This is a genomic window from Enterobacter sp. ECC-219 (assembly GCF_043966805.1).
Taxonomy (GTDB): Bacteria; Pseudomonadota; Gammaproteobacteria; order Enterobacterales; family Enterobacteriaceae; genus Enterobacter; species Enterobacter cloacae_N.
The window spans coordinates 2,577,213-2,632,044 of the sequence record NZ_CP143680.1 but is presented as its reverse complement, the minus strand read 5'-3'; the positions used below and the strand labels follow the sequence as shown (position 1 = coordinate 2,632,044).

Annotated in this window: 65 protein-coding genes and 2 pseudogenes (2 of these 67 only partly in view); 15 read left to right on the top strand and 52 right to left on the bottom strand. The window is 51.0% G+C overall.

What is annotated here, in order from left to right; all coding sequences use genetic code 11:
* A protein-coding gene (locus V1603_RS12470) for a MipA/OmpV family protein (protein ID WP_041910477.1) crosses the window boundary here: on the bottom strand, positions 1-690 show its 5' portion. 57 nt of this gene lie to the left of the window's left edge; the window shows 690 of its 747 coding nt (coding positions 1-690); it begins with the start codon at positions 688-690; the stop codon falls past the left edge of the window.
* 430 nt (positions 691-1,120) lie between these two features.
* Here V1603_RS12470 and yeaG point away from each other — a divergent pair, with 430 nt between their 5' ends.
* From yeaG to V1603_RS12455, 3 genes are all read left to right on the top strand, one after another.
* Positions 1,121-3,055 carry a protein kinase YeaG gene (gene yeaG, locus V1603_RS12465; protein WP_116340579.1) on the top strand — a complete coding sequence of 645 codons (1,935 nt, stop codon included), beginning with the start codon at positions 1,121-1,123 and terminating at the stop codon, positions 3,053-3,055.
* A 74-nt stretch (positions 3,056-3,129) separates the two neighbouring features.
* Positions 3,130-4,413 (top strand): YeaH/YhbH family protein, encoded by a 1,284-nt coding sequence (locus V1603_RS12460; RefSeq protein WP_116340581.1) that lies wholly within the window; start codon positions 3,130-3,132, stop codon positions 4,411-4,413.
* A 99-nt stretch (positions 4,414-4,512) separates the two neighbouring features.
* Positions 4,513-5,019: a YbaK/prolyl-tRNA synthetase associated domain-containing protein gene (locus tag V1603_RS12455; protein ID WP_116340583.1), complete on the top strand. Its 507-nt coding sequence runs from the start codon at positions 4,513-4,515 to the stop codon at positions 5,017-5,019.
* An 8-nt stretch (positions 5,020-5,027) separates the two neighbouring features.
* Here the strand turns inward: V1603_RS12455 and yoaI are convergent, their stop codons facing one another.
* Entirely contained in the window at positions 5,028-5,132 is a 105-nt protein-coding gene (gene yoaI, locus V1603_RS12450) for a small membrane protein YoaI (protein ID WP_226857506.1), read from the bottom strand.
* A 144-nt stretch (positions 5,133-5,276) separates the two neighbouring features.
* Here yoaI and V1603_RS12445 point away from each other — a divergent pair, with 144 nt between their 5' ends.
* Positions 5,277-5,723: a DUF441 domain-containing protein gene (locus V1603_RS12445; RefSeq protein ID WP_008500737.1), complete on the top strand. Its 447-nt coding sequence runs from the start codon at positions 5,277-5,279 to the stop codon at positions 5,721-5,723.
* Here V1603_RS12445 and V1603_RS12440 read toward each other — a convergent pair.
* Complete coding sequence (locus tag V1603_RS12440; RefSeq protein WP_316378930.1) at positions 5,707-6,498, bottom strand: helix-turn-helix transcriptional regulator; 792 nt, start codon at positions 6,496-6,498, stop codon at positions 5,707-5,709. The two genes, V1603_RS12445 and V1603_RS12440, sit on opposite strands and share 17 nt — an antisense overlap.
* Before the next feature lie 99 nt (positions 6,499-6,597).
* Between V1603_RS12440 and V1603_RS12435 the strand changes: the two genes are divergently transcribed.
* On the top strand, positions 6,598-7,785 hold the full coding sequence (locus tag V1603_RS12435; RefSeq protein ID WP_395312700.1) for a CynX/NimT family MFS transporter: 1,188 nt from the start codon (positions 6,598-6,600) through the stop codon (positions 7,783-7,785).
* Between the two features lie 32 nt (positions 7,786-7,817).
* Here V1603_RS12435 and V1603_RS12430 read toward each other — a convergent pair whose 3' ends face one another.
* A complete protein-coding gene (locus V1603_RS12430; RefSeq protein ID WP_395312699.1) occupies positions 7,818-8,525 on the bottom strand; it encodes a CTP synthase in 708 nt (235 codons plus the stop codon).
* A gap of 101 nt (positions 8,526-8,626) precedes the next feature.
* Between V1603_RS12430 and V1603_RS12425 the strand changes: the two genes are divergently transcribed.
* Positions 8,627-8,971, top strand: a complete 345-nt coding sequence (locus V1603_RS12425; RefSeq protein WP_166710793.1) for a DUF488 domain-containing protein — start codon at positions 8,627-8,629, stop codon at positions 8,969-8,971.
* On the opposite strand, the gene V1603_RS12420 is transcribed toward V1603_RS12425, so the two are convergent.
* Both V1603_RS12420 and V1603_RS12415 read right to left on the bottom strand, forming a co-directional pair.
* A complete protein-coding gene (locus V1603_RS12420; RefSeq protein ID WP_166710791.1) occupies positions 8,972-9,277 on the bottom strand; it encodes a hypothetical protein in 306 nt (101 codons plus the stop codon).
* Between the two features lie 80 nt (positions 9,278-9,357).
* Positions 9,358-9,612, bottom strand: coding sequence for a DUF333 domain-containing protein (locus V1603_RS12415; RefSeq protein ID WP_192981658.1), 255 nt, complete (start codon positions 9,610-9,612; stop codon positions 9,358-9,360).
* Positions 9,613-9,922: 310 nt separating this feature from the next.
* Between V1603_RS12415 and V1603_RS12410 the strand changes: the two genes are divergently transcribed.
* Entirely contained in the window at positions 9,923-10,942 is a 1,020-nt protein-coding gene (locus V1603_RS12410) for a sensor domain-containing diguanylate cyclase (RefSeq protein WP_163328877.1), read from the top strand.
* A gap of 45 nt (positions 10,943-10,987) precedes the next feature.
* Positions 10,988-11,086, top strand: a complete 99-nt coding sequence (locus V1603_RS12405; protein WP_014883431.1) for a YoaK family small membrane protein — start codon at positions 10,988-10,990, stop codon at positions 11,084-11,086.
* Between the two features lie 126 nt (positions 11,087-11,212).
* Here the strand turns inward: V1603_RS12405 and V1603_RS12400 are convergent, their stop codons facing one another.
* Together V1603_RS12400 and V1603_RS12395 are read right to left on the bottom strand one after the other, a co-directional pair.
* Positions 11,213-11,461 (bottom strand): GlsB/YeaQ/YmgE family stress response membrane protein, encoded by a 249-nt coding sequence (locus tag V1603_RS12400; protein ID WP_028012758.1) that lies wholly within the window; start codon positions 11,459-11,461, stop codon positions 11,213-11,215.
* Between the two features lie 278 nt (positions 11,462-11,739).
* Entirely contained in the window at positions 11,740-13,224 is a 1,485-nt protein-coding gene (locus V1603_RS12395; RefSeq protein WP_370552272.1) for a sensor domain-containing diguanylate cyclase, read from the bottom strand.
* Between the two features lie 193 nt (positions 13,225-13,417).
* Here V1603_RS12395 and V1603_RS12390 point away from each other — a divergent pair, with 193 nt between their 5' ends.
* Positions 13,418-14,917: an EAL domain-containing protein gene (locus tag V1603_RS12390; protein WP_192981661.1), complete on the top strand. Its 1,500-nt coding sequence runs from the start codon at positions 13,418-13,420 to the stop codon at positions 14,915-14,917.
* A 1-nt stretch (position 14,918) separates the two neighbouring features.
* Here the strand turns inward: V1603_RS12390 and V1603_RS12385 are convergent, their stop codons facing one another.
* The 3 genes and pseudogenes from V1603_RS12385 to V1603_RS12375 all read right to left on the bottom strand — a co-directional run.
* Positions 14,919-15,164 carry a DUF2543 family protein gene (locus tag V1603_RS12385; protein ID WP_163328873.1) on the bottom strand — a complete coding sequence of 82 codons (246 nt, stop codon included), beginning with the start codon at positions 15,162-15,164 and terminating at the stop codon, positions 14,919-14,921.
* Positions 15,165-15,233: 69 nt separating this feature from the next.
* The gene (locus tag V1603_RS12380) at positions 15,234-15,581 is read right to left on the bottom strand and encodes a DUF1304 domain-containing protein (protein WP_116340601.1); all 348 of its coding nucleotides are present in this window, start codon (positions 15,579-15,581) and stop codon (positions 15,234-15,236) included.
* A 77-nt stretch (positions 15,582-15,658) separates the two neighbouring features.
* Positions 15,659-15,829, bottom strand: a pseudogene (locus tag V1603_RS12375) (NADP-dependent isocitrate dehydrogenase); the annotation flags it as partial.
* 379 nt (positions 15,830-16,208) lie between these two features.
* Between V1603_RS12375 and V1603_RS12370 the strand changes: the two are divergent.
* On the top strand, positions 16,209-16,649 hold the full coding sequence (locus V1603_RS12370) for a hypothetical protein (protein WP_223563169.1): 441 nt from the start codon (positions 16,209-16,211) through the stop codon (positions 16,647-16,649).
* 170 nt (positions 16,650-16,819) lie between these two features.
* Here V1603_RS12370 and V1603_RS12365 read toward each other — a convergent pair whose 3' ends face one another.
* Both V1603_RS12365 and V1603_RS12360 read right to left on the bottom strand, forming a co-directional pair.
* Positions 16,820-17,176, bottom strand: a complete 357-nt coding sequence (locus tag V1603_RS12365) for a hypothetical protein (protein ID WP_048979566.1) — start codon at positions 17,174-17,176, stop codon at positions 16,820-16,822.
* A gap of 79 nt (positions 17,177-17,255) precedes the next feature.
* Positions 17,256-17,813, bottom strand: coding sequence for a recombinase family protein (locus tag V1603_RS12360; RefSeq protein ID WP_047174609.1), 558 nt, complete (start codon positions 17,811-17,813; stop codon positions 17,256-17,258).
* 403 nt (positions 17,814-18,216) lie between these two features.
* Here V1603_RS12360 and V1603_RS12355 point away from each other — a divergent pair.
* Positions 18,217-18,687: pseudogene (locus tag V1603_RS12355) on the top strand (phage tail protein); the annotation flags it as partial.
* Between the two features lie 61 nt (positions 18,688-18,748).
* On the opposite strand, the gene V1603_RS12350 reads toward V1603_RS12355, so the two are convergent.
* Positions 18,749-20,335 (bottom strand): tail fiber domain-containing protein, encoded by a 1,587-nt coding sequence (locus V1603_RS12350; RefSeq protein WP_395312698.1) that lies wholly within the window; start codon positions 20,333-20,335, stop codon positions 18,749-18,751.
* A gap of 126 nt (positions 20,336-20,461) precedes the next feature.
* On the opposite strand from V1603_RS12350, the gene V1603_RS12345 reads away from it, so the two are divergent.
* On the top strand, positions 20,462-20,824 hold the full coding sequence (locus tag V1603_RS12345; RefSeq protein WP_333488553.1) for a hypothetical protein: 363 nt from the start codon (positions 20,462-20,464) through the stop codon (positions 20,822-20,824).
* On the opposite strand, the gene V1603_RS12340 is transcribed toward V1603_RS12345, so the two are convergent.
* From V1603_RS12340 to V1603_RS12190, 31 genes are all read right to left on the bottom strand, one after another.
* On the bottom strand, positions 20,789-21,430 hold the full coding sequence (locus V1603_RS12340) for a hypothetical protein (RefSeq protein WP_395312697.1): 642 nt from the start codon (positions 21,428-21,430) through the stop codon (positions 20,789-20,791). The genes V1603_RS12345 and V1603_RS12340 overlap by 36 nt on opposite strands.
* Entirely contained in the window at positions 21,427-21,735 is a 309-nt protein-coding gene (locus V1603_RS12335; RefSeq protein ID WP_047749202.1) for a hypothetical protein, read from the bottom strand. Before V1603_RS12335 ends, V1603_RS12340 begins: the two co-directional genes overlap by 4 nt.
* The gene (locus V1603_RS12330) at positions 21,729-25,289 is read right to left on the bottom strand and encodes a host specificity protein J (RefSeq protein ID WP_395312696.1); all 3,561 of its coding nucleotides are present in this window, start codon (positions 25,287-25,289) and stop codon (positions 21,729-21,731) included. Before V1603_RS12330 ends, V1603_RS12335 begins: the two co-directional genes overlap by 7 nt.
* Before the next feature lie 53 nt (positions 25,290-25,342).
* Positions 25,343-25,960, bottom strand: a complete 618-nt coding sequence (locus V1603_RS12325) for a tail assembly protein (protein WP_395312695.1) — start codon at positions 25,958-25,960, stop codon at positions 25,343-25,345.
* Positions 25,953-26,672, bottom strand: a complete 720-nt coding sequence (locus V1603_RS12320; RefSeq protein WP_333488557.1) for a C40 family peptidase — start codon at positions 26,670-26,672, stop codon at positions 25,953-25,955. The genes V1603_RS12325 and V1603_RS12320 overlap by 8 nt, the downstream gene beginning before the upstream one ends.
* A 2-nt stretch (positions 26,673-26,674) precedes the next feature.
* On the bottom strand, positions 26,675-27,412 hold the full coding sequence (locus tag V1603_RS12315) for a phage minor tail protein L (protein ID WP_047747817.1): 738 nt from the start codon (positions 27,410-27,412) through the stop codon (positions 26,675-26,677).
* 55 nt (positions 27,413-27,467) lie between these two features.
* Positions 27,468-27,806 carry a phage tail protein gene (locus tag V1603_RS12310; RefSeq protein WP_001704112.1) on the bottom strand — a complete coding sequence of 113 codons (339 nt, stop codon included), beginning with the start codon at positions 27,804-27,806 and terminating at the stop codon, positions 27,468-27,470.
* Entirely contained in the window at positions 27,803-30,937 is a 3,135-nt protein-coding gene (locus tag V1603_RS12305; RefSeq protein WP_395312694.1) for a phage tail tape measure protein, read from the bottom strand. The genes V1603_RS12310 and V1603_RS12305 overlap by 4 nt, the downstream gene beginning before the upstream one ends.
* The gene (locus tag V1603_RS12300; protein ID WP_032637677.1) at positions 30,921-31,193 is read right to left on the bottom strand and encodes a phage tail assembly protein T; all 273 of its coding nucleotides are present in this window, start codon (positions 31,191-31,193) and stop codon (positions 30,921-30,923) included. Before V1603_RS12300 ends, V1603_RS12305 begins: the two co-directional genes overlap by 17 nt.
* A 50-nt stretch (positions 31,194-31,243) precedes the next feature.
* Positions 31,244-31,675, bottom strand: coding sequence for a phage tail assembly chaperone G (gene gpG / locus V1603_RS12295; RefSeq protein WP_032677930.1), 432 nt, complete (start codon positions 31,673-31,675; stop codon positions 31,244-31,246).
* A 10-nt stretch (positions 31,676-31,685) separates the two neighbouring features.
* Positions 31,686-32,429 carry a phage tail protein gene (locus V1603_RS12290; RefSeq protein ID WP_248218062.1) on the bottom strand — a complete coding sequence of 248 codons (744 nt, stop codon included), beginning with the start codon at positions 32,427-32,429 and terminating at the stop codon, positions 31,686-31,688.
* 7 nt (positions 32,430-32,436) lie between these two features.
* Entirely contained in the window at positions 32,437-32,835 is a 399-nt protein-coding gene (locus V1603_RS12285) for a phage minor tail U family protein (RefSeq protein WP_163342220.1), read from the bottom strand.
* Positions 32,832-33,416: a phage tail protein gene (locus tag V1603_RS12280; protein WP_023292731.1), complete on the bottom strand. Its 585-nt coding sequence runs from the start codon at positions 33,414-33,416 to the stop codon at positions 32,832-32,834. Before V1603_RS12280 ends, V1603_RS12285 begins: the two co-directional genes overlap by 4 nt.
* A gap of 9 nt (positions 33,417-33,425) precedes the next feature.
* The gene (locus V1603_RS12275) at positions 33,426-33,779 is read right to left on the bottom strand and encodes a head-tail joining protein (protein WP_395312693.1); all 354 of its coding nucleotides are present in this window, start codon (positions 33,777-33,779) and stop codon (positions 33,426-33,428) included.
* A gap of 11 nt (positions 33,780-33,790) precedes the next feature.
* Complete coding sequence (gene gpFI, locus V1603_RS12270; protein ID WP_163342222.1) at positions 33,791-34,204, bottom strand: DNA-packaging protein FI; 414 nt, start codon at positions 34,202-34,204, stop codon at positions 33,791-33,793.
* Between the two features lie 45 nt (positions 34,205-34,249).
* On the bottom strand, positions 34,250-35,275 hold the full coding sequence (locus tag V1603_RS12265; protein WP_023292734.1) for a major capsid protein: 1,026 nt from the start codon (positions 35,273-35,275) through the stop codon (positions 34,250-34,252).
* Positions 35,276-35,330: 55 nt separating this feature from the next.
* On the bottom strand, positions 35,331-35,663 hold the full coding sequence (locus V1603_RS12260) for a head decoration protein (protein ID WP_395312692.1): 333 nt from the start codon (positions 35,661-35,663) through the stop codon (positions 35,331-35,333).
* A 9-nt stretch (positions 35,664-35,672) separates the two neighbouring features.
* On the bottom strand, positions 35,673-37,016 hold the full coding sequence (locus tag V1603_RS12255) for a S49 family peptidase (protein WP_214575543.1): 1,344 nt from the start codon (positions 37,014-37,016) through the stop codon (positions 35,673-35,675).
* Complete coding sequence (locus V1603_RS12250; RefSeq protein ID WP_333488559.1) at positions 36,997-38,586, bottom strand: phage portal protein; 1,590 nt, start codon at positions 38,584-38,586, stop codon at positions 36,997-36,999. Before V1603_RS12250 ends, V1603_RS12255 begins: the two co-directional genes overlap by 20 nt.
* Positions 38,583-38,789 (bottom strand): phage head-tail joining protein, encoded by a 207-nt coding sequence (locus tag V1603_RS12245; protein ID WP_223563157.1) that lies wholly within the window; start codon positions 38,787-38,789, stop codon positions 38,583-38,585. The genes V1603_RS12250 and V1603_RS12245 overlap by 4 nt, the downstream gene beginning before the upstream one ends.
* Positions 38,789-40,711, bottom strand: a complete 1,923-nt coding sequence (locus V1603_RS12240; protein ID WP_333488560.1) for a phage terminase large subunit family protein — start codon at positions 40,709-40,711, stop codon at positions 38,789-38,791. Before V1603_RS12240 ends, V1603_RS12245 begins: the two co-directional genes overlap by 1 nt.
* Positions 40,686-41,231, bottom strand: coding sequence for a terminase small subunit (locus V1603_RS12235; protein WP_023292740.1), 546 nt, complete (start codon positions 41,229-41,231; stop codon positions 40,686-40,688). The genes V1603_RS12240 and V1603_RS12235 overlap by 26 nt, the downstream gene beginning before the upstream one ends.
* Before the next feature lie 1,377 nt (positions 41,232-42,608).
* Positions 42,609-43,127, bottom strand: coding sequence for a hypothetical protein (locus V1603_RS12230; RefSeq protein WP_232960484.1), 519 nt, complete (start codon positions 43,125-43,127; stop codon positions 42,609-42,611).
* Positions 43,124-43,660 (bottom strand): lysozyme, encoded by a 537-nt coding sequence (locus tag V1603_RS12225; RefSeq protein WP_395313979.1) that lies wholly within the window; start codon positions 43,658-43,660, stop codon positions 43,124-43,126. Before V1603_RS12225 ends, V1603_RS12230 begins: the two co-directional genes overlap by 4 nt.
* The gene (locus V1603_RS12220; RefSeq protein ID WP_232960488.1) at positions 43,660-43,875 is read right to left on the bottom strand and encodes a class II holin family protein; all 216 of its coding nucleotides are present in this window, start codon (positions 43,873-43,875) and stop codon (positions 43,660-43,662) included. The genes V1603_RS12225 and V1603_RS12220 overlap by 1 nt, the downstream gene beginning before the upstream one ends.
* Before the next feature lie 81 nt (positions 43,876-43,956).
* Positions 43,957-44,592, bottom strand: coding sequence for a hypothetical protein (locus V1603_RS12215; protein WP_232960490.1), 636 nt, complete (start codon positions 44,590-44,592; stop codon positions 43,957-43,959).
* A gap of 293 nt (positions 44,593-44,885) precedes the next feature.
* Positions 44,886-45,491, bottom strand: a complete 606-nt coding sequence (locus V1603_RS12210; protein ID WP_395312691.1) for a hypothetical protein — start codon at positions 45,489-45,491, stop codon at positions 44,886-44,888.
* Between the two features lie 12 nt (positions 45,492-45,503).
* The gene (locus V1603_RS12205) at positions 45,504-46,523 is read right to left on the bottom strand and encodes a DUF968 domain-containing protein (RefSeq protein ID WP_232960492.1); all 1,020 of its coding nucleotides are present in this window, start codon (positions 46,521-46,523) and stop codon (positions 45,504-45,506) included.
* Complete coding sequence (locus V1603_RS12200; protein WP_023343840.1) at positions 46,523-46,891, bottom strand: RusA family crossover junction endodeoxyribonuclease; 369 nt, start codon at positions 46,889-46,891, stop codon at positions 46,523-46,525. The genes V1603_RS12205 and V1603_RS12200 overlap by 1 nt, the downstream gene beginning before the upstream one ends.
* On the bottom strand, positions 46,882-47,082 hold the full coding sequence (locus V1603_RS12195; RefSeq protein WP_047174588.1) for a hypothetical protein: 201 nt from the start codon (positions 47,080-47,082) through the stop codon (positions 46,882-46,884). The genes V1603_RS12200 and V1603_RS12195 overlap by 10 nt, the downstream gene beginning before the upstream one ends.
* Positions 47,083-47,497: 415 nt before the next feature.
* Complete coding sequence (locus V1603_RS12190) at positions 47,498-47,731, bottom strand: DinI-like family protein (protein WP_322407979.1); 234 nt, start codon at positions 47,729-47,731, stop codon at positions 47,498-47,500.
* Between the two features lie 208 nt (positions 47,732-47,939).
* Between V1603_RS12190 and V1603_RS12185 the strand changes: the two genes are divergently transcribed.
* Entirely contained in the window at positions 47,940-48,482 is a 543-nt protein-coding gene (locus V1603_RS12185; protein WP_322407978.1) for a GNAT family protein, read from the top strand.
* A 139-nt stretch (positions 48,483-48,621) separates the two neighbouring features.
* Here V1603_RS12185 and V1603_RS12180 read toward each other — a convergent pair whose 3' ends face one another.
* Both V1603_RS12180 and V1603_RS12175 read right to left on the bottom strand, forming a co-directional pair.
* A complete protein-coding gene (locus tag V1603_RS12180; RefSeq protein WP_045350068.1) occupies positions 48,622-49,089 on the bottom strand; it encodes a GNAT family N-acetyltransferase in 468 nt (155 codons plus the stop codon).
* A 123-nt stretch (positions 49,090-49,212) separates the two neighbouring features.
* Complete coding sequence (locus V1603_RS12175) at positions 49,213-49,632, bottom strand: ASCH domain-containing protein (RefSeq protein WP_126303413.1); 420 nt, start codon at positions 49,630-49,632, stop codon at positions 49,213-49,215.
* A gap of 165 nt (positions 49,633-49,797) precedes the next feature.
* On the opposite strand from V1603_RS12175, the gene V1603_RS12170 reads away from it, so the two are divergent.
* Both V1603_RS12170 and V1603_RS12165 read left to right on the top strand, forming a co-directional pair.
* Positions 49,798-50,400, top strand: coding sequence for a site-specific integrase (locus V1603_RS12170; protein WP_126303414.1), 603 nt, complete (start codon positions 49,798-49,800; stop codon positions 50,398-50,400).
* Between the two features lie 303 nt (positions 50,401-50,703).
* On the top strand, positions 50,704-51,741 hold the full coding sequence (locus V1603_RS12165; protein WP_322407976.1) for a serine protease: 1,038 nt from the start codon (positions 50,704-50,706) through the stop codon (positions 51,739-51,741).
* 364 nt (positions 51,742-52,105) lie between these two features.
* Here the strand turns inward: V1603_RS12165 and V1603_RS12160 are convergent, their stop codons facing one another.
* From V1603_RS12160 to V1603_RS12140, 5 genes are all read right to left on the bottom strand, one after another.
* Positions 52,106-53,131 (bottom strand): hypothetical protein, encoded by a 1,026-nt coding sequence (locus V1603_RS12160; protein ID WP_322407975.1) that lies wholly within the window; start codon positions 53,129-53,131, stop codon positions 52,106-52,108.
* A 241-nt stretch (positions 53,132-53,372) separates the two neighbouring features.
* Positions 53,373-53,630 carry a DUF977 family protein gene (locus tag V1603_RS12155; RefSeq protein ID WP_045350074.1) on the bottom strand — a complete coding sequence of 86 codons (258 nt, stop codon included), beginning with the start codon at positions 53,628-53,630 and terminating at the stop codon, positions 53,373-53,375.
* A 3-nt stretch (positions 53,631-53,633) separates the two neighbouring features.
* Entirely contained in the window at positions 53,634-54,053 is a 420-nt protein-coding gene (locus V1603_RS12150; RefSeq protein WP_395312690.1) for a PerC family transcriptional regulator, read from the bottom strand.
* Between the two features lie 14 nt (positions 54,054-54,067).
* Positions 54,068-54,613 carry a replication protein P gene (locus V1603_RS12145; RefSeq protein ID WP_126296543.1) on the bottom strand — a complete coding sequence of 182 codons (546 nt, stop codon included), beginning with the start codon at positions 54,611-54,613 and terminating at the stop codon, positions 54,068-54,070.
* Positions 54,525-54,832, bottom strand: the end of a protein-coding gene (locus V1603_RS12140; protein WP_395312689.1) for a DnaT-like ssDNA-binding domain-containing protein. Its footprint extends 751 nt past the window's final position; only the last 308 of its 1,059 coding nucleotides appear in the window; the start codon falls outside the window, past its right edge — the gene reads right to left on this strand; its stop codon occupies positions 54,525-54,527. Before V1603_RS12140 ends, V1603_RS12145 begins: the two co-directional genes overlap by 89 nt.

Genomic DNA, 54,832 nt, shown 5'->3' with positions numbered 1-54,832 from the left:
CGGGCTATCCTTCACTTCATCGCTCAGACGCTCGTAACGACCGGTGCCGTAGACGTTCCAGTCGCCAAGGAAGTTATAGCTCGCGGTCAGCTCCAGGTATGGATCCCAGCCGTCATCAGCGCTGTAGCTTTTCAGCCCACTGCGGCGGGACTCGTTTTTAGAGACGCCATAGTAGTAGTCGTTGTAGTTTTCACTGTTGTACTGCACCCCGATACCCGGCGTCAGGGTGAGCCCACCGTTGGTATAGCGGTACAGCCAGGCCAGATCCCAGATAAAGCCGTTGCTGTTATCCAGCGTATCACCCGCCAGGGCCGTACGCAGGAAGCCATACTGTGTGTTATGCACGTACGAAAGCCCGGCCATCATAGAGCTTTTGCGCTTGTCGAGCTGGCGAAGCGCATGGCTGTCGCTGTCTCCCGGCTTGAAGTGCGTTGGATCGTAGTAGGCCATGATAGATAGCTTATCGGCCGTATCGTTCCAGAGATAGTAGCCGCCGCCGAGACCACGGAACCAGAAATTATCGCCTTCATAGGTGATAACGGGAACAGGATAAACATCGCGGTCATACTGTTTGTATGGGCTGTTAATGACGCCAACGCCCGCGCCCACCGTCCACTGACTTTCCGCCTGAGCGGTGCTAACTGCGGTAGCGGCAAGGATGCCCAATGCCAGAAGTTTGAGTTTGGTCACAATCCATTCTTTCCTGTAGTCAAATAATCAGCGGGTGAAGTGTAACCGCCATTCCCGAACATCCCAAAATTTTTTGCCTGCTAATCAGTCTGATTAACCCATTATTTTTAACTTTTCAGATGACAGCCCGCTTTCATTTATATGACCGCTGAATGAAAAACGTCCTTAAGCCTTATAACTCAGGTGGAAATTTTTGGATGAGTTATTGATATGTCATTGAAATTAGTTTTTCTCAGCATGCAAGTTTGGCAAATGCCATCTACGCTTAAATTTAAGAAGAGTTTTCCTGAACACCTGCGGTTCTTAGCGTCTGACCTGGCACACAGGTTGCTGCTCTGGCAGTGGGGTGCGAGAGATTCTCTTCCGGGAGCCTCCACTACTCATACGAACGGCTCTTATCCTGTGCTAAAAAACGAAAGGACGGCATGCCATGAATATATTCGATCACTATCGCCAGCGCTATGAAGCTGCCAAGGACGAAGAGTTCACACTGCAGGAGTTTCTTACCATTTGTCGGCAAGATCGCAGTGCCTATGCCAATGCGGCAGAACGGCTATTGATGGCTATCGGTGAGCCAAACATGGTTGATACTGCCCTGGAGCCACGGCTTTCCCGTCTGTTTTCGAATCGGGTGGTCGCCCGATATCCGGCGTTCGAAGAGTTCTATGGTATGGAAGATGCCATTGAACAGATTGTCTCCTATCTGAAGCATGCCGCCCAGGGTCTGGAAGAGAAGAAACAGATCCTCTATTTACTCGGCCCCGTCGGCGGCGGTAAATCCTCGCTGGCTGAACGCCTGAAGTCGCTGATGCAGCGCGTACCGATTTATGTGCTGAGCGCCAACGGCGAACGCAGCCCGGTTAACGACCATCCGCTGTGCCTGTTTAATCCGCAGGAAGATGCGCAAATTCTGGATAAAGAGTTTGGCATCCCGCGCCGCTACCTCGGTACCATCATGTCGCCGTGGGCGGCAAAACGCCTCCACGAGTTTGGCGGCGATATCACTAAGTTCCGAGTGGTGAAAGTATGGCCATCCATACTGGAGCAGATCGCTATCGCCAAAACGGAACCGGGTGATGAGAACAACCAGGATATCTCGGCGCTGGTGGGCAAAGTCGATATCCGTAAGCTGGAAAACTACGCACAAAACGACCCGGATGCCTATGGCTATTCCGGTGCGCTGTGCCGCGCCAACCAGGGGATTATGGAATTCGTTGAGATGTTCAAAGCACCGATTAAAGTGCTGCATCCTCTGCTGACAGCGACCCAGGAAGGGAACTACAACGGGACGGAAGGTATTTCCGCCCTGCCGTTTAACGGCATAATTCTCGCCCACTCTAACGAATCAGAATGGGTGACCTTCCGTAATAATAAAAACAATGAGGCCTTCCTTGACCGCGTTTACATCGTCAAGGTGCCTTATTGCCTGCGGATCTCCGAAGAGATCAAAATTTACGAGAAACTGCTTAACCATAGCGAGCTGGTACACGCGCCATGCGCCCCGGGTACGCTGGAAACGCTCTCGCGCTTCTCCATCCTGTCGCGCCTGAAAGAGCCGGAAAACTCCAGCATCTATTCGAAAATGCGCGTCTATGATGGTGAAAGTCTGAAAGATACCGATCCGAAAGCGAAGTCCTATCAGGAATACCGTGACTACGCCGGGGTCGATGAGGGGATGAACGGTCTGTCCACGCGTTTCGCGTTTAAGATCCTCTCCCGCGTCTTTAACTTCGATCATGCGGAAGTGGCGGCCAACCCGGTTCACCTGTTCTACGTGCTGGAGCAGCAAATTGAGCGCGAGCAATTCCCGCAGGAGCAGGCTGAACGCTACCTTGAGTTCCTGAAAGGCTACCTGATTCCGAAATACGCTGAGTTCATCGGCAAAGAGATCCAGACGGCCTATCTGGAATCCTACTCAGAATACGGGCAGAACATTTTCGACCGCTATGTCACCTACGCTGACTTCTGGATTCAGGATCAGGAGTACCGCGACCCGGATACCGGCCAGCTGTTTGACCGTGAATCCCTGAACGCGGAGCTGGAAAAAATTGAGAAGCCTGCCGGGATCAGCAACCCGAAAGACTTCCGTAATGAGATTGTGAACTTCGTCCTGCGCGCCAGAGCGCATAACAATGGTCGCAATCCGAACTGGACCAGCTACGAGAAGCTGCGCACGGTCATTGAGAAGAAAATGTTCTCCAATACCGAAGAGCTGCTGCCGGTGATCTCGTTTAACACCAAAACCTCAACCGACGAGCAGAAGAAACACGACGATTTTGTCGACCGTATGATGGAAAAAGGCTACACCCGCAAGCAGGTTCGCCTGCTCTGCGAATGGTATCTGCGCGTGCGTAAATCGTCTTAAAACAAGTGCCCGGTAGCGCCTGCGCCTGCCGGGCCAACAAAAACGCAAGTTGGCAAATGCAGTACGGGGGGTATATGACCTGGTTTATTGACCGGCGTCTTAACGGCAAAAACAAGAGCACGGTGAACCGCCAGCGCTTCTTGCGCCGTTATAAAGCGCAAATTAAACAGTCGATCTCCGAGGCCATCAACAAACGCTCGGTGACCGACGTCGACAGCGGCGAGTCTGTCTCCATCCCTACCGATGACATCAGCGAACCGATGTTTCATCAGGGGCGCGGGGGCCTGCGCCATCGCGTACACCCAGGTAATGACCACTTTGTTCAGAACGACAGAATTGAGCGCCCTCAGGGCGGCGGTGGTGGTTCAGGAAGCGGTCAGGGACAGGCCAGCCAGGACGGTGAAGGTCAGGATGAGTTCGTTTTCCAGATTTCGAAAGATGAATATCTCGACCTGCTGTTCGAGGACCTTGCGCTGCCGAACCTGAAAAAAAATCAGCACCGTCAGCTTAACGAGTACAAAACCCATCGCGCGGGCTATACCGCCAACGGCGTGCCCGCCAATATCAGCGTTGTGCGTTCGTTGCAGAATTCGCTGGCGCGCCGCACGGCCATGACGGCAGGCAAACGTCGTGAGCTGCGCGAGCTGGAGAGCAGCCTGAAGGTCGTGGAAAACACGGAGCCAGCACAGCTGCTGGAAGAGGAGCGCCTGCGTAAAGAGATTGCCGAGTTAAGAGCAAAGATCGACCGCGTGCCGTTTATCGACACTTTCGACCTGCGCTATAAGAACTACGAAAAACGCCCTGAACCCTCCAGCCAGGCGGTCATGTTCTGTCTGATGGATGTCTCCGGCTCAATGGACCAGGCCACCAAGGATATGGCGAAACGTTTTTATATTCTGCTCTACCTGTTCCTGAGCAGAACCTATAAGAACGTGGAAGTGGTTTATATCCGCCATCACACCCAGGCGAAAGAGGTGGATGAACATGAGTTCTTCTACTCTCAGGAGACCGGGGGGACCATCGTATCAAGCGCGTTGAAACTGATGGACGAAGTGGTGAAAGAGCGTTATGACCCGGCGCAGTGGAACATTTATGCCGCGCAGGCGTCGGATGGCGACAACTGGGCCGACGACTCACCGCTGTGTCACGAGATCCTGGCGAAGAAAATTCTGCCGGTGGTGCGTTACTACAGCTATATCGAAATCACCCGTCGCGCTCACCAGACCCTGTGGCGGGAGTATGAACATCTGCAGTCCATGTTCGATAACTTTGCCATGCAGCATATCCGCGATCAGGATGATATTTATCCGGTATTCAGAGAGCTCTTCCACAAGCAATCTGCCACCAGCAACGTATAACCCTGCAGCCAGCGAATCCGCTGGCTGTTTTCTTTCGACCCCGTTCATCCCGTGCTAATGTAGCAAGCTGCATACTGGATTATCACCGGGAAAATTGTGATGACTGACGACGCTATTGGGGCAGGAACCCACCAGAAGCTGATTACCTTACTCACCGAGCAGGGCGCGCGTTTTCGCGTCATGGAGCATGAGGCGGTCGGGAAATGTGAAGCGGTGAGTGAAATTCGCGGGACCGATCTGCGCCAGGGTGCAAAAGCCCTGGTCTGCAAAGTGAAGGGCAACGGCGTTAAAAAACACGTACTGGCGATTCTGGCCGCAGACCTGCAGGCCGATCTGAGCCAGCTTGCCAGCCATTTCGGCGGGCTTAAGGCTTCCCTCGCCAGCCCGGCCGAGGTTGATACCCTTACCGCCTGCGTTTTCGGCGCTATCCCGCCCTTTAGCTTCCATCCTGATTTAGCGCTGGTTGCAGACCCGCTGCTGTTTGAGCGTTTCGACGAAATCGCCTTTAACGCCGGCTTACTGGAGAAATCCGTGATTATGGATACCCAGGATTACCTGCGCATTGCCCGTCCTGAGCTTGTTAACTTCCATAAAGCGTCGTCGTGACGGCGCTGTCAGCCTTTTCGTTCCAGAAACAGGACGGAGGCGACGAGAATCGCGGCAATAGCGAAAAACGATGAGGAGATGATCAGCGCTTCAACAAACATGTGATCGTTCATGATGGCGGCCCCGTTGCGATACCTGCCTTCGTTTTAATCCGCGTAAATGACAAGGTTATGACAGCAAGAGAATCTTTTTAAAACTGTCTTCCGCCGCTTTTCCGCGTACAGTAAGCAGGGTAACTATTCTGGCAAGGACTTCCCATGTTTGACCCTACTCTGCTCATTCTTCTGGCTCTCGCCGCGCTCGGGTTTATCAGCCATAACACCACAGTCGCCATCTCGATTCTGGTGCTGATTATTGTGCGCGTGACCCCGTTAAACACATTTTTCCCGTGGATAGAAAAGCAAGGCCTCACCATCGGGATCATCATTTTAACCATCGGGGTGATGGCGCCCATTGCCAGCGGAACGCTTCCCGCCTCGACGCTACTGCACTCGTTTGTGAACTGGAAATCGCTGGTAGCGATCGCGGTAGGCATTTTTGTCTCGTGGCTGGGCGGGCGCGGCGTTACGCTGATGAGCAGCCAGCCTTCACTGGTTGCCGGCCTGCTGGTGGGTACCGTGTTGGGCGTGGCGCTCTTTCGCGGCGTGCCGGTGGGCCCGCTGATTGCGGCAGGGCTGGTTTCCCTGTTTATCGGGAAGTCATAGTCAGGCTGGCCATATAACGTGCCGGCGTCTGGCCCAGCCCCTTCCTGAACATGGTGATAAACGCGGTGGTAGAGTCGTAGCCCAGCGACTGTGCCGCCTGCTGAACCGATTTCCCGCTTATCAGATGCTGTAACGCCAAAATCAGCTGCAGCTGGTGACGCCAGCGCCGAAAGCTTAAGCCGGTCTCTTTCACCACCAGCCGCGCCAGATTACGTTCGCTCATCGCAAAGTGGCTCGCCCACTGTGCCAGCGTCTGCCAGGCGGCGGGCTCTTCCGCCATCTTCTCGCTCATCAGCCGGATTTTAGGATGGGGTGAGACGGGCAGCTGCAGATGCTCCTGCCGCTGGAGCGGCAGCTCGTCAAAAAGGACGTCCACCAGACGCGATGTGGCCGCAAGCTGAAGCTGTTCACGTGATTTCTCAGCCAGGGATAAAATCAGCTCCCGCACGAGGGGGGAAATTTTCAGAGTGCAGCAGCGGTCGGGCAGGCTGGCGGCACCTGGCTCAATGAACAAAAAGCAGAGCTGCGCCCCCGGCGTGGCCCTGTTGCTGTGCGGCATTTGGCCAGGGATCCAGACGGCATACTGAGGCGGTACCATTAGCATGGCATTTTCCACTTCGCAGGTGATCGCGCCGCCGAGGGCCAGAATTAGCTGCCCCTTACGGTGTTGATGCCGGGGAATATATTGTTCCTCCGCCACCACGCGGATGCGAAACGCGACGGCCGCATCGTGCTGGCTATCAGGATCGTAGCCGTCCAGTCCCAGACCAATCATCAGTTTGTCCGATATGAGCGATAAACTGTCATTTTAGCCTGATTTCAACCGCTGAAAAAATCGGTATTGTGTGCGCTCGCTTGAACGTATGAGAACACAATGACTACTGCTCTTCGCACCTCAGGAAAACACGGCGCGCTGTTAATTGCAGGCATCCTGATGATTGCCACCACGCTTCGCGTCACCTTTACCGGAGCAGCCCCGCTGCTCGATACTATTCGCCTCGATTATGGCTTAAGCACGGCGCAAACCGGTCTGCTGACCACCCTGCCCCTGCTGGCTTTCGCCCTTGTCTCGCCGCTCGCGGCAGGCGTTGCCCGGCGTATCGGCATGGAGCGCAGCCTGTTTGTCGCCTTGCTGCTGATTTGCGCCGGAATTGCGGTTCGCTCCCTGCCTTCCACCACCCTGCTTTTCGTCGGAACGGCGGTAATTGGCTGCGGGATCGCGCTCGGGAATGTGCTGCTGCCCGGCTTAATCAAACGTGATTTCCCGGGCCAGGTTGCCCGACTCACGGGCGCCTATTCCCTGACAATGGGCATCTCGGCGGCGTTTGGCTCAGCGATGATTGTTCCCCTGGCGCAGGGTAGCGCGGGCTGGCATGGCGCGCTGCTGATGCTGATGGCGTTTCCGCTGGTCGCGCTGCTGCTCTGGCTGCCCCAGTGGCGTCAGAAACACGTTGCGACGGTAACGGGCGCCGGCGCGCTGCATAATCGCGCCATCTGGCGCTCGGCGCTCGCCTGGCAGGTGACGCTCTTTCTGGGAATTAACTCGCTGATTTACTACGTCATCATCGGCTGGCTGCCGGCGATATTGCTCAGCCACGGCTACAGCGAAGCGCAGGCCGGCTCGGTGCACGGGCTGTTGCAGCTGGCCACGGCCGTGCCTGGGCTTGCCGTGCCGCTGATCCTCCACCGTCTGAAAGATCAGCGAACCATTGCAGGCGCAGTGGCGCTGCTGTGCGCGGTAAGCGCGGCGGGGCTATGGTTTATGCCTGACATGGCGGTGATGTGGACGCTGGTGTTCGGCTTTGGTACCGGGGCAACGATGATCCTCGGCCTGACGTTTATCGGGCTGCGCGCCAGCTCCGCGCACCAGGCCGCGGCGCTGTCAGGTATGGCGCAGTCGATTGGCTATCTGCTCGCCGCCTGCGGTCCGCCGCTGATGGGTAAAATTCACGATTCGACTGGAGACTGGCGCATCCCGCTTCTCGCCTGCGCGCTGGCCGCTGTCGTCATGGCCATCTGCGGCGTACTTGCCGGGCGCGACCGCGAAATCACGCCTCGTTAAACACGGTGGCAGACCATAGGGTCTGCCTTTTTTTAACCGCGCGCCGCGCGCAGCATTGCCTGCACCAGCACCACCGGACGCCCTTCCAGCGCAGCACGCTCGTGCTGGAATAAGGTGATCACAAAGAACGGATGGGTCACCAGCTCCGCAGCGCGGATTTCTCCCTGCTCGTCCCAGCCCGTCACACGCATATCACCGCTCTCCAGTTCCTGCGCAAACGCCGCCGACACGCCATAATTACAGTGATAACCCTCAACGATTTCCGGCTTTCCGTAGGCCTTCGCGATCAGCGTATTATTACGCAGCTCAATGGCATCGGTTTTTTCCACCAGCGAGCAGGTCAGCGGCGCAATCACCATCGTGCCTTCGGTATCCGTCTCAGCATGTGCCGCGTCGCTCCAGCCCAGCACGTTACGGGCATACTCAATCAACGCATGCTGGAATCCACCGCAGGTGCCCAGGAACGGAATGCTGTTTTCACGCGCGTAGCGTGCGGCAATAAAGGCCGCCTCGATGTTTTTATAGGGGCTTGCGGGAACCAGCCAGATGGCATCGTAGCCCACCAGATCCTCAGAACTGGTTAATTCCGTGGTGGCTAGCCAGTCGTAATCGGCGGTGAGGTCAAGGACCGCGGCGGCGTCGTCAATGGCCAGTGGGATCGCCTTGCGTGCAATAACATCAGGATTGTAATCGCCAACCAGCGCAATGCGCAGCGTCGTTTTAACCGGGAGGTGTTCCATGAAAGGTTCCTTATGCCAGAGTATTATCAGATAACATAAGGAACCTCAGACTACCGATCTTCTGCAATTATCACAATACCTTAAATTGGGAGGGTGGAATCATGATCCAATGCAAACGCGTCTATGAGCAGGCAAGCCCGGACGATGGGTATCGGGTTCTGGTGGACAGGCTCTGGCCCCGCGGGATGAAAAAAACGGACCTCGCGTATGACGAATGGTGTAAAACGCTCACGCCGTCCAGTGCGTTACGCAAGGACTTTCATAGCGAAGCGATTGATTTCGCGGCGTTCACTCAAGCCTACAAGGAAGAGCTGGCGCAGCATAAGGACGAAGGAGAGCGTCTGGCGGCGCTGGCGAACAAGCAGACCGTAACCCTGCTCTACGGCGCGAAGGACACGAAGCAGAATCACGCTCTGGTTTTAGCCGACTGGCTGCGCCATCTGTGATCAGCCGACCGCCAGCGCATCCTGGATTTGTGGAGCTTCGTCCGGGGTGAGCGGCATCAGGTGTTCGGCGCGAACAAACGCAAAACCGAGCTGATTGTCAAAGGCGTAAACATCACCCGTCACCAGCCAGAGCGCGCGGTCCGCGCTTGCGGGCAACTGCGTCATCACGCCGTTGACCGGGTTAACGAAACGCAGGCCTGGCTGGCAAAGACCAAATAGCTCAACAGATTTACCAATATTGCGACGTCCAGACGCCGTACGGGCACCGATGATCATCGCCATGCTGCCCGGTTTTAGCTGAAACATACTTCTCTCGCGGTAACGGTAGCCAGGTACTGGCTAAGAATAATCCTAAAGAGAAGTGTATCGCAGCGACTATCCCTTTGTCACCTGGTGGGTTGCGGATGATCGCGACGATAGAGCGTCCATTCGTCGATCGCTTCGCCGCCAGGCAGCCTGCACTCGGTGCGGACACCCTGCGGGCTTTGAATCGGGACCTGTTCCCCACCCTTTTCAAGGCAGTAAACGGAAGCCGGGTTCGCCATGCCTACGGCGTGCGGCGGTTTCGGGGCGTCGGGTGGGGTTGTTTTTGCGGTGCAGGCAACCAGGGGAAGCGCCAACACCAGAAGCAGAAATCTCATCTCATTGATCCTTTTAGCATCATCGTTAGCTAAGGGTAACGGCTTGTCGCCGTATTCTCCATGATTTCTCCATTCTAACTGCATTTTTCAGCGCTATAGTCCGGCATGTTCTCACTATGACCAGAGAACATCATTCCGTAATCAAGATGTCTTTGCCCCGTTCACAACAACGGGGCTTTTTTCCCCGCCTAATCCCCCTTCTTTCAGCCTGTATTAAATTTTCTGCATTCATGTTTAACTATGCTGGAAGCCTACGAATTCAGCATAGCATGCAGATGCAGACGTCTTCTGCTGGGAGTCTTTCTACGTCATGTCGGATATTATCCTTGCCCGTGTTTCAGAAACCCTCGCCACTGAACAATCCCTTGAAGGTCTCGTTCGTCAGCTGCTGGAGATGCTGGAGATCGTGACGGATATGGAGTCGACTTACCTCACTAAGATCGATATCGAAGCCCGACTGCAGCATATCCTGTATGCCCGCAACAGCAAGCAGATGACAATCCCTGAGGGGCTGAGCGTCCCGTGGGATGAAACTCTGTGTAAGCGTGCGCTGGACAGTGATACCGTATTCAGCAACGACGTTCCCGAACGCTGGCCAGAGTGCGAAGCGGCGAAAGCGCTCGGTATTACGACCTACATGAGTATTCCTGTCCATCTTGCGGATGGTTCACTCTACGGAACGCTCTGCGCCACCAGCACGGCCAGAAAGCCGCTTAGCGAGCGCGGTGAACAGGTTCTGAAGTTATTCGCCGGGCTGATTGCCCAGTCCATCCAGAAAGAGTCTCTGGTGACCCAGCTTCGTGAAGCCAATGCGGCCCTTATTGCACACTCCTACACAGATGCCCTTACAGGGTTACCCAACCGTCGCGCCATTTTTGAGGATCTGACCACCCTGTTTTCACTGGCGCGACATCTGAAACGTAACGCCATCATTGCCTTTATCGATCTGGATGATTTCAAGCTGATTAACGATCGCTACGGGCATGAAGCAGGCGACCAGTTCCTGATTGAAGTGGGCAAGCGTTTGGCCGCAGAAAAACAGCAGGACGATATCATCGGTCGGCTGGGCGGCGATGAGTTTCTGGTGGCCTCCCTGAGCAATGCCGGGAATGAGGAGCAAATTAACCTTCTCAGAACGCGTCTCAGCGCCCGCATTGCGGGGGAATACTGGCTGGGTACCATCAGCATCATTTATCCGGGCGCCAGCCTCGGCGTTATCGAAGTGGATCCCGGGGTAACCGATCCGGACAGTGCGTTACGTGCCGCAGATATCGCGATGTATCAGGATAAGAAAGGAAAAAGCAAAACAGGCTTTCTCGTTATGGATTAACCCCGTACACTCTACGGCGTTACAGAAACCGAAACAGGTGATGATATGAGAATAGGGATCCTCTTCCCGGTCGTTATTTTTATAACGGCGGTAGTCTTTCTGGCGTGGTTTTTTGTCGGTGGTTACGCAGCTCCGGGGGCATAAATGAGAAAAACCACCCTCATTATGTTGCTCGTTGCCGTCGTGGCGTTTGCCGGCACACAGTTTGGCTGGTGGTAAACCCGCTACGTAAAAAGGCCGCCATCTGGCAGCCTTTTTAACGCTTCAGTATTAGCTTTTGATCTTTCTGTAGATAAACAGCACAACCAGCGCGCCGATCACCGCGACCGCGAAACTGCCGAAGTTAAAGCCATCGACTTTACCAAAACCGAACAGCGTACTGATCCAACCGCCGACTACCGCGCCGACAATACCCAGTATTATGGTGACGATAAACCCACCGCCATCTTTGCCCGGCATGATCCACTTCGCCAGAATACCCGCAATAAGCCCAAAGATAATCCAGGATAAAATTCCCATAACTTTCCTCTCTGTATGGTTTTTGTCATTAAATCAACGACACAAAAAGGATAGCACAGGATCTGAGAAAGGAAATTTGTGATAAGCCTCACAGAGAGCATGTGAACATTTCTTGATCAATATGCCCTTCCACAAGAAATGTGGGGTTGCATCTTTTGTTGAGAAAGATTATCTTTCTCAACACTGAATAGTTGAGAAAAACACTCAGGTATTCAGTACGACATTGCTCACATTGCTTCCAGTATTTCTTGCCCACTCATGAGTGGGCTTTTTTTTGATCATGCCCCAACAAAAGCGTGCCGGTTGCGTCCCCCGCGTTTCGCCTGATAGAGCGCCTGGTCGGCAGCATTAATAATATTCTGCTGGCTATCCGCGATGTTGACAGCACGCGCACTGGAGATCCCTACGCTTACCGTGACCCGCCCGAAGGGACTAAACGCGTGTTCAATTTGCTGAGAGAAAACATTGCGAATAATCGTCTGCGCAAGGCGGAGCGCCTCCTGAATATCCGTTTCAGGCAAAATCAACGCAAACTCCTCCCCGCCATAACGTGCCACAATCTGGTTGTCCCGGGTGAGACTTTCCCTGAGGCAGTTTCCCAGCAACGCCAGGCATCTGTCTCCTTCCGGATGGCCGTAGTTATCGTTGTACTTTTTGAAGTAGTCCACATCCACAAGGAGCAGCGAAACCGGCGCGTCCTTTACCGCACACGCCGCAATTTCCGAGAGGATTTTTTCATCAAAGATGCGCCTGTTATAAAGCCCTGTCAGCGCATCCTCCGAGGCAATAATTTTTAGCGCTTTGTTATCCCGTGTTTTTCTGGATAAGTCGGAATAGAGGAAACAGGACGCCACGATGAGTGTCGCGGTAAAGACCAAAATAAGTGCGGCAAGCTGAATCGCCTGCTTGCGCCACGGTGAAAGGGCTTCATCGATGCTTACCGCTACCGTCGTAACCAGTCCGTAGCGTCTGTTTTTCTCATAGGCATAAATGCGTTCGATTTTATCAAACCGGGAGACAGAGCTGGCTATACCTGTATTTTGTACCTTGAGGTATTTTCTGAAGAGAGGTGAATCAGAAAAAATCGTACCGATATAGTTATTTTTAAAAGGATAACGAATCAGTAAAACGCCTGCTTGTGTCGTTAAACCGATAACACCCGCGTGACCAATATTTATCTGTCCATACAGGGCCAGAAAATTTTCGATACCCAGTGTCACCACCACAACACCGTTAAACGCACCGGTGTGGGTTTCAAGTCGTCGGCTAAGGGTAATAACCCATTTACCATTAGTTCTGCTTATCACCGGCTCACCAATATAAATCTGCTGACTTTTATTTTCCTTGTGGTAGACAAAAAATGCCCTGTCCGCGCCTTTATGGGGACCCGCAAAATTTTTGTGCAACGCGGTGAAGATATCCCCATGCGCATCATAGACAACTACATTATTAATCTGAGTAAGAAGATTATCCTGATTGCTTATCATTCGCTGAATATTGATCGCCTGTTGAGGGGTCATGCCATAAATTTCAATTGTGTCGGAAACGGTGGTAATCAACATTTCACTTTGGCGGATGATCCCTTCAGTGTAGACGTTCAGGGTATGGCTCAAATTGGCAACGCTGGTATTGATCTGCTGGATTGACTGCTGTCGGGACGTGGCAATCTGGACGGCAAGCGACAATGAAACGATCAGTGAGACAATGATGACGGTAATGGTTGTTGTGTAAAAAGTATTTTTCACATGCACGAGCTTTTCCACCTTATCACGCCAGTCATCCCTGGCTGACAACTGTTGTCACTGTAACAAAGCTCTGGTTAAGAGGAAAATGAATTGCACTTAGGCAGGCGTTCATTTCTCTGGAGTAGCCCGGCTGCCGTTATTATCACGCTTGTAGCTTGCCCTGCCTGTGTTAAGATTTGAGAAATCAGGGAGCAGACAGGGTATCCGGAAAATGAAAAAGATCATTGCCGTTGCTATCGTTTCAGCGTTTCTGGTCTTCCTGTCTCTTTATGCGGTCAACGCGGTTATCGTGGGTCAGCAGAAAAGCAAGCAGCTTGAAATTTCCCGTACCCTTTTACACTATTCGGAAAGTTTGACCCAGAGCGTGGCACAGACACTCAAAAGCCTGAGCGCTCAGGGATGTGACAAAAGCAGTCTCGATCGCTACCGGCAGATAAAGCTTGAAAGCCGCTATCTTGCAGACATCGGTTATATAGAACAGGGAAAAATAATCTGTACCGCTTTTTGGGGAAAACTCGCTAATCCTGTCCCGCTTCCTGCGGAACTGCATAAAACGCCCAGAGGATTCCTCCTCGCGCAATTTTCCAGAAAAGATTTTTTTACCGGCAATGCGGCCATCTATAATAATCTTATTATCTTCACCTCCCGCAACGCTTACGATAAATTCATCCCGGTCACCGCAAACTACTCTCTCAGCACAACCACAAAAGACTTCGGCAGAATATTTTTTTCGGCGACCCCGGAGTTAAAACAGCAGAGCGGACTGCATTCCTCTTTGTTTACCCTTACACTCACCCAGTGCAGCGCATCCTGGGATTTGTGCGTCATTGTGAAGCACCACAATGCGGGACTGGCCTCCCTGTCGCCCGTCGTGTTTACCGTGCTCGCAGTCATTTTATGTTTTATCTGGGTGGCGATAACGCTATTTTTCTTTCGACTCAATGAAGATCGATTCTCACTGGAGCGGACGCTGGTTAAAGCCGTTTTTACCAACACTATCGGCGTGCACTACCAGCCTATTGTCAGGATTCAGGATAAAAAAATAGTGGGTGTGGAAGTTTTGTCCCGATGGCGTGATGCAAAATACGGTGACGTCTCACCGGAACTGTTTATTCCACTAATCAAAAAAATAGGCCTGTATAAAAAATACTACATTAATATTCTCGAAAAATCCCTTGCGGATATCGCACCGCTTGTTATTAAACATCGACTGGTGGTTTCGCTCAATGTAGGAAGAACGGAAATAGAAGATGGACAATTTATCAGCATCTTACGCCGTCTGTGTTTAGCTAATAACATTCCCCTGTCTCTGGTTAAAATCGAGCTTTCTGAAAAAGCCGTTTCCACGGAGACTATTCTGGAGGATTTTTGTAAGGAGTTAAAATCGCTTGGCGTGAAGATATCCATTGATGACTTCGGGGTGCAAAACTCAAACCTGGCCCGACTCTCTCTTCTGGAATATGATGAGATCAAAATCGACAAGTCGCTGGTCGACGGCATCAGCGAGCATTATAAGCAGAATATTTTTGTTATCTTTTGTGACGCCCTCGCAAAACTGAATAAAACGCTTGTTTTCGAAGGCGTTGAGAGCGAAATACAGTATCGCTTTATTGCAGAAAGATATCCCGAGGCTTTCGTTCAGGGATGGTATTTCTCAAAATCGGTCACCCGGAGTGAGCTTGCGAAGCAGCTCACTGGTGTCGCTCGGTAGGTTATTCATTTCCCCACTGATTGAGGAAATTCGCAATATCATCAATACGTTCGGCATGAACTCCAGCTTCACGCGCCATCTCTTGCTGGGCTTCCTCATCAATCTCCTCATTATTCGACAAACGCGTGAGAAGCAGCTGGAAATAATGCGCCAGCGGGTCCTGCTCCGATTCACTCACGGGCTTTGTCGCTTCCGTCGCGTATTCTTCGACGATGTCATAATACTTCAGTGGGATTTCGTTATTCATAACAGTGTTAACCTTTCAGGGTGAAGCCAAAAGTATATCCGACGACGGACGGTTGACCAACGCGTTGCGTCAGAGAAGCAGCGCAAGCAGGGCCGCGAGAGCAGGTAATGCCTGAACGTACAGTATCTTCCGGCTGGCCGTCGCTGCGCCAAAGAGACCGGCAATCAGCACGCAGACCAGGAAGAAGATGGCCACATGGACGCCTTTTTCGCCAAGCCAGAGGCTCCAGACCAGGCCCGCCGCCAGAAAACCATTATAGAGCCCCTGATTCGCGGCCAGCACGCGGGTTTCACGCGCAAAGTCGGGACGCAAATTAAAGGCCTTGTGCCCTGTTCTGGTGTTCCACAGGAACATTTCCAGCACAAGAATGTAGACATGGATGAATGCAACGACAGCAATAAGAACAGTAGCGAGCATCGTGTTATTTCCTGCAGGCAGAGGCAAAAAAAACGGGAACCCTCAGGCCCCCGCTCTTATTTAACCCAGAATCTGGATTACATGTTCGCGATGATCGCGTCGCCGAACTCTGAGCATTTCAGCAGCTTAGCGCCTTCCATCAGACGTTCGAAATCGTAAGTTACGGTTTTCGCGTTAATCGCGCCTTCCATACCTTTAACGATCAGGTCTGCGGCTTCGAACCATTCCATATGACGCAGCAGTATTTCATGAATTCAATTATGACGCATTGATTTTTAAGTAAAAACATCAGAAATAATGCTCTCGTCACACATTTTTAGCCGCAGGCTAACCAGTTGATTGTATTTAATTATTTTTGGGTTTTGATAACCATTTTTCAGTTGAAGAAATTATCTTCCTCTTGGGTACGCTAAATCAAAGGTGTTTTTAAATCACGCATGTTATCCATAACAATCAAATATATACATTAATTTTTCGCCACTAAACCGTAATTTTTACATAAAATTAATCAATGAATTACGGTTATCGAAAGGTCACAATGGCGAAGGTTTTAGCTAAGATACCATTCATTTTACGTAGAAGATGATCTATAAATACTTAATATTTATTCATATCGAGTGATAAGTTATGGGTTTGTTCCACAAAGATTTTTTTGATAAGGCTTTTGATGACGAATTTGCTTTCCTCGGAAAATCCAGCGGCCAGCTTTTGACCGAAAGTACAAACGGAGAGCTTCTTGTCGATGGAACAGAGACTTACAACTTAGCTCAAACACATAAAAATGATTTGCACACGATGATGCGTTGTTGCGAATCCGAGCTAAAGAAAATGGATTTAGTTGGCTTAGTGGCTGCCCCATTTTACTTTGAGAGAGTAGCAATTTTAGCCAGGAAGGACAAAAACTATTCTTTAGAAATAGAAATTATTGAGAAATACATTAGCTCGATTAGAAAGTTCTATAATGAAAATGGGCTTCAATTGGGTGAAGGGGTGATGGCTGGCCCGAGATATAAAGCCATCGAAGGAAGGTTATCTAAAGCTCATGAACTACTACTGAAAAATCCATAGTTATCCGTCATGGGGGGCGGAGGTTCAAATCCTCTCGTGCCGACCAAAAAAACATTGAAAACCAGCCTCTTACGGCTGGTTTTCAATGTTTAAAATTTATACAGGGAATCATTAGGGAAAAATGGGGGAATAACCCCCGACAACGATAAAATCGTATAGGCCCATAATAATTATACGCCCTTTGACTTCCAAGTATTTATCTCAAATAAGACAGCACAATCCCCTTCATCATTCCAAACCGCCGAATTTAACCCCCAATAGAAGGTGAATTTTTTCCCACCTTTTTCTCTAACTGGTATCAGATTTTTACCTGACCGAGTATTAATAATTATTTCATCACCTTTTTTCGCATCATAAGAAGGCAACCAATAAGAATGCCTCAGTTTTGAAGAAATATTACCGTTATTCGTGTAGGTAGTATCTTGCAACATGTAATATTGTAATTTGCAGTCTTCATTCACATCTAAAACAACGTATTCCTCTTTCGCATCCCCATGATTATGGATACTTCTTATGCTTACTTTCATTTTAACACCTCGCTTTTTAATCAATCTTAGAGAGGTATTAGCCCTGAAACAACAAGGTTTTATGTGACAGTTGTCACGACTAGGTAGTTTGATCAGCTGGAAACTTCTTATAAAGAGTGCATACCGCTACATCATAAATAATTGCCACCTGCTTCCGATCCACTCCATTTGCGATCAATCTGCCAGCCTGAGCCCATTGCTCTTCGGTCAACTTTGGGCGTCGCCCACCTATTCGCCCTTTTTCTCTTGCCGCAGCCAATCCCGCCCGGGTTCGTTCCACAATCAACTCTCTTTCCATTTCCGCAAGTGCTGACATGATGTGAAATATAAAACGCCCCATTGGGCTGGATGTATCAATGCTGTCAGTGAGGCTCTTAAAGTGGATACCGCGCTGCCGAAGTTCGTCCACCAGCAGCACCAGATTACGCATGCTGCGCCCAAGCCGATCCAGTTTCCAGACCACCAGCGTATCCCCCTCATTTAATGCCTTGAGAAGCTTTTTTAGTGCTGGCCGGTTTGCTACCGTTCCGCTCATTTTTTCTTCGAAAATTTGTTCACATCCTGCGCGTTCGAGCGCTTGCCGCTGAAGATCCGTATTTTGGTCATTTGTTGACACCCTTACATAGCCAATTTGCATATTTTTCACCCAGTTATTTCAGCAAAAAAATCAGGTGAAGTTATCGGCCAGGCCGCTTGATAGCAATCTATAAAACGTCTAGCCACCCAGAATCGACGCCATCAGCCATTGTCATCCATGTGAATCTTTTTCCTCCCATCGAGAATGCAGAAAATGATTGCTGGGAAACATCATTTGGGCCATTTCCCCAACTGCGCTCAGATATTCTAATACCCATAGAGTAATATTGTGGCCCGCCTGAAGTTGATGGAGACATCATAATAAACCTGCTGCCTAATGATTTATCCCACACGTCAGTAATTACCTGCGCTGAACTATTACCCAGGCCAAACGCTCCCACCTGCATTACGTTTCCTGCAGCTGTTCCCACGTCCTTCGTCGCGCTACTTCCCAAACCGAGGTTTATCATAACGGCAATACCACAAAGTCCAGTGATGGAACACTGAAAGCTGCCTCACCTGTGATTAACCTCTTTTCAGATGGCAGATACCTGACCAACGATGAATCAGAGGGCTGTACTGTAACGCGTCTGGCCACAGGTGAATATCTTGTTGAGGGATGCGCGGGACTGAACTCAGACGCAGCCTGGGGCGGCATTGACGGCGGTTTTGATATACCCACCGACCGTAACAAACAGCCTCTTATCTGGCTGGATTATGAGGTTCATGCTGACGGTTCGGTGCTGGTGAAAACCTATCATCGCACACACCTGCAAGCGCCAGCGTTCGCCAGGAACGAGCTGCAGGGCATCAACGAGGGCGATCCGGTCGATATTCCCCGTGACCAGTTTGTTAGTATTCGAGTGGAAATGCCCGCGGACAGCATCTGGAATCAACGACAGAAAGATATAACGAGAGCTCCTGTAAAAGAGTAAGGCCCCTGAAAAAATGCAGCCCGTCATATATCGGAACGGGCTGCGGCTTTATGCTCAGGCTTCATGATGCCGCTATTTTTAGCTTAAGCTCCTCCAGCTCGTTCTGTGTAGCCTCCAGCTTCTTGATGACGTAGTTCAGGGCCAGCACGGTATCAAGCATAATGACGTTCGTATCAAGCGCCAATGTATCATCAGCATCAATCCTGTTGCCTTCTCTATCGAAAGCCGGTGATGCAGGAACCAGTTTGACGTACTCGCTGTCAATCTTCATGACATCCTGGGCAATGATGCCCCGGCGAACCCTCTCACGAGGGTCATCGTTGTAGACGTAAGTTGCTGGCAGGAGTTTTTTTATATTCGAGTATGACTGATAACCATCATCATATTTAACATCGTGCTTTAGCGTAATATCACAGTTAGGCTGCTTCTGGAAAATATAGTTACCGGAAAGATTTCCACCAGCGTTGGCATAAATATCACCGTTTGCTGTCGTGAATTGAAATATACGCTGTCCGGCAGAACCACCATCACCAAGTGTTGTTATTGCTACATCCGCCCACGAACTAGGCCCGGTAGCTATAGAACCAAGCCCTACTGTGGAGGAATATCCGCCACTGCATTGACTATGCCAGCGGGCAAAGGGAATAAAACCAGCATCATTATTAACAGCTACGTTACCCCTAAAAAAAGAGATATTTCTTTGCCATGTATTAATGTCTGACCAGGAGCCACCATAACCAGCCCCATCAGCTCCACACGAAGATGATTTGAATCTCTCATCCGGGTAAAACAAAAATGAACCCGCCGTACCAGTTCCGCTATTAACATTTAATTGCGCTCTGTCTAAATTAGTTCCGCTCCCACGAACGCCGCCAAGAGACCAGTTCCCGTTATACCAGGCCCCTCCCACTGCGTTTACATAACTTCCGACAGTCCCATCCCCTGTAATGTTGTATAGCTTAACAGCCTTATCACCACCTTCCTGCGTGGATACTCCAATACTATTTCCCTGAGTTACCATCAAACTGCCGGTAACATTTCCCCCTGTTTTTTTATCGACAGTATTCAACCGCGAATCATCCCCGGCCGCCACGGTTCCGGCAGCCGTTCCAACGTTCTTGGTGGCGCTGTTTCCCAAACCGAGGTTTGTGCGAGCGTCAGCTTCGGTCTTTGCCCCAGTCCCGCCCTGTGCAACAGAAAGCGCAGTAGTGAGCCCTTTCAGCTCGGTGATATCGCTGTTAGACCCCTTTCTGGCAAGCGCGCCAATACTTGGAATAATAACGGAGGTTCCGTTGATGGTAACGGTGATGGTCTGGTTTGCTGAGGTAGTGGCAAATGTCTCCCACGCGCCAATGTTCTCGTCATACTCTTTGATAAGCTGCGACATCGCCTGTGCCAGTCCGTCGACAGAGATGTTGTCGGACACCAGTATTCCATACTTCTGGCCGCTCAGCGCCGGGGAAGCAGCAGGCGTAACCGTCATTGACGTGGCGCTGTTCACAGATGAAATCTGGAACATCTGCACCGGGTTAGACATGACGATGATCGTCTGGCCAGCGCGGACCTGACTGGCTGGCGCAGCCCAGTTCGTACCCGTTCCGGTGGCGATATTTCCGTTGATAGCAATAGTGCCAGTGTTATAAAGCATGAACTACCTCACGATAATAACGATCGTTTAAAGCGATCAATAATGTAAAATTGATCGCCCTTATCAATCTGACTATTTTTTAAACTCGAATAAAATGGATATTCCCGCAGATACAGGAATGTAGAAATGAAACGATTATTCGCCGTGGCACTTTTGCTGGCGGCCGGCTGTGCCGATAAAGACAGAGACTATGCCTTTAAAATGGATTACCCGGTGGATGCGGCGCGCTTATCCCTGGGGGGAGATATTCACGTAAATATCGACTGTGCCAAGAGGGAAGTTAACGTAATTTCAGACAGCAGCAATGGCATTTTCAGCCGACATATAAATAAGCGGCTAAGCAATATCTGTTATAAGAAAACGGATACGCTTGATGTCGTATACCGCTTCGAACCGGCAAAAGGTGTGAAGCAAAACATGATCGCTACTCAATACCCGCGCGTCCCGCCCGTATCAAATTCCGACAAACTGAGCGATGGGAATTCGTAGCCCTCGCCCCTGAAGTGTCTGGCTCCAGTTGCGCTGATTTTTTGTGATATACCTCCCCTGCAGCTGTGAGCCTGTCCATTTGAGTACGATTCCTGAATAACCAACGACAGTTCCGTCGTCACTGAGGTTGCCTGGGCAGTTGTTAACCAGAATCCACGGATTAAAACCCAGGTTTATCGCAAAGGTATTGTTCTGCAGATCGTAATTGGCAGGCACGTCGAAAAAGCCCACCACGCGCGGCATTTTCGATGCCGAGGCGGCGCTCCAGATAAGATTCCCCGCGCTGTCGAAAACATCCAGATATCCGCTCTGCATTCCAACGTTTCTGGACGTGCGTATCATACTGCCCGCATTGTCTTCCAGAAGGTCAGCGCCTGGTAAGCCATACTTATTTGTATCCAGCTGCAGCCAGCGCAAACTCCCATCATTCCAGAATTGCGGCTGGGTAATACCCAGCGTGCTTCCGTTTCCGAACGGGCTATCCACGTGGTAATAACCTTTGTCAGTCACTGCACCGAGCGCACGCTGATCATAAAAAAGTGTCGACCTGTTTTGTGAATCAACCAGCAATTTTCCAGCGCTGTTATAAACTTCGAATCCACTCATTGAAAGTTATAAACCTCCATATTAAGAGTTATCGAAATACTGCCGCCGCTCGGTAAATAAAAAACGGTAAAGCCACCATTAAAAGCCCGGCAATAATATTCATTTATTACTCCTGCCGAACTCGCCGATACGATTGATATAAATGACCCGTCCTGCGTTACCCCGGAAAAGGAAACGTCCTTAGCCGTTTCCCCCGCTGCAAATGTTACAGACGTGCTTCCAATATACCGGATAGCATAATCACTTAAATCAACGGCAATACGGCCTGCACCGTCCCAGCATTGCAAACCCTGTGGCATCACCATAACCCCATTCTGACGCGCAGCACGTTGTTGCTGTCGTAGATGCGAATGAGAGTGCTGGATATCAGCATCCTCCCGCCCCCGGCCACTCCGTTAATTTCGAACGTTCCTCCCTTATCAAGCTTCCAGCCTGCAGATCCAGCCACATAATTATTCGACTGGATATAGTTGCCGATTTTGGCGTTCTCAATGGTACCGTCCTGGATGAAGCTGGCCCTGATGAACGTCTGCCCATTCTGAATCACAAATGGCAACGCCACGCTGTTTCCTGCTGCCGTAGTGACGGCGAAGCGGTCAGCCAGGAAGATAACCTGCGACTGCATGCCGGATGGCGTATTCTCCACGCCGATACCAATCCCCGCGGCGTAATACTGCCCGTTGCTGGAGACACCAACCTTGATGTTGTACATCGCGCTGAGTTCGCCATTAACGTTGGCTATAGCCTGAGCGTTAGTGGTGATGGCGGAGGTATGCCCGTTCACGGTCGCCGTAATGCCGTTTATCTGCGTGGCCGTAGCCTGCTGATAGTCGGAGAACGTCTGATTCAGGCTGTTGATGGATGCCTTGTTGCCATTGACGTCCGTCTGCAGGCTCAGAAGAGCGCGCGCCGTTGCCTCCTTCTCGTTAACGATTACCTCATCAATACGATCCAGCTGCGCACTGTTGCCGGCGACCGATGCAGACAGGGTTTTACGCGCAGCCACCTGCGCCAGCCCGTTCTGGATAATGGCAATGGCTGAGTTCTTGACACCGCCCGTCATGCCGTCCATAGACACACTGATGCTGTCGATTCGCTGGCCCAGGGCGGTATCAGCCGTCGCAACGGCCTGCTCAAGCTGACTGAGTGAAGACGAAACATTCCCGACCGTGCTGGAAAGCTCATTAACGCTGGTCTGAACCTTCCCGACGTCCTGGGCATTTTTGGCGATATCCTTCGCCTGCTGCTCCAGTTCGTCGTTGGCCTGTTTGATATCGTTAGCCATGCCTGCAATTTTTTCATTGCTGTCCACTGCATTCTCGATCAGGTCTTTGAACGTTTCCGACTCTTTCATATCCTCCAGAATATCATTGGTTATTTCGCTGACATCTATCGAGGACGTGCCCATGACCCAGTCGGTCCAGTCCCCGGCGTTACCGATACGGTCAATCAGGCGCGCGCGGTACCACTGGCGAACGCCGGCAGGCATGGGGCCATGCTGATAATCAGCAGCCGGGTACGGCACCAGGACCAGCAGTTCAGGATTGGCGTAGTCGGCAGTTGTGGCGCGCTGAATCTCTGTATAGGCAGTGTCGCCTGAGCCATCCGGAAATTTCCAGGTCAGGTCGATATGCCAGACCACATCTTCGGTCGCCAGGAAGTTGAGCGGAGTACCCGGTTTTCCCGTTTTACCGGAGAGATAAGTTGTTTCACCGTATCCCCATGGTGACGACGTATCCTGCGCATTCAGCGCCCGGACGCGCACGTCATAGCTGCCGGAATAAATGCCCTGAACCGAGAAACCCTGCGCGCTGGTAACCGGAACGTTTATCCAGTCCCCGTTGTCCTTACGCCACTGGGCAACATACCGGATTGCGCCCTCTACCTTATCCCATGACACGTCCAGGCTTGCTACAGTCAGCCCCTGAGACACATGATCGCTCTCAGTCACCACGATATTCTTCGGAGCAGACAGGACGCTTATCGGCGTGACGGTGATCGGGGGCGACTCGACCCGAACGCCGTCATCGATGTAACGATATTTGTTTGGATCGTGCTGAACGGCCGTAATAGTGAAACCGCCTGTGCTGTCGTCGTTAGCCGCGATTGAGGTGACCCTGAAGTACTGTATCGCGAGGTTATCACTGTCTATCGCCCACACAGCACCGGCGGCAGGTGCCTGACTGAAGGCCGTAGCCACCGTCACCGTTATTTTATCGGCGCTCACGGCGCTGATTGTCCGCGTCTGGGCTTTTCCGTCGGGAAGGTTAACCACCAGCCGGTCTTTCGCCGTGTAATCTATTTCTCGATCCAGCGTAATCTGGCGGCCATTGACCGCCACTATGCGGCCCCCGTTCTCCTTTCCGGAACGGAAAGGATCGGCGACACCGATAATTTCAGCGGGCAGAGGAATATAGCCGTCCAGCCCCACTCCAAACGATACGGTCCCGTCTTTGGCATTGGAGAGTAATACCCAGCGACCGCGCCGGTGCGCTTCACTTTGCGAGGTGCAGCCGATTGCGGTCAGGGACGTTTGCCTGACGTCGTAACGCTCTACAAGCTCTGAATCGTAGACCCCCTCAACGGTATCGCTGTAATGGTTCTGCGGATCAGACCAGGACACGAGGCAGGAGCTGTAGCGATTCTTGTATGAGCCGCCCGCATAAGTAAACAGCCCATCGATAACGTTTGAGGCGTTATAAACCCAGTCAACATCGTCCTGCGGGACGTCTGCCTGGACATAAATCTGATCGTTGCCCCAGAACGTTATTCCACGAAATACCGCGGCGAGATCGTTAAGTACCTGCCAGGCGTCCTCCTGTCTCTGAATGAAAACGTTGCAGGTGAAACGCGGTTCGGTGCCACCGGCCCCGTCGGAAACCATTTCGTCACAGTACTGGGCGATTGAATACAGCGCCCACTTATCCACCATGGACGCATCCACGCGCGTGCCCATGCCGTAAATTTCATCCAGAACCAGATCGTAAAAGATCCAGGCAGGGTTATTGGACCAGGCCATTTTGAACCCGCCGGACCATGAACCAGAATAGGTTCGGGTTATCGGATCGTAATTATCCGGAACCTTAATCAGCTTGCCTTTTATCTTACAGGTCACTTTCGGCGCGCTGCCGTTGAACTGGCTGCTGTCCACTTCGACATACAGGAGCGCGGTTAAAGGATAACGAAGCTTGCTGTCGATGACTTCCGCATACGAAAACACCTTGAAGGCGTTAACCAGTTTCGAATTTGATCCGCTGGCATCAGCCGTAATACGCCTGACCCTGACAGACCAGCCGGACGTGGATTTTGGCAGATCGATACGGTGGTCACGCTGATATTCCGTCGTGGTCTTTCCGTCAAACTTGCCGTTTACAACCGTTTTCCATGTGCCGCCGTCCGTTGATAAATCGATCGCATACTCGGTAACCGTGCCCACCATATCGCCGTTATCTTTATAGAGATACTGGACCGGAAGGCTGAGCTTGATGCGGATGGCATCCAGGGAAAGGTTGGTAAACTGGCGTGTCCAGGGGGCGGTGGTGGTGACAGTTGTGCCCACCGCCAGCTCGTTATCGACCTGGGGCATCCCGGCAATATAGGTCTGGTCCTGTGTGCCTTTGCGGAACTCCCATTTCACGCCGCTGAAGTTGTATTCCCCGCTGTCGTTTGCCAGCGGCGTATCGTTGAGAAAAATGTTCTGAGCGGTCAGGTCGCCCTGTATTTCCCCCTCAGAAACGGCAATGAGCATTTTTAACTTTGCGACCGACAGCAGATCGTCTGGCTGCTCAACCGGAGTATGGGAACTGCCACCTCCCCCTTTGGCACCCTGCAGGATGGTTTCTTGTTTAAGAAGCTGCATTTTTCACCCATAAAAAAAGATGCCGAAGCACCTTTACGTTAGTGGCCGCTGGCCTACTGCTGATCGCTCGAGTACATACCGGCGCTGACTATCGCTCCCCCTGCCTCGATCAGACCGTAGGCCAGGGGGACAGGATGCCCCATAGCGACGGTATTGATCGGCGCCCCGAAGGCGTAGTTAGGCGTGTTGTCCGTGCTGGAGGATTTACCCGCGCCGAAGGATGGCTGGGGCGTGAGCATCTGGACAACGCCACCCAGCATCATTGACACCCCGACCCCGGTCAAAATTGACGTGGCGCTGATGGCTGTTGCACTCATCGCCGCCCCCCAGGCTGCCATACTCGCACCGGCGGTAAAGAATGCAGCGACCAGCGCAACGGCGCCGACAACTATCTGCAGGACGCCTGAATTTTTGGCCCCCTCATAAACGGGCACGATCCGGTACATGCTTCCACCGCGGGTCATATCAAACTCTTCCAGCCCGATATTGTTGTCACCGTTAAAAAAGGCGAAGCGGATCCCCTTCATATGAGCTTCCGACATATATTTTTTGAATCCGGGAACCTGTGAACACATGGCCCTGAGCATTTCGCGCAGGTCGGCAACATCAAACTGAACGCGTTTACCGAATTTTTTAGCCATTTTCCCTTCGAGAATAAGCGTCTTAACCATGCATTCGGTCCTTATGCCTGACCACCCGGACCGTTCTGTCGCGATAATATTTTCCATAAGGCGTTCGCGAAGAAAGATGCCCGAACAGATGATGGAGAATGATGTTGTCACCCACATATACCGCGGCGTGATTAGTCACCGATGCCTGCACACTCATCATGATGATGTCACCGGGCTGCATTGCACCGGCGGCAATCTCAACGAATCCCTCGCGCTCCCAGTTGTCGTCGTAGAGCCGCTCCTTGCCACTCTCCCACCATTCGTAAGGTACCGAATAGTCCCCGAGAACAATGCCGTATTCGCGCAGATAATATTCACGGATTAGCGACCAGCAGTCCGCATAACCCAGCATCCACTGCCGCCCGGCATAATCCCGGTCTTCACGCGGGGAAATCGTACAAAAATCCCCGTCCGGCCAGGACATGATCCCCCACTCAATACCCGACCAGTCGCACTGGATCCGGTCCAGCTCTGAGGGCACCAGCCGAACCACATCCGGATGGGAATGAATGAGCATGATGATCTCACCGCGCGCGCGGGCAGCGAGCTGGTCTTCCGGGGAGAGCGTGAATGTCTCCTCGGGTTTATCGGCAACGTTGCGACAGGGAATATAGATTTGCTGCTGGCCTGACTGAACAATCAGGCCGCAGGCTTCTTTGGGGTATTCAGCAGCGACGTGCTGACGGATAGCATCCAGCAATTTTTCACGCATTTTTATTTCCCCTGCAGGTTTGCAGCCGGAAAACCGCCGAACGGCAGCGGCGCGTCCGGGCCGTGACGATCCTGACAATCCTGCCGGCGGCCGCCACAAACATCTTTCGACGGGTCATCGGTCGGCGTACCGTCTTTGGTAAAGTATTTCGTGCCGTTGTAATCGCATCCGGTCCCGCTTCGGTACCAGCCCCGCATACACCAGGTGCAGACAGGCGTAATCTGCCGTGTCGGCAGCTGCAGGCTCTGAATATCGAAAGGAGAACACAACTCGAAATCAACCTGTACCCGCGTCTCTGCGGTTTTAGCATTGACGTAAAAGAGCTGTACGCGCTCATCAGCAGGGCTGGCACCCGGATTACCGTTTTTCCAGTTGGCGGCATCGAGATACTTCGAAAGCGTGGTATGGATTTTGACCTTAGCCCTGACCAAATCGTCATATTCAAGACACAGCGCGGTGACATAGTTTCCGACGTTCCCGACGGACAGCGTGGGCGTTGGCTGGGAACCTGTACTTGATAACTCCATCCCCTTCAGTTCGTAGGGATGGGGATCGTACTGGTTTCCCTGCCAGATAATGGCGGGCAGATTTTCTGCGGCGAAGGCTGCCCACCCCTCTTCCTGAATATTGTGCGCATGAAAACGCAGCACCTGATCCATACCGAATTCAGTGCCGTCGATCTCAATCAGCTGAATAACGCTGCCGGGCTCAAGCTGTTGGATGTCTGCCGTAAAACTCATACTCCCCCCATAAAAAAAGCCGCCCGGAGGCAGCCTTCAGTGTTTGTCGAGAAAATCAGGGCGCGAACGCCTGTTCAAAAGTGAAGGCCACAGTGGCTTTTTTCCCGGTAGGGAAAGAAACGCTGAACGAATCGGCCTTCATTCTGAACAGCTTTTTTTCACCCCATGGCGTGGTCCACCAGAACGATTTAGTAACGTGAGACATCAGAAAAGCGCGCAGCGCAGCCGCCTCCTGTCTGGTGCCCGTCCAGTCCAGGTTCCACGTTTCCTGTTTGTCGTTGATCCCCATCCCTGCTATCTGTTTGTAGCCATCCCCGAACTGGGCCTGCAGCGTTCGGGCAGTTTCAGTGCCCTGCGCTGTTTTTCGCGTGCGCCAGGTAAACGTGTCCGTCACTGTGTCCTCCTCGAATAAAGCACGCCGCCCGCGGACATTTCTTTTTTCAGTCGTTCGGTGATTGTCTGCTGAACAATCGCCTGAAGCTGTTTCGCCGTCCCCGTGGCGTTCGCCTGATTTATGCTCCCGTCACTCCCCTGCTGGCTGATGCTGACTGGGGCATAAACACTGATCCCGCCCATGCCAGCACCGGCTGCGCTCCCGCCGCCGACCAGACCACCCGAGGCATACCCGCGCATCAGGCGATAGAGATTAGCCACGCCGATGCGGCTGGTTGATTCTTTGGTGAAGACGAATTCCCCGCGGTGAACGATACCGGCTGGCTCGTACTTGCCGCCGTGCCCGGTAAAACCGCCCACGTCAAAACCCTGTGGCCGGTATGACGGGACCGCGAATGACTGACCTGCAGAGGTGGTTTTCGCCCCGCCGCTAACCCAGCCCATTGCGCTCTGGATGGTGTAAGCCACCAGCAGCTGGTTGATAACAGACACTATCATTTTAAGGATCGAGCTGGTGAAGTCCCTGAAGCTCGCCTTCCCGGTTGTCGTCAGGCTGGTAAGCTGGCCCGCCAGCCCGCTGAACGTAGCCTGCGAAATCTGCTGAACAGAGCTGAAAACGTTTGTCGCTGAATCCTGATATTCGGCCCAGCCCTGTTTCGCACCGGCCAGCCAGTTTGCGCGCAGGGCATCTTCAGCCTCAAACGTCGCCCTTTGCTCTTCCAGAACCTTTTGCTGCGCCTGAGGGTTGTACGAATAGCTTTCGCTGAGACGCTGCAGCGTAGTTTGTCGCCCGGCTTCCCGGGTGGATACCCCCTCAGACTGAGCCTGCAGGCCCGCCCTGGCGGCTTTTTGCTGCTGCTCAAACTTCACGGCCTGATCGGCCAGCTGGTTGAGCTTTTGCTGGCTGGCAACCTTATCGCCCAGATCGGCCAGCTGCCGCTTGTACTCGAGCGTTTCTTCCTTGTGCGCCAGCAGGGATTTTTCCTGCGCCGTAAGCTGACGACGCCCCGCGGCCTCCTGCAGAACGGTGAACTGATTTTCAGTTTGCCAGAGATCCTGACGCTGTTTGCTTATGACGTCGTTCACGCTGGTATGCTGCTCAAGCGTTTTAAGCTGGGCCTGAAGGGTGAGAAGTTCGGCCTGCGCCTTTTCCTCGGCTTTATCCCCGGCGGACGTTGAGTAGCTTTTGCCTTTCGGCGTTTTTGGATCCTTCCACTGCTTTTCAATCCCGGCGCGGGCCGCGGCAATGTCCTTTTCAGTCCACAGCGTGGCGACACCGTCTTTCGCATCCTGGCGGTTTTTCTCAATAAGCTGACTGAGCTTTTTCTCTGCTGAAGCCCGCTTTTCTGCCGCCGTCGCGCCGGACTCCACCAGCTGGTTAAACTGCTGCTGGCTGCGGATTGCCTGAGCCTGCTGGTCCGTTCGCATTTTTTCCCGCGCGGCTGCCAGCCCTTCCCGGGCATATTGCTGATCGGCAAGATCGTAAGCCTGCTTTTTCAGCTCCACCTGCTGGCGCGCGTTTCTCAGCCTTTCCGCATCCGCTTTCTGCAGAACGTTGTTACCGGCATAGTCCGGGTCGACCTTAAGATTGCTGGACAGCGCGCGGTACTCTTTCTCTGCTGCCTGCCATTCAGCAAAAGAGTCCTGGCGCTTCATCGCGGAGTCAGGATTACGCCCTATGCCAAGCATCGCATCCCATGCGCCCGAGGCGGCATTCTTCACCCAGTTCCAGGCTTTTTCGAGGGAGCCAAGATTATCCTCGACCGCCCCGGCGCGCTGAATGACCGCGTCGGAATATGCCCGCATGGCCAGCTCGGCAGCTTTCTGCGAATCCCCCAGCGCCTGAGCAGAAGCTATCTGTTCATACTGGGTGGCCGTCAGAAAGTGAAGGGAATCGTTGAGCGTCGCGACCGCGTTAACCGGATCATCCTTCAGGCGCTTAAACTGATTAATGGTTTCGTCAACGGCCTGCCCGGTAGTCTGCTGCAGCCTGGCGGCAACATTGCTGACCATGCTGACGTCATTACCGCTGAATGCGCCGCTGCCAACGACCTGCGCCAGCACACCAGCAGCGGCATGCTGCGTAATGCCATTACCGGCCAGAGAGCGCGCCAGCGCCTGAAGCTGCCCTGACGTTTTCCCCGCGTAGTTCCCGGTAAGAATCAGCTGCCTGTTAAATTCCTCAGACTCTTTGCTGCCGTCATACCAGGCCTTACCCAGCCCGAATACCGCCGCGGCAATCCCACCAACCATGCCGGCGATCCCAAGACCACGCAGCGACAGCAGCTGGTCTATCCACCCTGCCCGGTTCGCCAGTGTGATCCCGGAGCCGCGCAGCGCACCGAAGTTACCGCGCATGACCTCGCCGATAAGTACCCCCAGCTCCTGCCGGGCAGCAGCACTTTGCAGCCCCAGGCCGTGCGTGGCGACTTTGGCAGCTTCAAGCTTGCGGATATAGACCTCAGCCGCATCGCTGGCACCGACCTGCGCCGCCTTCATGCGCAGCAACTCGGTACCGGAGAGTTTTTGCTCTGCAACCTGTTGCTTCAGCTGGCTGAGGAATCGCGTGCGCGCGGCGGCTGATTTTTCCTCCACGATCTGCAGTTCTTTTTGCCGGGCCGTGGTGCGGGAAATAAGGGCGAGATAATCCTGCTGGGTTATGTTGCCCTGTGCCCTGGCTGCGCGAAAGCGCGCCTGTACGTTCGCAAGCGACTGTGTTTCACCATTGAGCTGGCGAACGCCGTCAATCTGGCGGAAAAATGATGCCGCCAGTTCATCCTGTCGACGGGCAAGCGCTGCGGCCTGCCCGTCATTCTCACGCATGCGCTGATTTAGCTCGGTAACGCGGCGGTGAGTTTCATCAACGGACCTGGAAACGCTCTGCCAGTCTTTGGTCAGCCCTTCCGTTGCGGCCGACTGACGGGCTTTCATGTCTGCCGCCGCCGCGCCAGCGTCGCCCACACTCTTTAGTGCAGCGCTCTGACGGTCCGCAGCACGCTGCATTCGCGCCTGAACTTTATCAGACTCATCCGCCATTCCTGTCAGTTGCCCTTTGATTCGGGCGACCTGCTCGCTGAAGGTTGCGCGGTCAACATCCAGCTTAATAACCAGATCGCTAATCTGCTGGGCCATATCGGATACCTCCTGTTATCCCCTCAGCGGCGGTCATCAGCGCATCATCATCCGGCTCATCATCGCTGATGGCGACTCCGGAAGGAGAAAGCAGGCTGAAATGTGCGGGGGTAAGTTCCGGGTCACGGAAGAAAAGAGTGGAGATGGAATAAAGCAGCTCTGAGAAATGTGCATCGAGCTGCGCGTCCTGAAAATAATGCTCCCGATAGAACTGGTGCCAGTCGCCCAGCTCACTGGAAGTCATTCCAGCCAGCATGGCGCGCCAGTCGGGTCGCCCGAACTCGCGCGCCAGATTCAGGACAAACTTCAGCTCGCTGGCAAGGGCTTTTCCGCCGTAACGGGTTCTGCGCTTTCGGCCTCCGCTGAGGCATCCGGATCGGCAGGATTGTCATCCTCAACCGGAACGAGCATGCCGGAGAGCAGCTTTATTTCCATTTCGGCTTTACCGATCGCCTCCGGCGGCCAGCCGCTAAGCACCTGCTGATAAAGTGTTTCCACATCCGTGCCAGCCGGATCGTTATGCCACAAAGACATCGCGATCAAACGCGCACCGCAGCGAATATTTGAGCCAATCAGCCTGGCCGTCATTTCCTGATCGCTGATGCCGTCGCTGTCAGCGCTGACGGCCTTTTCCTCTGCGGCCATAAACGTGATGTACTCAATACGCTGCAGTGCCGACAGCTCGAAGATGGTCAGGGATTCTGTTTGCCAGGTGAACTTCTCTTTTTTCAGAAACATGCGTCCTTCCTTACGCTGCAGTTACGGTGACTTTGCAGACCGCTACGAAATTACCGTCGCTGGTCATAACAATAACGTCAGCGGTGCCTGCCGCCACGCCGGTGACGGTGATCGCGTTGCCGCTAACGGTGACCGTTGCTTTTGCCCCGTCGGAGGTTGCCACGCGGAACGAGGTATCTGAGGCACTGGCAGGGTTAACCGTCACATTGAGCGTTGTGGTTGCGCCCACGACCACGCTTGTCGTGGCTTTATCGAGCGTAACGCCGGTCACGGGGATATTCGGGGTCCCGCTTTCTTCTGCCAGCTCCGGCTTGCCGGTATTGGTGATTTTCGCTGTACGGGTAATGACCTCTTTTGCCGGAATGGCTTTACCCAGGCTGCTGCACCAGCCGCGGAAAACGTCGACGGTACCGTTCGGGTATTTGATTTTGTAATAGCGTACTGATCCATCAATAAACCATGCGACCAGGTCTTTTTGCCCTTCTTCGCCCGGTTTCCAGGCGAGGGTGAACGAGGTATCGCCAGCAGATTTTGCCCCCTGGGCGGTGGCATTCCAGTCGGCATCCTCGTCGTCGAGGTAAGTGTCGTCATACGATTCGGCAGTCATTTCGCCCGGCGTAAGTTCTTTGATTTTCGCCAAGCGATTCCAGTCGATATCAGAGAGTGGGTTAGCGAAAGCATTGCCCGTTCCGGTGTAAAGCCAGAGCGTCGTACCGGCGCCTTTTACAGGAGCAAGTGGATTTGGTGTTGGCATGTTTTCCTCACATTTCGTAAGTGATTGAATATTTCATATCGGCAGAGGTCCACAGCCCCATCGCATCATCGCGCTGGTAATCGAAGCCCTGTGGAACCATGAGCGTTAACAGTGAATCGAGGCCGGGAACATCAGCGAGGGCCGGATAGATATGGCTTTCCATCCATTCATCCAGTTCGGAATCTGGTACCTGCGAGGACAGGAAGACCTCGATATGTAGCGTTGCCGCCCACATATCGGCATCAAGTTCTTCGCCGGTATACTCCGCATCGGTCAGATAGACCGCGACGGCAGGAAAATCCGCCTCCTCAATGACTGCCGGGCGCCCGTCAAAAAACATGACGTCGATCCCGATGGCCGCTTCAAGCACATCAATAATTTTCTGGCGAATGAGAGTGTGTTTCATCGTGTCAGATGCAACCTCAGTTGTTGCCTGAGGGCATAGCCAAGTTGTTTTGGCATTTCCTCTTCAAGCATGCGTTTCTTCTCTGCTTCGAAAGCAGTAGTGAGGGGCGCGGACAATGGGATTTTGACCACGTCGATGGGATAACGACTTTTTCCTGCAATGCGCTTCATGACGTGCCAGCGGCCGTTCGCCAGGCGCTGGATAAAGGCGTCGCGAAAAACATAACGGCCAATTCTCAGCACGCTACTTTTTCGAACCAGCGGGCCTTTTCGGTTCGTCGCCCTGACCTGCGCGGCACCGAGTTTGATGGCGGGAAGGTTGCCCCGGTTAACCTTAATTCGGGCCGCTGAGTGCCCTGACGCCGAGGCTTTGTTGATTCTCACCCTTTGTCTGACCAGCTTTACAGGTATCCCCGAAACGCGGTTATCACCGGCTACCGTTTCTTTCGCCACTCTTCGGACGGCAACCGAGACGCCATTAGCAGCAACCCGGTTCACAGCCCATGCGCTGGCATTGGGAACCATATTTCTGTCCAGGCTATCCAGGTTAGCAATCGCCTGCTCAAGACCTTTTATCGACATGAATGCTCCTTAACGACGCCGCGATCCGCCGGGAGGTGATCCACTACCCAGCCATACATGGCAGGAACCGCAATCATCCGGGCCCACGCGATCAACCCAAAATTCACGCCCGTTTACCTTCAGCGTGTCCAGACGTTCCAGCCCGCTTACATCCGATGAGTTCACAAAAAACGTCGGCTTGGTTCCGTCAATTCTGATCCCCGCTTCTGCGAAACCGATGTTCTCTGGATCGTCAAAGACCCCGCGGAGCGTGACGCCGGATAAAGATCCAGAGGTTATCCTTGCCTCTGCGCCCATCACTCCACGTATAGTGGTATCCGCGCGCGTCATCGCTTCATCAAAAAGATTATCGAAATCAGCCATTAGGCCCCCTGTCAGACTTCCCGGGCCAGCCCCTGAGAAATCAGTTCGGTAGCCTCCGCGTCGGTCACGCGAATAACGACACCAGGCTCAACAATAGAGAGGGACTCGTTGCGTGTGGCGTGAAGTGCATCAATGTGCAAGGTTACCAGTGTCTCAACCGCCACCAGCTCGCCGGGCTCATTTGACGCAGGATTCTCGGTAATAGAGCCAGAGGTGTTCTCTGGGCCTGGCTGGCCCGAGGTACTGCCAGCAGTAGTACTGGCCACGGACACCTCATCGCCCTCTTCTCCGTCTTCGTTGAGCTCCTCTTCGAGCTCAGAAATACGTAATGTAAGCTCCTGAATTGTGCCTGTGACGTTGACCTCACGATCAAGCTTTACGCCCAGCTCTTTCAGTCGGGCGATAAGGGTTTCTTTTTCTGTCATGGGAAATACTCCAGAAATGTGGCCCAACAGGGCCACTGGGGAAAGTTATGCCAGCTTGACTGAAACGAACGCGTCCGGATCTGGCAGCAGCATCAGCGGAGCTGACTGAATCATGGTGAACTCGCGAGCCGGGTCGCCCGTTTGCACCCAGTTTTTCGGATAGCGCGTTGAGGCATTAATGCCTTCGCGCTGTGCATCTGCATCCAGAATGCAGCCATAGGTACGCAGACCGCGCGCCTGGGTATTTCCCAGCACCATTGTCAGATCCGGCAGGTAGTTCTTTTTGACGTCATCCTCGATGTACTGACCGGAGTACACAACGATGGCCACGTCGCCATACATCCCCTTATAAGAGACGGCCATTCCCAGGTCTTTCACGGCGGTTTCGAGCTCAGAGCTTGAACCGCGACGCGTATCCAGCTTTTCCTTCACAGCGTCAAAGGAGCGGAACAGCGCCCAGCCCTTTGGATCGAAGACGATAATGTTGACCACGCCGCTGGCGTTAAGCGCGTACGCTTCAATATCATCGGTCGGGTCGTACGTTTTTTTGTCGCGAGAAGACCAGGCAGCTGCACCCGCCTGGGTGATGTTGTTACCGGCACTGCGTCCCATATCAACTTCAACCGGCTCAAACGCTTCCCCGGTCATGGTGTATTTACCACTGAGGACTGCAGCAACGGCCTGCTTTTCTTCTACCTGCGCAATTGCAAGCTCTTCATCTTTCATGTTCTGAAGAATGATGCGTCGGCGGCGATAGGCAGGGTCGGCCAGATTCTGTGGATCTTCATCAGGCAGGCGGCGGAGGGTCATCAGCGGATTCACTTCGTGTTTTGGCTTCACATACCCCGGTGTAAATTCCGACGTGCTGCCACCGCGGGAACGAATCACTTTCCCGGAGACAATCGGCGATACGTACAGCGCCATATTGACCATGCCCGGAATTTGCGACAGGTAGACTTTTTCTGTACTGAAGGGATAAGTTTCGCGAAAGAAGATACGCAGGAAGAGCGGATCGAACTTGAATTTCTTCTCATTGACCGCCAGAAGCTGGGCTGTTGTGTAAACTGACATAGATTTTTCCCGTAAAAAAAGCCGCATAAGCGGCTTTTATGAAAGTTGAGGGTGATTAAACGATGCTGATCGCAGTACCGGAGAACGCGTTACGCTTGATATTTTCGTCGGTAACGGCAGATGGCCAGAGCACATCTTCGATGCGGAAAGAACCGGATTTATAGAATGCCAGTTCAGCACTGCTCTGGCCAGCGGTAACCGCCAGAATGCCGGTTGCTGCACCTGCATGCTCGCCGTCCCAGACGGTTAGCTTGCCGGACGTAGCATCGAGCATGAGCGGGGTCATTGCCGGGGTGGATGCTGTCAGTTCGCCCGGTGCATACGCGGTGTGTGCCGGATCGCTGTTACCGAGCGGCTGGTGATGAGTAAATACTTCGGTGATTGCCATGTTAGCCTCTTAAACGGGGGTGTTTAACAAATCGTCGCCGGCTTCAGCAGAGGCATTCCCTGCTGAAAGAGCGCCTGGTGCGGTTTCCATCAGGCGATCCAGCGCCGTATCGGTACGCGCCTGGGCGCTTTGTGGCGCCGCGGCCAGAATGCGCTGTGCACTCTCGACCGTCATGCCCGGCGTTTCTGCCAGCGCACGGGCCTGTGATTCACGACCTTTTGCCTCTTCGCAGTTCAGAATCCCCATGATGCGACTATTCTCGGCGGCTACGGCTGCCGATACCTGAGCGCTAAGGTCTGCCGGGGCCGTTAAGGCAGCAGTTGTTGTGTCAACGGTGGTGACCTGCTCAGCCGGTGCAGTCGTCTGTGTTGCTGCCTGGTCAGCTGGCTGATTGGTCGCTGCAGATGCAGAAGGTGATGGCATAGTTCCTCCAGTGGTTGTTTTTTTGCGTCTGTCGAGTGCTTCACGCATCACGCTGAGCGCGTCGGTATTGTTAACAAGTTCATCCGCCAGACCGTTATCCACGGACTCCTGACCGGAGAAGACTGCCGCTTCGGTGTCCAGTACGGCCTGCACTGACATTCCGGTATAAGCGGAAACCTTTTCGGCAAACATCTGACGAGTGGCATCGATGCGCGTCTGAAAATCAGCGCGAACGTCCTTTGGTAATTTTTCGTAGGGATTGCCGTCGACTTTATGATCGCCGCTGTAAATCAGCGTGACCTCAACGCCGTTAGTTTTCAGCGCAGCGCCATAATTACTGTGCGCCATCATGACGCCGATGGAGCCGGTTCTGGCCGTTTGCGTGACAAGCCGTCGCGATGCAGAACTGGCAATGAGCTGCCCTGCGCTGCAGTTCATATCATTTGCCAGCGCCCAAACGGGCTTGATATCCCGCATCCGGGCAATAATGTCGGCACAATCAAAAGCCCCGGACACCATCCCGCCCGGCGTGTCCATATCCAGCAGAATACCGTCTACGCCGGGATCACTCATTGCCTGCTGCAGTCGGGCAATGACCCCGTTATAGCCCGTCATACCGGAATAAGGCTGCAGTGACCGGGTTTTACTGACCAGCGTCCCGGAAACGGGCAGCACCGCGATCCCGTTTGTTACCTGATAGCTCCGCGCTGGCCGGGGCCCCATTTCCTCGTCATCGCCAAACAGCGCCAGCGGCTCTGCAATTTGTTCAGCGCCGAGCGAGACGCCAGAAGCGGAATCAGTCAGTCGGGTGATACCCAGCTGGCCTGCCAGCGCGCAAAAGAAAACCCGCGCGTAGGCGGGTTCAAGCATCAGCGGCTCATTGAAGGCCATGCTGGCAATATGCGGGAGATTACGCAGCTCTGGCGTCATCTTTTACCTCCTCGTTTGATTTTTTCAGCCCGGATTCAAATGCAGCTGCCGCCCATGCCGGAGGTTTAAGTCCCGCGCTCCGGCGCTCCATAGTTTCACGTACCTGCTGAGAAAATATCTCCTGATAGTCATCTCCGCGTTTGGCACACTCCTTCTCATATGTGCTGAGACCAGCCTCAATCAGCATCACGGCCTCCTGCACCTCCTTCAGCCCATCAATAGCCATGCGCCCCGAGCCAATCCAGTTGGCGTTACCCCAGGCAGTTCTCGCCTCCTGGAAGCTAAACCTGGCTTTGGACGGGAGCGTGACAACCCGGCGCGCAATCGCCTCTTCGAGCCAGCAGACGAACATCTGGCAGGCTTGCCGGGCCGCGACAAACTTGCGACGCCCCATAAAGTACGCCCAGGATTCATTGGCGCTGGCGCGCGCCGTCGAATAGCTCATCTGAGAGTAGTTACGGGAAAGCTGCTCATACGAAACACCAAGACCGGCCGAAATATAGCGCAGGAGTGATTGTTCAAAGGTGGAATAACCGTTATCGGTATCCTGTGCTGACTGAAGGTTCAGGGAATCGCCCGGCATAAGATGAGGAACTTTCGCACCACCGAGGCGAACCGGCGCTGCAGCGTAGTATGCTGCCATTTCGCCAAGCCAGCCCGTCAGCTTATTTTGCTGCTTACTATCCGCGCCGAGGATAAAGTCCATCGCCGTATCGGTATCAAGCTCGCTCTCGATTGTCGCCGCATACATAGCTTTTACAATTGCGCTCTGGAGCTGAGTATTTTGCAGGGTGTCGAGCATTTTCATCTGCTCCATCACGCTGTAAAACACGTTTGCGCCACGGGTCTGTCCATCCTCAAGCGGTTCAAAAATATGGATGAATGATGGCCTTCCGCCCGGCAGTTCCCGTGGTATATAGGTCCATTTTTGCGACATCCAGCCAGGATAGCTGTCTTCACTGACGTAGTACCCCAGCGCTGCGCCGCTATCACTGATTTTGACACCCGCGCGACAGTTACGCGTGTCACCTGTATTACCGGGATTACTCACGCGTTTTGGACTAACCATTTTAAATTGCGTGCGAAAAAGTCGCGATGAATCACTGTCCCAGGTGGGCTGGACGCACAGTTCACCGTTAAATGCGTGCGTCGCAACGCCTTCACGGATCATCATCGTAAAGGTACGCTTGCGCTCGGCATCAATCCCGCAAAAGTCATCCTCCGCATATTCATACCAGGCGGCCTCCACCTCCCTGGCAAATGCTCGGCTTTCCTCTTCTTTAATCCCGAGATAACGCCAGCTCGGGCAGTAACTCAGTCTGAAAAAAGACCCGACGATGTGATCCTGGTGAAGCTGAACGGCGTTTGCCGCATAACCATTATTACGGACCAGATCATCAGCACGGGCATTCCCCCGGGCGAAGTTCGGCAGAAGTGCGGCGTCGGCACTTTCACTCTGGGGATTCCAGGCGTTTAGCTGCCCACCGAATCCGCCGCCACCGGCGTGATAGCCTGCATATTCCCTCAGGGAGGTTTTCCCGTCGGGGCCAACTAAAGAAGGAATTTTCATGCGTAGAACCTTGCCGGCCCGCGGCGTCGTGAAGTGGTACCGACCTGTGACTCTAGATCGGCGATGTACTTTTTCAGATCGCTGACTGACGTCACCGTAAATTCCACCCTTCGACCGTCTTTCTGTACCGTCGCAACCCGTTTTCCCATCATCAGATCATGTAACGCTGCGCGCGCGGCATCCAGTTCAGCCTGTGTTGCCATTATTCATCTCCCGCTAATGCCCTGGCATAATCCGCCAGAGATTTATTATTTTTACGGCCAGTGTCTTCTTCCCGTAAGCTGGCCAGAAGAGAATCCAGATCCAGCTGCCAGCGGGAGATACTTATCCTCAGAGCTGCAAGTGCATAGACAAAACAGTCAAGCGCCTCATTTCGTCGTTTTTTACTGTCCCAGACGATTTTTTTCTTCCCGTCTACCCACTTCTCAACCTGCTCTTCAGCCGTAAGCTGCTGAGCCTCAGCTAAATCATATATTTCAGGGTTATTAGGGAAGTGAACCGCTCCCGCCAGCGGTTCGTCACCTTCTGCCACCAGCGTGAAACGGTTATAAATCTGCTCTTTCGCGGTGTCTGTTCCTACCTCAGTGAGATAAACGCCGTTCTTGTTACGCTTACGAGGCATATTTGCCACGGGCTTGCCGTAGACAGATGCGCCTTTAACGGGGATGACACGAAACAGACCATGCTTTTTCGAGCGGGTATAAACAATCGTTGGGTCTATGCCGCCGATATCCCAGCAGATGCGGGAAATAAGCATCTCAACGCCGTTAGGCCTCGGATAGGTTTTGTTGATCGCCGCATCCAACCTCAGAAGCGTGGATTCATCATCATGTCGCCCCATAATGATAATTTTGTCGATAAGCCAGCTTTCCTCACCAGGCCCCCAGCCCCAGACACGCATTTCGTAACGGTCAAGCTGGGAGTCAATACCGGCAGTAAGATAGGCCACGCGCTCCGGCACCCTGGCACCGAAGTGCTCAATACGTTCGGCCATCACCTCAGCATCAGGGCGCTCACCAATTTTAGGTTCCCACGTTTCACCAAGCGTTGTGTTGACGAACGTCTTACGTTTTCCCGTGTCCCCTTTGGTCTTGATCCAGTCCTTGACGATTTGCACCCAGGTTGTGAATGGGCTATAGGCCGTCCAGATGTGAAAGGTTACGCTGTCAGGCGGATCAATTTCGGCACCCGATGATGAAAACCAGCAAAGTCCGTCGCGCGTCCAGATCCCGGTTTCATCACAGATGTACCGCGCCTGCGAAAAATCGAGCTCCTGCTGTTTAATTACGCAGGCATTGTGTTCACACAGATATATAACGCTGGCAGGATCGCCCGGCGTCCATTTGAACCCGAATGGCGTCTCTTTATCGCCGAATTTAAGAAACTGCTCCTCCCCACAGTGTGGACAGGGAACATAGAAGCGCAAGAAATGCTCAGACTCCTTGGCGGCACGTTCAATCTGGCATGTCCCTTTAATTTTGGGTGTGGATCCTCGTATAGATTTAGGCCAGACAGACCCTTCAATACGTTTATCCCCCAGGAACGTTGGAGAGCCCTCTTTCTCGATATCATCGTCAAATGCCGCCAGCTCGTCATAACCCGCCACATCAACAGATTTTTCACGGTAGTTTTTTGCAGCCTTACCACCGAGGCACCAGAAACCGCGCCCATTCGAGAAACGTTTCATACTCAACGTGTTGTCCCGGTGCTTTTTACCGTACCAGGGCGCCAGCGCCAGCAGTGAGGGGATGTCCCGGATTGTCGGTTCGACATGGGATTTCATGAAGTTTTCTGCATCACCGTCGGTAGGTAACCAGATTAGCGAGTTTCGCTGTTTATGCTGGATGAAATACGCATACACGCCGAGCAGCATTTTTGAATAGCCTACTCGGGCAGACTTAACGACATTGACCTCGCGGATATAGTCATTACCCATCGCATTCATTATCGCACGCTGAAACGGCAGCGTTTCCCAGCGCCCTTCCTGATAAGCAGACTCTTTTGGAAGGTAATAATTTTCGTCTGCCCACTCAACCGCCGTTTGCGGTTCTGGCCGGTACAACGAACGGAGCCCCGAGCGCGCGGAGTGCTGTAGCCCCTTAACCTGACTGTTCGATATATTCACTCAGCAACCCCGGTATCATTTCATCCAGCGCAGCTGCTTTGTTCATGGCTTTTATGATGTCCTTCTTGAGGAAATCAATATGTCGATTTTCCAGTTCCGGAAAGCGCCGCTGAACCGACAGAGGTATTCCATCAAGGATACTGGCAATTTCTCCGGCTATCCGCGACAGCACGAACGTGCAGAATGCGGTCTCCACCACCTCAGCGGACTCTTTTGCATTTTTTAGTTCCTGAGCATCAGCCTGGGCTCGGGTAAGCCTATGGCGCTCATAATCAATCGTGCCAGGCACAAGGTCTGATTCTGAATCAACTCTCAGCTGTTCAACCTCTTTGCGCAGCTTTTCGTTTTCTATCGCTGCGTCACGGGCGGAATACCATTCGATTACGGCGGCAGAGTCATAAAGCACTTCATTACCTTTTCCACCACCGCGCGCAACTGGCATTCCCTGATCCTGCCAGTTCTGGATCGTGCGGATGCTGACACCAAAAATCTCTGAAAGGCGTTTTTTATTGACCTCCATGACGAACTCCAGGCGAAACACAGGGTAAGGAAACCATGCCGGGTAAAATGACTACTACCAGGCTTTAACGCTTCCTTTCTTGTCGTGGGTTATACCCAGCGAAGACAGATACTTAGCAAGAAGAAGAACGGAAAAGGCAAAATCCTGAAAATTTTCATAAATAGCGAGAACCTGCGAGGTCGCCGCCCCGTAACATGTCAGATAGCCGGAAAGGACCCGGAAAGCTCAGGAAAATCTCATGTTCGGGCTTCGATGCTGCCTTCATTTCAACCCGCCAAGCTTCAGCACGTTGCACGTGCGATAAGAATATTAAAGCCCAGCTTTAACGAGGCATATTTAGAATGCTAACTGAATATATAAATCTTAGGCATGGTGATACATCCCCAAATTCTAATTACCTCATATCAATACAAGGCAATCAAAAGAAGCACTAAAGTTATTGATTGAATTTTTTTAGAACGCCCTACATCAAATTGGTAGATAAAACATTTGTTAACACCAAATAAAATAGACCTAAAACTAGAGCTAAAATCATCAATGTTATAGCCAGCGTCTTGTAGCTCAATCTGAACATGTAAATCGACTGCGCAAATAATATCAGGCAGAGGACAGGCGACAGGCCAACAAAAAAAGTTGTTAAGGTCGAACCCTTCACGACTGACAACACCATTGCCATCCTTGTAAACAGGATTTGTGGTTCAAAAATGCATTACCGCAGTAATACTTGAAATCATCAAAAGAAAAACACACATGATAGTTAATCTTCTCATTTGAAGTCCATAGGAAACCAGCATTAAACTCAAGAAAACCATTGCTGATGAAAGACTGAGAAAAAACAATAAGTCATTAATGTCTTCATTTAAGATGAACATCCGAATTGTACTCTTTTATTGGGTTATACATCAATGATAGCGTTTATCCACAACATTTTTATATCTTTCTAACCTTAAACTTCGGCTGTACAATATCTTCAAATTGAATGTTCGTCTGACTTGTATCGCTCAGTAACTTCTCCCATCACGAGCTTGCTTCTTTTGCTATGTCCTTCTCATGCCAGCAGGCGGCTTTGCCTGATTCATCAATAACTACATGCCAGACCTAAGAAAGTTCTTAATCGCTCCCGCTTACGCTTGCTGATTCACAGGTAAATGCCACGCTATTAAGGACTCTGATGAGGAGTTTGCCGACTCCAGGGAAACATCCATAAAAAGAGCAAGTGAAACTGAGACTCTGGTAGCCCTCCATGTGAGGGCATTTTTTTACATTGCTGCGCTTCGCTTGTTAAATATCGAGTCTTTTCTACAATTTAAAGGTGCTTTGCTATGTCAGGTAAAGCCGTCGTTCAGAAATACCCGTGTGCTCAAGGATGAGCCATCCCTAGTTTTTCCTTTCCAGCTCTATCTGCCTTATACCAGCCAGTTTATTGTTGCCCTTCTCAATCACTGCCAGCAGCGGCTTAATCCAAAGCACGGCCTGGCAGTACGTCATTGAGCGGGCGGCAGCGGTACTATCATCGGCTGCGTCAGTTCCGTCGGTATCGGCGTGCATTGCGCTGGAACGTAAACGGTACGCGTATTCGAGCAGCCCACCAGCAATGTCAGTAGGAACAGGCAGATCACAGGTTTTTTCACGGTGGAGAATCTCCCGGTATTCGATTACGGTATCTTCGGTGCTGGTGTCGATCAGGGAATTAAGCCTGTTGGCATGTTCTGCAACCTGATTGAATCGATTGAAGTTGAATGTTTGGGTGGCGATCACCTGCCCCTGCAAAGAGTTGTCACTTCGCAGAATGTCGTTATCGCTCTGAAGGCTACTGGCGTCGGAGCAACTCTTAACGAGAGCGACCGAAAGGCCAGCAATAACGACAACGCCGATAAGACCCGGATTTATTTTCATTGGTCGAGCCCCCAGCACGTCAACGCACTTTCCTGTTCGCGCCGCTCAACCTGCCCATAACAGCCATTCTTTTGGCCTTTAGTCAGGCGGCAATCACGTCCACCGTCCTTAATCCACCAACGGATTGCCTCACATGCACCTATGCGGTCACCTGCATTGATGCGCCTATAGAAGGTCGAAGGGAAGCATTTACCGGGACCAATGTTGTACGGGCAGAAAGATGCTATACCGACCTTCTGCGGCTCTGTCAGAGGTACTTTGATATTGCGATCTACCCAGGCTAATGCCTTATCGCGTTCAATAGCGTTAACCTTCCGGCATTGTTCCTCAGTGGCTGTCATGCCCCTAACAACACGCCTGCCATCGATAAAGGTAACGCCGTGACATAAAGACCAGACCCCACCCGGATCAACAACGGCCACCAGCGCATTGCCTTCTTTCTCGCTGATGAACTGATCAAAAATGAGTGGAGCAGATGCTCCTGATGCGATTAGTGCCAGCACTGCTGTGCTGAGTTTTGATTTATTAGACATCATTCACCTCGCGCAGCTCTTCGACGGTCTGCTTTTATTTGGAAGTACAGACTCGTTAACCACGTCAGCAAACCAAACATGAGGCTACCGAGCACACCAATGGCAGCCCATTGAGATGGTGAGACTTTATCGAGGAGCTGAAGTAACCAGTATCCGGTTCCCCCTCCAGATGCGCCGTATGCAATACCTGTCGTGATTTTTTCCATTCGATACATACTCTCACCTCGCTGAATAGCGGGTGTATGTGGAAATAAAAAAGGCCGCCAGATGGCAGCCTTATTAAGGACTATTTCGATTTATTCGAACAAGAAGCTATTTTTGTAATCACCCAATTTAATAACCCTGATTTCACTTTGGTCAAATTCTAATTCTACTGCCCTCGAGGGTACGAATTGATTTGATGAAATCATTAGTTGTGGATTAGTGTGTTGGGTCATCGAAAAAGATGTTCCGCCAAGATGTTTCAAGGAGATTTTTATTCGTGAGTCTGGAACGAAAAGAATCTTATCTTCGCCTGACACACGTGGCGTGATATCCAAAACGACCCCATCAACATTCCTGTACAGGCAATGTGCCTCTGCCTCGATCATTGAACTACTTTCCCACAGAACCCAGCCATAAACAGGCTCCCCACCATTGATTTCAATCATTTTTGCAACGTTATAATAGCATTCTTGCTCGTAAGGTTCGAAATCATCCGGTTTCGTGAAGGAATAATAACCCATTGCTAATGTTTGATTTGGTTCAATTTTCCCTACGATTTTTGAAGGGTTATTGCTCATGACAGATGGAGTTGTAGCCTCACCGGAATGAAAAAAACCATTGAATCCATTTAAAAAATGCATTTTTATCCCCTGCTTTGAATTTTCAGCTGTGTGGTGCAAGAGATAATCTATAAAAAATATGCCGAATCCACCAGTCGCAAAAAACACAACATCTTCTTTTTTAGCAGTTCATAACATTTTACTTATGCTTCGGTATTGAGTGAAGGGATACAAACGACGATATGACAGGGGTATTGATGCAATGCACCTCGCGAATACCCCTGTCGTATCGCCGTAAAGCAAAAGCCCCGACTGGCGGGGCTTTGGTTAATTTCAAATTGTCGCTTAAGTTCGCTGCCATCGCGGCGCAGCTCTGCCAAGCATGGATGAATTATCTAAATTCCTGGCTCGTTTTCAATATATAAATAGAAATAGAGCACGAAAAGTCAAAAACCAATCATTCAGCTCTGCTCAGCCAAGAGCTTCCGCGTAGATAAAAAGACCTTTGCTCTGAATATTTCCAGGCACCAGCGAACTCTTTTTCTGGCCTCCCAATCCGTTAGCCACGGTGCAATAGACTGTAACTCCCGTGTAATGTCTGAGATTTTTTTGCGTGTGGTGTAATACTGCAGACCGACGATATAAACCGGGTCATTTACATCAAGCGCCTGCAGCACTGACTGCTCGACAAAATCAACGTCATCATCGCGCATAGCTTCATCAATGATACTGGTGGCGGGCTGTGGCCACAAAATGGCGTGAGCACGATATAAGGCCTGCGGCCCTCTGAATCCTTCTGCTCGAGCTTGTTCCAGTGCAGCTGTAAAGCGAGACAATGCCTTATCCGACCATCGCCCGCCCTTAAGAACATCCCAGCATGCATGAGCGCGAGGCAATCGTGGGGCTGTTCCACCGCTTACCCCCTCGCCCCATGTTGTCAGCAATGATTTAATCCATGCCGACTGAATACCTGTAAGAAGCATGCTTTTACCCAACCAGCTTTTACGCGGCGCACTCGCTGCTTTACCCAGCGCTTCAATATGATTACGGCGTTGACGTGGTGTCATCCTGTTCGCTCCTTACGCCAGAACGCCGAGCGCGTAGGCCCGGTCCAGCACTCTAATGATCATTTCCAGCTGCGAGCCATATTTGCGCTCGAATGCCAGTCGGTCGTTATGCAGTTCGGTGTGATGCTTTCGGCAAAGTGGTATGGAGAAGATGTCATGCGCTTTTGTCGCCATGCCACCCTGCCCCCATCCGATTAAGTGATGTGGGTCGTCTGATTGCTGCTGGCAGCATTCACAGGGCTGTGTTTTCACCCAATTCAGATAATCGCGACTTTCCCAGCGAAGACGCTTTGGTAGACGCATGAAAGACTGAGGCGGCGCCGGATCCACCATCACCCCCACCAGAGGTTCGGTCAGCGCATCAGGCAGGTCAGCGGATGAAACTAATTCCCCGAGGATGCTGGTGGCCGATACTGAAGGCGTAATATCGCTTTCACGACCAATCCTGCTTTCTTGAGGTAAACGAAGCGCTTCACGAACGCAGGATTCTGGAAGTGCATCAGTAACCCCTTTACGAACTGCCCACCAGCAGAGTTCAGCGAGGGAAATCTCGCGGCTTTTGTCGATAGCGAGTGAAATACGAACCGAATCCAGAACAAAGGCAATTACATTTCTGCGTGCCAGCTCTGCCAGTGCTTCGGTACGCTGCTCTCGCAAGTGGTTATCACAATAGCCACAAAGCAGGATGGAGCCAGGCTCATGGTGCATAATGGTTAGTTCGTGATAGTGGTATTCACTGTGAGCGAACTGGCAATTTCCGGCGCCGTGCTTTAGCAACCAGTAATCAAGCCCACTTATACCACCAGCTGCAGTCAGGACCTTTTCATTCAGAAAGAAGCTTCGCAGCTGCTCGTTTTCAGCCAGTGGCTGCCGCGCGTCCGAAACGCGACCAGTTTGATATCCAGCCATACTTTCTGGCTGGCGCTCGATTAATACTCTACCTGCGGTGAACAACTCCATCAGCTCTCTTCCTGGCTTCAAAAGTACGACACCCAGCTCCCGTGCAATCACAGGTTGAAGAAGCGCACGCATCACTCGCTCTCCCTGATAATGATCTGCCCGTTCTCGCCCCAGAGCTTTGTTATCCTTGAATCCCATATATGCGTGTCGTCTTCGAAGAGCGCATCCATCAAAGACTTCATCAGGTTATCAAGATCGGGTTTACCCTGATGGGGCTGCCCGTTCATCTCTGCGCGCTTCTTTTTGCTCCAGCTATTCGGCATCGGAAGAACGAAGGTAACGTGTGAATTTGACTCTGGCATGTAAATGCCCAGCAGCCGGACGTGATCGCAAAAGGCCCGGTAACGCATAACTTCAGGGCGCTTTTTCCATTTGTCTGCACGCGTCATGCGTGGCTTACCCATCGGGAGGATGTTGTAGACTGTCACGATCACCCCCATGCCCGGGAACGCATACTTTGCGCTGTCTTAGCTGAGGATTTTTGCTGAGGTAGTAATGCGCTGACTATCCAAAGACGAGGGTCAATATCGAGGCTTTTCTCGACGGGGACGCCTTTAGACTTGTAGCGAGCCACCAGTTCATTGGCTTCTTCGGTTGTCAGCCCGGTGTGAGTGAACCAGCTTTTCTTCATGCCGCCTCCTGCAGGAGTGACATCAAAAGAAAAATGCTGGCCCGTTGAGGGGTCAGTAGGCATTTATTCGGGTTTGGTGTTTGCGCCATGGTTTCTCTCCAGTGGCGCAGCAGGTATAGGGTGTTCAGGCCTATGACGGGAGTGTAACAGAATTCTTGGAAACGCGATAACCAGCCCGTTCAAGCATCTGCGTAAAGAGTGTCGGTGTTCCTACTATCTCATCATCCTGTAACGGCATAAATGATACTTCATCCCCACGTCTGTACATGAGCGCGCGACCACTATCAGGAAATGAGTGCAGTCGCGCAACGATAACCCCATCGTTGCATCTGATGACCGCATAGCCCTTGTTTGGTAATTCTTCTTTTTGTTCCACCAATCTCCCCTCCAAACTGGAAAATTTCAGCATGCTGTTTCAATAAAACCAGTCGTCTGCACTTTCCCAGGTCTGCTGGAGGATTTCCTCAACCTTTTTCTTCGCTTCTTTTTCGCCACCGTAAACACTTAACCAATCGGAACCTGAGCGACGCACAATCAGACTGCAGTTACCGAACTGACTCTGGATCCGTTTTAATAATTCTCTCTCAAGTGCCGGGACTGCACCCTCTGGAAGTTCTTTAGTACGATCAATGGTTAATTCAACTTTCATAAGCGCCTCCACTGCAAAAGCTGTATGTTTATACAGTACACTTATGGAGAAGTTTGATCAACGCCTTAACAGCACGAATTGTTAAAGTTTGATTATGTTGTTTACAAACAGGACAGTGGGCGTTAATGTCGAAGCAAGTATAATTCACCCAATAAATTCTTCATTAAATCAGCACCATATAACTAATCTTTAATGGAATCGACAAGCCATGACAATAGCCACTTCACCCAGACTCATTCTTCGTTCATTTAAAGAGAGTGATGCTTTAGCACTTCTGGATTATCTGTCTTCGCCACGTACTCCCTGTTTTCAGGACGAAACGCTCAACTCAGTTGAGGATGCCGTAGACGAAGTATGCAGAAGAGCAAATGATCCAAGCCAATTTGCTGTTTGCCTCAAAGACACCGACCTCGTGATTGGCCATCTGTTTGCAGAAAATAGTGGCGAACCAGATGCTAATACGTGGTCAGTAGGTTGGCACTTCAATCAGCGCTATGAAGGGTACGGGTATGCAACAGAATCAGTTGGGGCCCTGTTTAAATATTTGTTTAACGTGAAACAGGCAAGGCGTCTCTATGCGTACGTTGAAGACTACAACCTGTCCTCTCAAAGATTGTGCTCCCGCCTTGGTATGCGACAGGAGGGTTGCTTTAAAGAGTTTGTTTCATTTATTACGGATGAAGGCGAGGAAAGATATGACAATACATTTGTTTATGCCTTACTAAAAAAAGAATTTAAATCAACGATTTAATCTATATTTCAAGTGCTTATCACAGGATGTAATTTTTGGCTGTGCCATATAATTCCCCAGTGTGAAAGGAGCGGACATTCATTGTACTGGTTTGTTGAGCTCAAACAGGCAAACAATGCTGCCTGCTGCAGGTTATTTATTATTTTGCCAAATGTTTTCGCATCAGTGCATTTTCTAATGTAATTCCACGGCAAATAGGAAAACCTCTCTCCACTACATGAAAGCCGTGTCGTAGAAAGAACGCTTCCGCAGCCTTACTTACATTTGAAGTAAGCTCACTAGTTCCATGTTGCCTCGCTTCCTCATGAATGCAATTCATTAGTAACGTCCCTACCCCCTGTCCTGAATAGATTCCTGAGACATAAAAATGGTCAATGTACCCATTTGGTTGGAGATCTGCATATCCAGCTATTTCACCATCAAGCTCTACAACAAAAGGGCGTAGTTGCCTCATGTGATTGGCCCATTGTTCCAAGTCGATTTCTGCCGGGGCCCAAGCATCAATTTGTTCATGTGTGTAGTAGTCTGATGCGATGGTATGTACAGAAGAATAAAACACGTTAAATAATGGGATTTCATCCCCATTACGGAACCTTCTTATTTTCATAAAACCTCATTATGAAAGCTGCTTGTAGAACAATAGTACTTTTTGTGAAACAGGGTGTCATCTCCTCTCTCACAGTGGGCCCATTCCCAGTTAGCCAGTCCGTTCTGTGCCAGGAGCAGACAGTTACAAAATCTCTGTAAGTTCAAATTCCTCAAAGATAAGTTCCATTTCTTCAGAAAAAGTGCCTTCACGTTCAAAATAACGCTTATGACCTTCATTCCAATACTCCAGACTTAAATCGCCTTCACCTTCCTTACTGGCGAGTTCACTCGTCATTTCACTGAAGCGGATGACTTGCATCCTGAGAGTTCTAATCACGCACATTGGCTGTCCGGCTCCGTTAAGAATGATATTATAACTTCCAACGCAGGGAGCTTCGCCTCGTTCATACTCATGCTGAAAAGAAACTATCGAAGAGCATGTCGCTGTTTTACTCCCACTCAAAACCAGTTGTACGAGTTCGTCAGCAAGTTCTGGGCTGTCGCCAAATTGCCATGTCAGTGCACCGGGATAAATTTTTTTTAATTCTTCGAGCTTTGCCATTTTTAGCCTTTGTTAATTTGATTTGCTTAGAGGAAGAGACCCATTTCCAATCAATATGAACTATCTAATGCAAAAATTCACCGTTGTTCCATTACTGAGAGCTTCCGCTTCTCGCTCATAAGGGACAACCATACTCAAATCTCCCACATTGCAGGAGATTTGAGTATGAACACGTCACCGTGGAATAAAGACCGTATCATAGGCCAAAAAAGACCACTTCAGATATCTCATATCTGGGGGATTCGAATCCGGCTTGAACTGGAAGGTAAAACGCGTGATTTAGCTCTGTTCAATATGGCCTTAGACAGTAAGCTACGAGGCTGCGATCTGGTGAGCCTCAAAGTATCTGATGTTGCATATGGTAGCTCGGTTTCAAGCAGAGCTACGGTGCTGCAACAGAAAACCGGTAGCCCTGTGCAATTTGAGATAACCAAAGGGACAAGAGAAGCTGTTGCTGCATTGATAAAGCTTGGCAATTTGCACAGCAAAGACTTCTTGTTTCGGTCTCGGATCGGAACTAACCGGCACATATCAACCCGACAATACAGCCGAATTTTTCATGGGTGGGTAGAAAAGCTTGGTCTCGAAGCTTCGCTTTACAGCACACATTCCATGAGAAGAACAAAACCTTACTTGATATACAAGAAATCCAAGAATCTCCGGGTGATCCAACTTCTGTTGGGCCATAAGAAACTGGAAAGCACAGTCCGTTATCTGGGCATCGAAGTCGATGATGCGTTAGAGATATCTGAATCGATTGAAGTCTAAGGTTATCAGGGCTGCAACAGCAGCCCTGTGCCAGAAGCGGACGTTGCTAACTAATCAGTTCGCTACTTGCCACAACCTCTACACGAACAGCTCAACGTTCTGGCTGAACTGGTAAAAAAAATAATAACCCGAGAATGATGAGACGTTAACGAGTGCTTAAGGTGCACCAGAACTTTTTACGGGTAAGCCTTCGGGCATATCTGGAAAAAGCTAATTCGTTAGAATCTAATAGATATGTATTAACATTGAGAATCTGGTATATATTAAACAAGTAGTAGTGCAAATAATTAATTGGAGGCGAGATTGCAACAAGTTTATCATGAATGTCGGCGAAGTATTGCATACGTAACGGTCCAGACATCGGAGGGTGATGAGTCTATAGGTACAGCTTTTCACATAGGCCAAGGCTACTTTATTACTGCCAAGCATGTGGTTTTTAACAACACAATAATCGAAGTCGGAATCACTCAGCCACATAACAAGATTGTTGAGTATCACGCGGCACCACTTTCAGAAGAAGAACGCCCCCAAATTTTAAAAGTATGTTTAGAACCCGTATTTTTAGAAAGTGACGTTGACGATGTGGCTGTTTTCAAAGTGGAAAAGTACGAATCCATACCTTCTATCTTGCTAAGTTCGACGCATGATATCCATCAGTCTGAGGATTTAGCATTACTGACGAATGTATTATGTGTTGGTTATCCACCTATCCCCATTACTGCGCATCCATTTCAAGTTGCTGTAAAATCCACAATTAGTTCGTTAATTATTATGCGAGGAAGTCAATATCTGAGTTATGTTATAGCAACAATGGCTAGAGGAGGATTCAGTGGAGGTCCAATTATCAATGACAGAGGAGAAGCAATAGGCGTAGTTACCGATAGTCTATGTCGTAACGATCAAGTAGTGGAAACGGGTTTTATGGCATGTATAAGCATATCAGCTGCTGCTGAGCTAGCTTTAAAATATGGGTGGGACCCAGATGACCATGAATACTATCGCGATATAGAATCATTAGCTACAATAAAGTTGGCATTAACCAATACTGCAAGATTAAATCCACATGCATTTGATCTTAAATTATCCGTTTATGATGACAACCGCGATGTTTTTATAGAAGTGTCTTGTTTTGATGAGAGTGTTCGAAATTTAGTTATAAGTTCATTTAGCGTGATTTGTCCGCTAAGTATAAATATGACGGAAGGATCTTCGCTAATAGCCACGCCAATCGATAATCCCCCTCCTATTTTGTTGAAGAGAGCTGCTGAAGCTGCACGAGATATGCTTTGTGCGTCTGGGTATTCATTGGTCAGACAAAGGTTTACAGATGGATATTTCTAACCCATGTTTAATTGATAATATTAGTGGATCCGCTTACGAACCTAATCGATCGAAATCGATTTATTGGCAGATTTGAGCCAAAAGCGGATAATTCAAAAATCGGAATATTGCAGTAAAAATTATTATATCTAAGCAATTTTTACTGCATGTGCTATGGCTGCTTTTCTTTCACAGCAGACTTTGTTGTGCTTTAGGCATTCTGCTTCGTGCCAGGAACGGACTTTTTTGACAGTTGTTGTTGTTAGTCAAAGAGTAGGTCTGCTTTAGTTTAAAATATTTAATATAGGATAAGTAATTACGCCATACTGACATGCATTGTATATTTTTTTTATAGCCGTTCCTGCAGAAACGCAGTGATAATTTCTCAGTCAATTACTTTAATATCACCATCACTTTCGACTTCCCATGGGATCCTGTAAGCTCTGAAATTCGGATGAAAAAAAAGTTGATAGATGATATTTCTACTCTCCTCGGAAAAAGTGCCATTTTTCACCTTTTCAAACTTTGGGCGAGATGATTTGTTTTTTTCGAAATCAAAATCTGCAAGAGTGCCGGAGATATAATCAGGAATGCGAATGAAGCTATCATAAAAATTATCCCCCTCCAGTTCAGGTTTAGGTAATAATAATTTCTCCGAAGAGTCCACTCCATTATTCCCACATAAAACATGATAGGTGGAGGCTACCTGCTCAAGCATGTAGTCGCCAATGATTTTATTTTTAAAGGTTAACATGCTATCCCGGTCTGATAACCACGAAATAATTTCCACATCAGCGGTCATGCTTATTTCTGCAAGGAGAAAGGCAGCCAACTGAGCAACTATTTCAATGTCCCTAAAAATTCGTAGATTTACCCCAGGCGAATTGATTAAGTCTTTAGCCTTGTTCAGCTCTAATATTCTTTTTTGATAATTTTCTTTTCCCTCAGGGGTAGATTTGCACCAATATTCCAGAAGGCGAATCATCGACTCCAACCGGTGCAAGTGATAACTTCTTTCATCACTGTGCATCCGCCTTTCTCGATCAAGAATAAATGAAATATTAAACACAGGGCCACTGCTCAGAAAAGTTATGAATTCATCACTGACTGATTTCACCTTTTTAATGTCTGCCGGAGCAATTGCATTTATGTAATCAGACATTTTGTTAAAATGTGCAAGATGTGGAAAAATAGAAAATGTCACTACGTCATTTTTCTTATCTTTATCATAAAATGCATAATCTGAAGAAATGATCCATTTTTTTACTTTACCAAATTCATTTATGAAATTGGTAAAAAATTCCTTTCCACTATGATTAAAACTATCATTAAAGCAAAGAACCGTGTAATGAATAGTTAAACCAATCGGTGCGTGTTCTAACTCGATGCCCTCAAGATCTTGCGGCTTCATAAATCGGGAAAAATCCATTATAAACTCAATTGTAAAGTATAGGCCATTTTATATCTTGAATATTATCAGTAATGCACAGCTTGGATCAATCAATGCTCCTAGTCACATAACAGATTAAGGCATGGCTAAGCTTAGCAACCATTTAGTGCGGAACTAACTGTTTAAGGTCCGCTGCTCGCTCATAGCGGACCTTCAAGAGCATAGAGATGCCGCGGCTAAGCGGCATTTTCATCTACTACATTCACCTTACTTTCTGGTGTGTGAAGCGTTTCAGGTCGAAATCGATTATTGTGCGTTGGTCACGGAAAATGCCGCAACGACCGTAGCGGATCAATTCGCCCCGTGCAATGGCTATTCGTATGTATTTCTCTGCGGTGGTGCGATGCAGATCGAACATCCCAACGACTTCTTTCGTCGTGATACGGCCATGCTTTTTCACCAACTCAATGATCCTTGATATGATTTGGTTGCGTTCACTCTGTGTTTTTGGTCTCGGCATCGGTTACGCCCTCCCCGCCTGACGCAGGCAGTCTTTACGACGCTTGGCGATACGGGCGACCTCAACAGCACTACCAGCTATGCCAAACATTTCTGAATACACCACAGCAGCTCTTCGCCACAGGCCTTTTGCCTCAAGCGCCTTCGCTTTCTCCTCTGCGGCCTGCATCCTGACTGGATCGCTTTTTTCCGCCATACACGGAAGGATTACATCCGGAATATCCGCGTCTGGTACCACCTCGTATGTGTACTGAACACTATTCCGGGAACGAACGATCACGCCTTGGTCGCTTAAGTCACGAAGCAATTTGCCAGCTGTTGCACCTGACATATCCAGTGCCTCTGCAACATCGCCTACGGCGCAGTTCGGTTGGTAGCGCACAAACACTGCTACCTGCTGTTTTTGTGTTAATGCTTTGGTCATTGGTCAATGCTCGATTAGTTGGTTAAACCTGCCGCTTTACGGCGTTGGTACTCTTCTATCAGCAGCTGTGCCGGAGTTGGCCCTGCCGGATGCTGCGGTGCAGCTAGCTGCCGACGGATTGGAGGAACCGAAAGCCCGTTGCTTACGTGCTTCGTCCATTTGGTTAATAACTTCTCTGCCAGTTTTTTAAGTTCCCCCTCGGTCATCTGACGCTCAACACCAGTTCTGCGCATTTCGATGCAGATGTGATACAGCACCGGCTGCGGCCACGGATATTTGTCACTACCCGAAAAACGATACGACTCGTTACGCCAGCGTCGGTATTCACTCATCACCCGGTCGGATGTCAGCCCGAACGGATTTGCGCCACTCTCTGAAACCAGCGAAACGAACTCAGCAAGATCTGGGGGCCATGTATTACCTAATGCGCAACGGTCCATGCATTGCTGACAAACCAGTTTGATCTGGTTCTCAGTCATCGAACCTATTTGAGCTATCCACAGGGCCGTGGGTTCTGCCCCATTCTTCTGCGTCCAGCGGTTCGAGAAGATTTCCCCCATCACCTGCCATAACCGCCACGCTGTCTCCGTCGCCATCAAGTCCGTTCCGGCGTCGCCACTCTGCGTGTGCTGACTGTATTTGCTGAACAACTCGGGATGCTGCTGGCTGTGGTCTAACTGATGCATTCTCGGTACCTCCCGTTTGTGGTGCTTTCAGAACCTTTGCGCGATCCAGGTGGCGAGCGAACTTCTGCTCCCACTGAATTTGATGAAACACTT

Bases quoted from the DNA above. Each gene is read 5' to 3' on its own strand.
- yeaG (WP_116340579.1), top strand. From the start codon at position 1,121: ATGAATATATTCGATCACTATCGCCAGCGCTATGAAGCTGCCAAGGAC.
- V1603_RS12460 (WP_116340581.1), top strand. From the start codon at position 3,130: ATGACCTGGTTTATTGACCGGCGTCTTAACGGCAAAAACAAGAGCACG.
- V1603_RS12455 (WP_116340583.1), top strand. From the start codon at position 4,513: ATGACTGACGACGCTATTGGGGCAGGAACCCACCAGAAGCTGATTACC.
- yoaI (WP_226857506.1), bottom strand. From the start codon at position 5,132: ATGAACGATCACATGTTTGTTGAAGCGCTGATCATCTCCTCATCGTTT.
- V1603_RS12445 (WP_008500737.1), top strand. From the start codon at position 5,277: ATGTTTGACCCTACTCTGCTCATTCTTCTGGCTCTCGCCGCGCTCGGG.
- V1603_RS12440 (WP_316378930.1), bottom strand. From the start codon at position 6,498: ATGATTGGTCTGGGACTGGACGGCTACGATCCTGATAGCCAGCACGAT.
- V1603_RS12435 (WP_395312700.1), top strand. From the start codon at position 6,598: ATGACTACTGCTCTTCGCACCTCAGGAAAACACGGCGCGCTGTTAATT.
- V1603_RS12430 (WP_395312699.1), bottom strand. From the start codon at position 8,525: ATGGAACACCTCCCGGTTAAAACGACGCTGCGCATTGCGCTGGTTGGC.
- V1603_RS12425 (WP_166710793.1), top strand. From the start codon at position 8,627: ATGATCCAATGCAAACGCGTCTATGAGCAGGCAAGCCCGGACGATGGG.
- V1603_RS12420 (WP_166710791.1), bottom strand. From the start codon at position 9,277: ATGTTTCAGCTAAAACCGGGCAGCATGGCGATGATCATCGGTGCCCGT.
- V1603_RS12415 (WP_192981658.1), bottom strand. From the start codon at position 9,612: ATGAGATTTCTGCTTCTGGTGTTGGCGCTTCCCCTGGTTGCCTGCACC.
- V1603_RS12410 (WP_163328877.1), top strand. From the start codon at position 9,923: ATGTCGGATATTATCCTTGCCCGTGTTTCAGAAACCCTCGCCACTGAA.
- V1603_RS12405 (WP_014883431.1), top strand. From the start codon at position 10,988: ATGAGAATAGGGATCCTCTTCCCGGTCGTTATTTTTATAACGGCGGTA.
- V1603_RS12400 (WP_028012758.1), bottom strand. From the start codon at position 11,461: ATGGGAATTTTATCCTGGATTATCTTTGGGCTTATTGCGGGTATTCTG.
- V1603_RS12390 (WP_192981661.1), top strand. From the start codon at position 13,418: ATGAAAAAGATCATTGCCGTTGCTATCGTTTCAGCGTTTCTGGTCTTC.
- V1603_RS12385 (WP_163328873.1), bottom strand. From the start codon at position 15,164: ATGAATAACGAAATCCCACTGAAGTATTATGACATCGTCGAAGAATAC.
- V1603_RS12380 (WP_116340601.1), bottom strand. From the start codon at position 15,581: ATGCTCGCTACTGTTCTTATTGCTGTCGTTGCATTCATCCATGTCTAC.
- V1603_RS12370 (WP_223563169.1), top strand. From the start codon at position 16,209: ATGGGTTTGTTCCACAAAGATTTTTTTGATAAGGCTTTTGATGACGAA.
- V1603_RS12365 (WP_048979566.1), bottom strand. From the start codon at position 17,176: ATGAAAGTAAGCATAAGAAGTATCCATAATCATGGGGATGCGAAAGAG.
- V1603_RS12360 (WP_047174609.1), bottom strand. From the start codon at position 17,813: ATGCAAATTGGCTATGTAAGGGTGTCAACAAATGACCAAAATACGGAT.
- V1603_RS12350 (WP_395312698.1), bottom strand. From the start codon at position 20,335: ATGCTTTATAACACTGGCACTATTGCTATCAACGGAAATATCGCCACC.
- V1603_RS12345 (WP_333488553.1), top strand. From the start codon at position 20,462: ATGAAACGATTATTCGCCGTGGCACTTTTGCTGGCGGCCGGCTGTGCC.
- V1603_RS12340 (WP_395312697.1), bottom strand. From the start codon at position 21,430: ATGAGTGGATTCGAAGTTTATAACAGCGCTGGAAAATTGCTGGTTGAT.
- V1603_RS12335 (WP_047749202.1), bottom strand. From the start codon at position 21,735: ATGGTGATGCCACAGGGTTTGCAATGCTGGGACGGTGCAGGCCGTATT.
- V1603_RS12330 (WP_395312696.1), bottom strand. From the start codon at position 25,289: ATGCAGCTTCTTAAACAAGAAACCATCCTGCAGGGTGCCAAAGGGGGA.
- V1603_RS12325 (WP_395312695.1), bottom strand. From the start codon at position 25,960: ATGGTTAAGACGCTTATTCTCGAAGGGAAAATGGCTAAAAAATTCGGT.
- V1603_RS12320 (WP_333488557.1), bottom strand. From the start codon at position 26,672: ATGCGTGAAAAATTGCTGGATGCTATCCGTCAGCACGTCGCTGCTGAA.
- V1603_RS12315 (WP_047747817.1), bottom strand. From the start codon at position 27,412: ATGAGTTTTACGGCAGACATCCAACAGCTTGAGCCCGGCAGCGTTATT.
- V1603_RS12305 (WP_395312694.1), bottom strand. From the start codon at position 30,937: ATGGCCCAGCAGATTAGCGATCTGGTTATTAAGCTGGATGTTGACCGC.
- V1603_RS12300 (WP_032637677.1), bottom strand. From the start codon at position 31,193: ATGCTGGCTGGAATGACTTCCAGTGAGCTGGGCGACTGGCACCAGTTC.
- gpG (WP_032677930.1), bottom strand. From the start codon at position 31,675: ATGTTTCTGAAAAAAGAGAAGTTCACCTGGCAAACAGAATCCCTGACC.
- V1603_RS12290 (WP_248218062.1), bottom strand. From the start codon at position 32,429: ATGCCAACACCAAATCCACTTGCTCCTGTAAAAGGCGCCGGTACGACG.
- V1603_RS12285 (WP_163342220.1), bottom strand. From the start codon at position 32,835: ATGAAACACACTCTCATTCGCCAGAAAATTATTGATGTGCTTGAAGCG.
- V1603_RS12280 (WP_023292731.1), bottom strand. From the start codon at position 33,416: ATGTCGATAAAAGGTCTTGAGCAGGCGATTGCTAACCTGGATAGCCTG.
- V1603_RS12275 (WP_395312693.1), bottom strand. From the start codon at position 33,779: ATGGCTGATTTCGATAATCTTTTTGATGAAGCGATGACGCGCGCGGAT.
- gpFI (WP_163342222.1), bottom strand. From the start codon at position 34,204: ATGACAGAAAAAGAAACCCTTATCGCCCGACTGAAAGAGCTGGGCGTA.
- V1603_RS12265 (WP_023292734.1), bottom strand. From the start codon at position 35,275: ATGTCAGTTTACACAACAGCCCAGCTTCTGGCGGTCAATGAGAAGAAA.
- V1603_RS12260 (WP_395312692.1), bottom strand. From the start codon at position 35,663: ATGGCAATCACCGAAGTATTTACTCATCACCAGCCGCTCGGTAACAGC.
- V1603_RS12255 (WP_214575543.1), bottom strand. From the start codon at position 37,016: ATGACGCCAGAGCTGCGTAATCTCCCGCATATTGCCAGCATGGCCTTC.
- V1603_RS12250 (WP_333488559.1), bottom strand. From the start codon at position 38,586: ATGAAAATTCCTTCTTTAGTTGGCCCCGACGGGAAAACCTCCCTGAGG.
- V1603_RS12245 (WP_223563157.1), bottom strand. From the start codon at position 38,789: ATGGCAACACAGGCTGAACTGGATGCCGCGCGCGCAGCGTTACATGAT.
- V1603_RS12235 (WP_023292740.1), bottom strand. From the start codon at position 41,231: ATGGAGGTCAATAAAAAACGCCTTTCAGAGATTTTTGGTGTCAGCATC.
- V1603_RS12230 (WP_232960484.1), bottom strand. From the start codon at position 43,127: ATGAAAATAAATCCGGGTCTTATCGGCGTTGTCGTTATTGCTGGCCTT.
- V1603_RS12225 (WP_395313979.1), bottom strand. From the start codon at position 43,660: ATGTCTAATAAATCAAAACTCAGCACAGCAGTGCTGGCACTAATCGCA.
- V1603_RS12220 (WP_232960488.1), bottom strand. From the start codon at position 43,875: ATGTATCGAATGGAAAAAATCACGACAGGTATTGCATACGGCGCATCT.
- V1603_RS12210 (WP_395312691.1), bottom strand. From the start codon at position 45,491: ATGACACCACGTCAACGCCGTAATCATATTGAAGCGCTGGGTAAAGCA.
- V1603_RS12205 (WP_232960492.1), bottom strand. From the start codon at position 46,523: ATGCGTGCGCTTCTTCAACCTGTGATTGCACGGGAGCTGGGTGTCGTA.
- V1603_RS12200 (WP_023343840.1), bottom strand. From the start codon at position 46,891: ATGGGGGTGATCGTGACAGTCTACAACATCCTCCCGATGGGTAAGCCA.
- V1603_RS12195 (WP_047174588.1), bottom strand. From the start codon at position 47,082: ATGAAGAAAAGCTGGTTCACTCACACCGGGCTGACAACCGAAGAAGCC.
- V1603_RS12190 (WP_322407979.1), bottom strand. From the start codon at position 47,731: ATGAAAGTTGAATTAACCATTGATCGTACTAAAGAACTTCCAGAGGGT.
- V1603_RS12185 (WP_322407978.1), top strand. From the start codon at position 47,940: ATGACAATAGCCACTTCACCCAGACTCATTCTTCGTTCATTTAAAGAG.
- V1603_RS12180 (WP_045350068.1), bottom strand. From the start codon at position 49,089: ATGAAAATAAGAAGGTTCCGTAATGGGGATGAAATCCCATTATTTAAC.
- V1603_RS12175 (WP_126303413.1), bottom strand. From the start codon at position 49,632: ATGGCAAAGCTCGAAGAATTAAAAAAAATTTATCCCGGTGCACTGACA.
- V1603_RS12170 (WP_126303414.1), top strand. From the start codon at position 49,798: ATGAACACGTCACCGTGGAATAAAGACCGTATCATAGGCCAAAAAAGA.
- V1603_RS12160 (WP_322407975.1), bottom strand. From the start codon at position 53,131: ATGAAGCCGCAAGATCTTGAGGGCATCGAGTTAGAACACGCACCGATT.
- V1603_RS12155 (WP_045350074.1), bottom strand. From the start codon at position 53,630: ATGCCGAGACCAAAAACACAGAGTGAACGCAACCAAATCATATCAAGG.
- V1603_RS12150 (WP_395312690.1), bottom strand. From the start codon at position 54,053: ATGACCAAAGCATTAACACAAAAACAGCAGGTAGCAGTGTTTGTGCGC.
- V1603_RS12145 (WP_126296543.1), bottom strand. From the start codon at position 54,613: ATGGGGGAAATCTTCTCGAACCGCTGGACGCAGAAGAATGGGGCAGAA.